Source organism: Vibrio sp. 2433-A1 (assembly GCF_056726085.1).
This window is the reverse complement of record NZ_JBRESC010000001.1, coordinates 1-57,671: the sequence shown is the minus strand read 5'-3', so window position 1 is coordinate 57,671 and position 57,671 is coordinate 1. Positions and strand designations below refer to the sequence as shown.

Annotated in this window: 44 protein-coding genes and 1 pseudogene (1 of these 45 running past the window's edge); 23 read left to right on the top strand and 22 right to left on the bottom strand. The window is 44.3% G+C overall.

Features of this window, described 5'->3' with window-relative positions; translation table 11 throughout:
• Nucleotides 1-399 carry the 3' end of a lipoprotein-releasing ABC transporter permease subunit LolE gene (lolE, locus tag ACU01J_RS00225; RefSeq protein WP_481083902.1) on the top strand. 846 nt of this gene lie to the left of the window's left edge, so the window shows 399 of its 1,245 coding nt (coding positions 847-1,245); the start codon falls outside the window, past its left edge; it ends in the stop codon at nucleotides 397-399.
• A 109-nt stretch (nucleotides 400-508) separates the two neighbouring features.
• Here the strand turns inward: lolE and ACU01J_RS00220 are convergent, their stop codons facing one another.
• Nucleotides 509-1,039, bottom strand: a complete 531-nt coding sequence (locus ACU01J_RS00220; RefSeq protein WP_481083901.1) for a DUF2062 domain-containing protein — start codon at nucleotides 1,037-1,039, stop codon at nucleotides 509-511.
• Nucleotides 1,040-1,047: 8 nt separating this feature from the next.
• On the opposite strand from ACU01J_RS00220, the gene ACU01J_RS00215 reads away from it, so the two are divergent.
• Genes ACU01J_RS00215 through kdsB form a run of 5 tightly spaced genes read left to right on the top strand, consistent with a single transcriptional unit; the run spans nucleotide 1,048 to nucleotide 6,995 of the window.
• Complete coding sequence (locus ACU01J_RS00215; RefSeq protein WP_481083900.1) at nucleotides 1,048-3,288, top strand: DNA internalization-related competence protein ComEC/Rec2; 2,241 nt, start codon at nucleotides 1,048-1,050, stop codon at nucleotides 3,286-3,288.
• A 33-nt stretch (nucleotides 3,289-3,321) separates the two neighbouring features.
• Nucleotides 3,322-5,070, top strand: a complete 1,749-nt coding sequence (gene msbA / locus ACU01J_RS00210; protein ID WP_481083899.1) for a lipid A ABC transporter ATP-binding protein/permease MsbA — start codon at nucleotides 3,322-3,324, stop codon at nucleotides 5,068-5,070.
• 2 nt (nucleotides 5,071-5,072) lie between these two features.
• Nucleotides 5,073-6,083, top strand: coding sequence for a tetraacyldisaccharide 4'-kinase (lpxK, locus tag ACU01J_RS00205; RefSeq protein WP_481083898.1), 1,011 nt, complete (start codon nucleotides 5,073-5,075; stop codon nucleotides 6,081-6,083).
• Nucleotides 6,064-6,243, top strand: coding sequence for a Trm112 family protein (locus ACU01J_RS00200; RefSeq protein ID WP_053438189.1), 180 nt, complete (start codon nucleotides 6,064-6,066; stop codon nucleotides 6,241-6,243). Before lpxK ends, ACU01J_RS00200 begins: the two co-directional genes overlap by 20 nt.
• Complete coding sequence (kdsB, locus tag ACU01J_RS00195; protein WP_481083897.1) at nucleotides 6,243-6,995, top strand: 3-deoxy-manno-octulosonate cytidylyltransferase; 753 nt, start codon at nucleotides 6,243-6,245, stop codon at nucleotides 6,993-6,995. Before ACU01J_RS00200 ends, kdsB begins: the two co-directional genes overlap by 1 nt.
• Before the next feature lie 44 nt (nucleotides 6,996-7,039).
• Here kdsB and ACU01J_RS00190 read toward each other — a convergent pair whose 3' ends face one another.
• From ACU01J_RS00190 to ACU01J_RS00180, 3 genes are all read right to left on the bottom strand, one after another.
• A complete protein-coding gene (locus tag ACU01J_RS00190) occupies nucleotides 7,040-8,578 on the bottom strand; it encodes a SpoVR family protein (RefSeq protein ID WP_481083896.1) in 1,539 nt (512 codons plus the stop codon).
• 9 nt (nucleotides 8,579-8,587) lie between these two features.
• On the bottom strand, nucleotides 8,588-9,859 hold the full coding sequence (locus ACU01J_RS00185; protein ID WP_481083895.1) for a YeaH/YhbH family protein: 1,272 nt from the start codon (nucleotides 9,857-9,859) through the stop codon (nucleotides 8,588-8,590).
• Nucleotides 9,860-9,972: 113 nt separating this feature from the next.
• Nucleotides 9,973-11,907, bottom strand: coding sequence for a PrkA family serine protein kinase (locus ACU01J_RS00180; protein WP_481083894.1), 1,935 nt, complete (start codon nucleotides 11,905-11,907; stop codon nucleotides 9,973-9,975).
• Nucleotides 11,908-12,255: 348 nt separating this feature from the next.
• On the opposite strand from ACU01J_RS00180, the pseudogene ACU01J_RS00175 reads away from it, so the two are divergent.
• A pseudogene (locus ACU01J_RS00175) lies at nucleotides 12,256-12,534 on the top strand (MipA/OmpV family protein); the annotation flags it as partial.
• 82 nt (nucleotides 12,535-12,616) lie between these two features.
• On the opposite strand, the gene ACU01J_RS00170 reads toward ACU01J_RS00175, so the two are convergent.
• The 3 genes from ACU01J_RS00170 to pflA form a co-directional block, all read right to left on the bottom strand.
• A complete protein-coding gene (locus tag ACU01J_RS00170) occupies nucleotides 12,617-13,117 on the bottom strand; it encodes a YfbU family protein (RefSeq protein ID WP_481083893.1) in 501 nt (166 codons plus the stop codon).
• A 126-nt stretch (nucleotides 13,118-13,243) separates the two neighbouring features.
• Entirely contained in the window at nucleotides 13,244-13,906 is a 663-nt protein-coding gene (locus ACU01J_RS00165) for an energy-coupling factor ABC transporter permease (RefSeq protein ID WP_481083892.1), read from the bottom strand.
• A gap of 66 nt (nucleotides 13,907-13,972) precedes the next feature.
• Nucleotides 13,973-14,713, bottom strand: a complete 741-nt coding sequence (gene pflA / locus ACU01J_RS00160) for a pyruvate formate lyase 1-activating protein (protein WP_481083891.1) — start codon at nucleotides 14,711-14,713, stop codon at nucleotides 13,973-13,975.
• Nucleotides 14,714-14,937: 224 nt separating this feature from the next.
• Here pflA and ACU01J_RS00155 point away from each other — a divergent pair, with 224 nt between their 5' ends.
• On the top strand, nucleotides 14,938-16,818 hold the full coding sequence (locus tag ACU01J_RS00155; protein WP_481083890.1) for a methyl-accepting chemotaxis protein: 1,881 nt from the start codon (nucleotides 14,938-14,940) through the stop codon (nucleotides 16,816-16,818).
• Here ACU01J_RS00155 and ACU01J_RS00150 read toward each other — a convergent pair.
• The 3 genes from ACU01J_RS00150 to ACU01J_RS00140 form a co-directional block, all read right to left on the bottom strand.
• Entirely contained in the window at nucleotides 16,815-17,822 is a 1,008-nt protein-coding gene (locus ACU01J_RS00150) for a lipid A deacylase LpxR family protein (RefSeq protein WP_481083889.1), read from the bottom strand. The two genes, ACU01J_RS00155 and ACU01J_RS00150, sit on opposite strands and share 4 nt — an antisense overlap.
• 177 nt (nucleotides 17,823-17,999) lie before the next feature.
• The gene (pflB, locus tag ACU01J_RS00145) at nucleotides 18,000-20,276 is read right to left on the bottom strand and encodes a formate C-acetyltransferase (protein WP_481083888.1); all 2,277 of its coding nucleotides are present in this window, start codon (nucleotides 20,274-20,276) and stop codon (nucleotides 18,000-18,002) included.
• A gap of 321 nt (nucleotides 20,277-20,597) precedes the next feature.
• Complete coding sequence (locus ACU01J_RS00140) at nucleotides 20,598-22,145, bottom strand: DUF3360 family protein (RefSeq protein ID WP_481083887.1); 1,548 nt, start codon at nucleotides 22,143-22,145, stop codon at nucleotides 20,598-20,600.
• Nucleotides 22,146-22,823: 678 nt separating this feature from the next.
• Here ACU01J_RS00140 and ACU01J_RS00135 point away from each other — a divergent pair.
• The 5 genes from ACU01J_RS00135 to ACU01J_RS00115 all read left to right on the top strand — a co-directional run bounded on the left by ACU01J_RS00135 (nucleotide 22,824) and on the right by ACU01J_RS00115 (nucleotide 28,890).
• Nucleotides 22,824-23,594 (top strand): ABC transporter ATP-binding protein, encoded by a 771-nt coding sequence (locus ACU01J_RS00135; protein ID WP_481083886.1) that lies wholly within the window; start codon nucleotides 22,824-22,826, stop codon nucleotides 23,592-23,594.
• A gap of 61 nt (nucleotides 23,595-23,655) precedes the next feature.
• Complete coding sequence (locus tag ACU01J_RS00130; protein ID WP_481083885.1) at nucleotides 23,656-24,426, top strand: ABC transporter substrate-binding protein; 771 nt, start codon at nucleotides 23,656-23,658, stop codon at nucleotides 24,424-24,426.
• Between the two features lie 82 nt (nucleotides 24,427-24,508).
• Nucleotides 24,509-25,249, top strand: a complete 741-nt coding sequence (locus ACU01J_RS00125) for an ABC transporter permease (RefSeq protein ID WP_481083884.1) — start codon at nucleotides 24,509-24,511, stop codon at nucleotides 25,247-25,249.
• Between the two features lie 3 nt (nucleotides 25,250-25,252).
• On the top strand, nucleotides 25,253-25,930 hold the full coding sequence (locus tag ACU01J_RS00120; protein WP_481083883.1) for an ABC transporter permease: 678 nt from the start codon (nucleotides 25,253-25,255) through the stop codon (nucleotides 25,928-25,930).
• A 140-nt stretch (nucleotides 25,931-26,070) separates the two neighbouring features.
• Complete coding sequence (locus tag ACU01J_RS00115) at nucleotides 26,071-28,890, top strand: ImpA family metalloprotease (protein WP_481083882.1); 2,820 nt, start codon at nucleotides 26,071-26,073, stop codon at nucleotides 28,888-28,890.
• Nucleotides 28,891-28,942: 52 nt separating this feature from the next.
• Here ACU01J_RS00115 and ACU01J_RS00110 read toward each other — a convergent pair whose 3' ends face one another.
• Nucleotides 28,943-30,625, bottom strand: a complete 1,683-nt coding sequence (locus ACU01J_RS00110) for an aspartate:alanine antiporter (protein WP_053438175.1) — start codon at nucleotides 30,623-30,625, stop codon at nucleotides 28,943-28,945.
• A gap of 193 nt (nucleotides 30,626-30,818) precedes the next feature.
• Nucleotides 30,819-31,085: a GrxA family glutaredoxin gene (locus ACU01J_RS00105; protein WP_004414426.1), complete on the bottom strand. Its 267-nt coding sequence runs from the start codon at nucleotides 31,083-31,085 to the stop codon at nucleotides 30,819-30,821.
• A gap of 262 nt (nucleotides 31,086-31,347) precedes the next feature.
• On the opposite strand from ACU01J_RS00105, the gene ACU01J_RS00100 reads away from it, so the two are divergent.
• The gene (locus ACU01J_RS00100) at nucleotides 31,348-32,598 is read left to right on the top strand and encodes an iron-containing alcohol dehydrogenase (protein ID WP_481083881.1); all 1,251 of its coding nucleotides are present in this window, start codon (nucleotides 31,348-31,350) and stop codon (nucleotides 32,596-32,598) included.
• A 49-nt stretch (nucleotides 32,599-32,647) separates the two neighbouring features.
• Here the strand turns inward: ACU01J_RS00100 and ACU01J_RS00095 are convergent, their stop codons facing one another.
• The 5 genes from ACU01J_RS00095 to ACU01J_RS00075 form a co-directional block, all read right to left on the bottom strand.
• A complete protein-coding gene (locus tag ACU01J_RS00095) occupies nucleotides 32,648-33,502 on the bottom strand; it encodes a MurR/RpiR family transcriptional regulator (protein WP_004414424.1) in 855 nt (284 codons plus the stop codon).
• A 287-nt stretch (nucleotides 33,503-33,789) separates the two neighbouring features.
• Entirely contained in the window at nucleotides 33,790-35,442 is a 1,653-nt protein-coding gene (panP, locus tag ACU01J_RS00090) for a pyridoxal-dependent aspartate 1-decarboxylase PanP (RefSeq protein ID WP_481083880.1), read from the bottom strand.
• Between the two features lie 144 nt (nucleotides 35,443-35,586).
• On the bottom strand, nucleotides 35,587-36,099 hold the full coding sequence (locus tag ACU01J_RS00085) for a hypothetical protein (protein ID WP_481083879.1): 513 nt from the start codon (nucleotides 36,097-36,099) through the stop codon (nucleotides 35,587-35,589).
• A 112-nt stretch (nucleotides 36,100-36,211) separates the two neighbouring features.
• On the bottom strand, nucleotides 36,212-37,117 hold the full coding sequence (locus tag ACU01J_RS00080) for a LysO family transporter (protein WP_481083878.1): 906 nt from the start codon (nucleotides 37,115-37,117) through the stop codon (nucleotides 36,212-36,214).
• A 19-nt stretch (nucleotides 37,118-37,136) separates the two neighbouring features.
• Entirely contained in the window at nucleotides 37,137-38,057 is a 921-nt protein-coding gene (locus ACU01J_RS00075) for an HDOD domain-containing protein (RefSeq protein WP_481083877.1), read from the bottom strand.
• A gap of 356 nt (nucleotides 38,058-38,413) precedes the next feature.
• On the opposite strand from ACU01J_RS00075, the gene ACU01J_RS00070 reads away from it, so the two are divergent.
• Nucleotides 38,414-39,001: a TfoX/Sxy family DNA transformation protein gene (locus tag ACU01J_RS00070; RefSeq protein ID WP_481083876.1), complete on the top strand. Its 588-nt coding sequence runs from the start codon at nucleotides 38,414-38,416 to the stop codon at nucleotides 38,999-39,001.
• A gap of 86 nt (nucleotides 39,002-39,087) precedes the next feature.
• On the opposite strand, the gene ACU01J_RS00065 is transcribed toward ACU01J_RS00070, so the two are convergent.
• The 3 genes from ACU01J_RS00065 to ACU01J_RS00055 form a co-directional block, all read right to left on the bottom strand.
• A complete protein-coding gene (locus ACU01J_RS00065; protein ID WP_481083875.1) occupies nucleotides 39,088-39,636 on the bottom strand; it encodes a hypothetical protein in 549 nt (182 codons plus the stop codon).
• A 165-nt stretch (nucleotides 39,637-39,801) separates the two neighbouring features.
• Nucleotides 39,802-40,299: a response regulator gene (locus ACU01J_RS00060; protein ID WP_481083874.1), complete on the bottom strand. Its 498-nt coding sequence runs from the start codon at nucleotides 40,297-40,299 to the stop codon at nucleotides 39,802-39,804.
• Nucleotides 40,296-42,248 (bottom strand): ATP-binding protein, encoded by a 1,953-nt coding sequence (locus ACU01J_RS00055; RefSeq protein WP_481083873.1) that lies wholly within the window; start codon nucleotides 42,246-42,248, stop codon nucleotides 40,296-40,298. The genes ACU01J_RS00060 and ACU01J_RS00055 overlap by 4 nt, the downstream gene beginning before the upstream one ends.
• A gap of 173 nt (nucleotides 42,249-42,421) precedes the next feature.
• On the opposite strand from ACU01J_RS00055, the gene ACU01J_RS00050 reads away from it, so the two are divergent.
• Together ACU01J_RS00050 and serC are read left to right on the top strand one after the other, a co-directional pair.
• Nucleotides 42,422-43,687, top strand: a complete 1,266-nt coding sequence (locus ACU01J_RS00050; protein ID WP_481083872.1) for a DUF945 family protein — start codon at nucleotides 42,422-42,424, stop codon at nucleotides 43,685-43,687.
• A 123-nt stretch (nucleotides 43,688-43,810) separates the two neighbouring features.
• Nucleotides 43,811-44,893, top strand: a complete 1,083-nt coding sequence (serC, locus tag ACU01J_RS00045; protein WP_481083871.1) for a 3-phosphoserine/phosphohydroxythreonine transaminase — start codon at nucleotides 43,811-43,813, stop codon at nucleotides 44,891-44,893.
• A gap of 54 nt (nucleotides 44,894-44,947) precedes the next feature.
• On the opposite strand, the gene ACU01J_RS00040 is transcribed toward serC, so the two are convergent.
• Nucleotides 44,948-47,257: a YgiQ family radical SAM protein gene (locus tag ACU01J_RS00040; protein WP_481083870.1), complete on the bottom strand. Its 2,310-nt coding sequence runs from the start codon at nucleotides 47,255-47,257 to the stop codon at nucleotides 44,948-44,950.
• Between the two features lie 227 nt (nucleotides 47,258-47,484).
• Here ACU01J_RS00040 and ACU01J_RS00035 point away from each other — a divergent pair, with 227 nt between their 5' ends.
• The 4 genes from ACU01J_RS00035 (at nucleotide 47,485) to ACU01J_RS00020 (ending at nucleotide 53,475) form a co-directional block, all read left to right on the top strand.
• Nucleotides 47,485-49,923: an EAL domain-containing protein gene (locus tag ACU01J_RS00035; protein WP_481083869.1), complete on the top strand. Its 2,439-nt coding sequence runs from the start codon at nucleotides 47,485-47,487 to the stop codon at nucleotides 49,921-49,923.
• Between the two features lie 54 nt (nucleotides 49,924-49,977).
• Entirely contained in the window at nucleotides 49,978-52,452 is a 2,475-nt protein-coding gene (locus ACU01J_RS00030) for an EAL domain-containing protein (RefSeq protein WP_481083868.1), read from the top strand.
• Between the two features lie 55 nt (nucleotides 52,453-52,507).
• Entirely contained in the window at nucleotides 52,508-53,188 is a 681-nt protein-coding gene (locus ACU01J_RS00025; RefSeq protein WP_481083867.1) for a hypothetical protein, read from the top strand.
• 86 nt (nucleotides 53,189-53,274) lie between these two features.
• A complete protein-coding gene (locus tag ACU01J_RS00020; protein WP_481083866.1) occupies nucleotides 53,275-53,475 on the top strand; it encodes a DUF4250 domain-containing protein in 201 nt (66 codons plus the stop codon).
• Between the two features lie 37 nt (nucleotides 53,476-53,512).
• On the opposite strand, the gene metR is transcribed toward ACU01J_RS00020, so the two are convergent.
• Nucleotides 53,513-54,424, bottom strand: coding sequence for an HTH-type transcriptional regulator MetR (gene metR / locus ACU01J_RS00015; protein ID WP_481083865.1), 912 nt, complete (start codon nucleotides 54,422-54,424; stop codon nucleotides 53,513-53,515).
• Nucleotides 54,425-54,699: 275 nt separating this feature from the next.
• Here metR and metE point away from each other — a divergent pair, with 275 nt between their 5' ends.
• Both metE and tnpA read left to right on the top strand, forming a co-directional pair.
• The gene (metE, locus tag ACU01J_RS00010) at nucleotides 54,700-56,991 is read left to right on the top strand and encodes a 5-methyltetrahydropteroyltriglutamate--homocysteine S-methyltransferase (protein WP_481083864.1); all 2,292 of its coding nucleotides are present in this window, start codon (nucleotides 54,700-54,702) and stop codon (nucleotides 56,989-56,991) included.
• Nucleotides 56,992-57,164: 173 nt separating this feature from the next.
• Complete coding sequence (tnpA, locus tag ACU01J_RS00005) at nucleotides 57,165-57,611, top strand: IS200/IS605 family transposase (protein ID WP_481083863.1); 447 nt, start codon at nucleotides 57,165-57,167, stop codon at nucleotides 57,609-57,611.
• Nucleotides 57,612-57,671 lie beyond the last annotated feature (60 nt).

Sequence of the window (57,671 nt, the reverse complement as noted above, 5' to 3'; positions counted from 1 at the left end):
GCAAGCTTTAACATTGTCTCTACGCTGATGATGGCAGTAAAAGATCGCGCAGCTGAGATCGCTATTCTGCGTACGATGGGGGCAAGTGATGGCCTTGTTAAGCGTATCTTTGTTTGGCAAGGCGTTTTCTCCGGTGCTTTGGGTAGCATTGTCGGCAGTATCATCGGTGTGCTTGTTTCGCTTAATCTGACCCCAATGATTTCTGCTCTAGAAAACCTGATTGGTCATAAGTTTTTATCTGGTGATATCTACTTTGTTGATTTCTTGCCGTCGCAAATTGAGCCATTAGATGTCGCGTTCGTGTCAATCACAGCTATAGTGCTTAGCTTGTTGGCGACTTGGTATCCAGCTTCTCGTGCGAGTAAGCTCAACCCAGCAGCGGTGCTAAGTTCTAAATAACACTGGCTTACAAATGTAAAAAAAGGACCGTCTGGTCCTTTTTTCATTTCGATCTTACAGTGTTGTTGCATCAATTCGTTATTTTCGCTGTGACAACACCAATGTCATTTTACTTCTTCAGTAGGCCACTTATTCTGATCTGACGTTTTTGCCAGCTACGCACAACAGAATAACGCCAAAGTGCTTTTATTCCAAAGTAACCAAGCATTGCCGATACCACGCCACAGATTAAGCAGCCCAATAGGAATGGAGGCCCAATAGCACTCATTTGATGCAGGATGAACTCCCACGATAGTTCAAAGTGGAACTCTTGCGGGGGAACATGCATTGCCCAAGCTCCAACTTTGTAAGCGAAATAGAAAAGGACAGGCATGGTCACTGGGTTACTCACCCACACTAGGGCAACAGATAGCGGCAAGTTAACCCCACAGGCGATCGCAAGCCCTGCGGACATGATCATCTGGCTAGGCAGTGGGACAAAAGCCATGAATAGGCCTACGGCGAAAGCACCCGCAGCTGAGCGTCGGTTAAGACACCACAAGTTTGGGTTATAAAGCACGTTGCCAAAAATCTTTAGTGCCTTTTGACGCTTAATCACTTCGTGGTCAGGCATAAAGCGTTGGATGAATTTTCTTGGCATAAGGAAATATGACTCTCTACTTAAATTATTGGTCGCTGATTTCGTTTTCGTTGTTGATCGTCACTAGCCCATATTGGCCAATCATGCCCGATTGGAAATATCTAATCATTCCTTGCATCTTGATCGCCGTATCCATCAAGTATAGGCAAGTGAGATTTTGTGTTGGAGCAGCATTTGCGTGCATCATCATATTTGTGCATGGCAACTTGCTGCAACAGCAAACAGAAAAACTTTTCAAAGCAGGTCAGGATATTACCATAATCGCTGACGTTGACAGCCTTTTTAAACCAATAAACCGAGGCTTTCAAGGCCGAGTTATAGTTAGATCAATCAATGGCCAATCCTTGAGCACATTTCATCAACCTAAGATCACGCTTACAGCACCATTATTGTTTCAACTAGGTGATACCGTAACGGCTAAAGTATCACTCAAACCAATCACAGGTTTACTTAATGAGGTCGGTTTTGACGCTGAAACCTATGCCTTATCACAATCTGTCCTGGCTCATGGCACCATCAAAAACCGCGAGAGTTTTTATCTAGTCAGCAAGGGGTCAGTGAGAGGGGCTGCGTTAGAAAAATTTCATCGCCATACTTATCAGTTAGAAAACCGCGATGTATTGCTCGCCTTAATGTTTGGCGTACGTGATGAGCTGAATGCCGAGCGTTGGAGAAAGTTGCAACAGAGTGGATTAAGTCATCTGATTGCTATTTCTGGGTTGCATATTGGCATTGCGTTTGGAATTGGGTGGTTCTTGGGAAGAGGATTTATGAGAGCCCACTGGACGCTGACTTACGCCCCGACGTTATGTGGATTGATATTTGCTCTAGGTTACGCATGGTTGGCAGGTTTTTCGATTACTACGCAGCGTGCGATGCTAATGTGCATCGTCTTATGCTTTGTCCAACAGTTTGCGGGGCAGCTTTCATATCGTTATAAGTGGTTATTAGTACTTTCAGTGCTACTCATCATTGAACCTTTTTGGGTGGTGAGCACCAGCTTATGGTTATCGATGGCCGCAGTCGGAGTTGTTTTTTTATTTCTCTCAGTTACTAAGAGGTTACAACCGACATGGCTGAAAGCTATTAAGCTTCAGGCCTTTATTGTATTGCTTATGTTCCCAGTGACGGCGCTTCTTTTCTATGGAGTGAGTGTCAGTGCTTTTGTTTATAACCTGATATTTGTGCCGTGGTTTTCTTTCATTGTTGTTCCGTTGCTCTTTTTTGCGTTTAGTACCAGCTATCTCAATATCAATACAGATGCGCTATGGTCGATAGCAGACTTTAGTTTAACTCCCGTCACTTGGGCAATCGATTATGCGCAGTGGGGCTGGATGGATTTGTCATCTCTTGAAGTTAAGTGGTTAACCTTACTGGTGGCATTATTGGTGGTTCATCGATTACTCAATCGATACGGGGTAACGCTTATTCTCGTCATATTTCTGGTCTGTGATACTCGATGGCAGAAATTACCACTATGGGAGTTAATCGTATTTGATGTCGGCCACGGCTTAGCCATCGCGATAAGACAAAATGATCGCGTTATGCTCTATGACACAGGGGCGGCGTGGGGAACGTCGAGTATGGCTGAGCAAATCATTGCTCCCTACCTAATTAAATCGGCAGTAAACAAAGTTGACTATCTGGTACTCAGTCATATGGACAATGATCATGCAGGTGGCTGGCAGTGGTTGGTCGATAGGTGGCAGCCTGAATCCATCATCACCAGTCAAGTCGATGTAGGTGGAGTAGGGTGTGTTAAAGGGCAACGCTTTAATTGGCAAGAGCTGACGCTAGAAGTGATTTGGCCTATAAAACAAGTAGCAAGAGCGTATAACCCGCACTCTTGCGTTATCAGCGTGACTCACCGGTCGGCCCCGCAAAAAGCATTGCTCACTGGCGATATAGAAACTATTACGGAGTGGATGTTAATTCGCGACAAAGACAAGCTTGATTCTGACGTGGTAATAGTTCCTCATCACGGTAGCAAAACCTCATCTATTGCGAAGTTTGTTGAACAGGTGAGCCCGTCACTGGCGATCGCTTCTACCGCGAAAAGGGGGAGGTGGAATTTGCCTAATTCAGAGGTGGTCGAGCGATACCGAAATCAAGGCGCGGAGTGGGCAGATACGGGTAGCTCAGGTCAAATAACGGTGAAGTTTTATTCAGATAGCCTTTTGTTGATGCGACTACGAGATATCAAAGGGGGGAGTTGGTATAGGCATATGCTGCGTAAGGGAGTAGAATAGCCGCAATATTGTAAAAGAAAAATAAGCACTTCTATGTCATTGAATCAAGACGAAACGACTTGGCAAACGTTCAAGCGCCTGTGGACTTATATCCGTTTATATAAAGCAGGTCTGGCGGTTGCAGTTGTTGCACTGATTGTTAACGCGATTGCTGACACTTACATGGTTTCATTACTAAAGCCGCTTCTTGATGAAGGTTTTGGTAATGCGGAATCCAACTTTCTTCGAATTCTACCTATTATCATCTTTGGCATGATGATTGTCCGCGGTCTGAGCGGATTTGTTTCAACCTACTGCTTAAGCTGGGTATCTGGCAACGTTGTTATGCGGATGAGACGAGCTATCTTTAACCAGTTTATGCATATGCCGGTCTCTTATTTTGATAAAGAGTCTGCTGGTGGCCTGCTTTCTCGAATTACCTACGATTCTGAACAAGTGGCTGGCGCTACAAGTCGTGCGTTAGTGAGTATCGTACGTGAAGGCGCAAGTATTGTCGGCCTATTGGTGTTGATGTTCTGGAACAGCTGGCAGCTATCTCTTGTGCTATTCATTGTCGCTCCTATTGTAGCGTGGGGGATTGGAGTCGTGTCTAAACGTTTCCGCAAGATCTCTAAGAACATGCAAGAAGCGATGGGGAATGTAACTTCATCTGCGGAACAAATGCTGAAAGGGCATAAAGTTGTCTTGAGTTACGGCGGTCAAAATGTTGAACGTGAACGCTTTGACAGTGTAAGCAATCAAATGCGTCAGCAATCAATGAAGTTAGTTGCGGCTCAAGCCATTGCTAACCCAGTTATTCAGGTAATTGCTTCTATTGCTCTTGTTGCAGTGCTGTTTTTGGCCAGCGTTGACTCTATTCGTGCTGAGTTAACTCCAGGTACGTTCACGGTTGTATTCTCAGCAATGTTTGGTTTGATGCGCCCGCTAAAAGCTTTGACCAATGTTACTTCTGAGTTTCAACGTGGTATGGCGGCAAGCCAAACGTTGTTTGCACTAATGGATCTTGAAACAGAACAAGACAACGGCAAGCTAGAAGCTGATAAAGTTCGTGGTGAGATCGCGGTGAAGAACGTAACGTTCACTTATGAAGGCAAAGAAAAGCCTGCATTAAGTGATATCAGCTTTAATATCCCGCAAGGTAAAACAGTGGCTCTTGTCGGCCGTTCAGGCTCAGGTAAGAGTACTATTGCGAATTTATTTACCCGTTTCTACGATGTGGACTCTGGTTCAATTTGTTTAGATGATGCTGACGTAAGAGATTACACGCTAAGTAACCTGCGTACTCACTTTGCGCTTGTTTCGCAAAACGTCCACTTGTTTAACGATACCATTGCCAACAATATCGCTTATGCGGCGACAGAGCAGTTTAGTCGTGAACAGATTGAACATGCCGCTCGCCTTGCTCATGCAATGGACTTTGTTCAAAATATGGAAGATGGCCTAGATACCGTGATTGGTGAAAATGGCGCAAGCCTATCAGGCGGTCAACGTCAGCGTATTGCCATTGCGCGTGCACTATTGCGAGATGCACCTGTACTGATTCTAGATGAAGCGACTTCGGCTCTTGATACTGAATCAGAGAAAGCGATTCAAGCCGCACTGGATGAATTGCAGAAAGACAAGACGGTACTTGTCATCGCGCACCGCTTATCGACGATCGAGAATGCCGATGAGATTTTGGTTGTGGATGACGGTGAAATTGTCGAGCGTGGTAACCATACTGAGCTAATCAAGCAAGATGGCGCTTATGCCCAGCTTCACCGAATTCAATTTGGTGCTTAGTCTTGATTGAGAAAATTTGGTTTGAAAACCACCCAATTAAATACCTACTGTGGCCATTATTATGGCCACTTAGTGTCCTGTTTGGTTGGATAAGTAAAAACCGTCGCTATCAGTATCAAACTGGAAAGAAAACATCATACCGCCCGCCAGTACCCGTCATCGTTGTCGGTAATATTACCGCGGGTGGTAATGGCAAAACGCCAGTGGTGATCTGGTTGGTTGAGAAGCTGCAACAGCTTGGCTATAAGCCTGGTGTCGTATCACGTGGTTACGGTGCCAAAGCGCCTTCTTACCCATTAATGGTCGAAGCAGAGACTTCGCCAAAGCATTGCGGCGATGAGCCTAAACTGATTTATAAGCGCACAAATGCTCCAGTGACTGTTTCTCCCGTTCGCAGTGATGCCGTTAAGGCGCTGCTGAAGCAGGATGTGGATATTATTATCACCGACGATGGTCTCCAGCATTATGCATTGGAGCGAGATATTGAGATCGTGGTGATTGACGGTAAACGTCGATTTGGTAATGAGTGTTTAATTCCTCTTGGCCCACTTAGAGAGCAAGTTGAACGCTTGTCCGAGGTGGACTTACTGATTACCAATGGCGGACAAGCGCTTGATAGCGAAGCCAGTATGTCATTAGTGCCTACACATGCAGTGAATTTATTGACTGGTGAACGACAAGCAGTGACAGAGCTGAAAGAGGGCTTGGTGGCGATGGCTGGCATTGGTCACCCACCGAGATTCTTCAATACTCTGACTCAGCTTGGTGCGACTCCAGTTGTTGCACAAGGTTTCGCTGACCATAAAGATTTTGAACCGTCACAGTTAGATGCCTTAGCCGCACAAGGTAAGCACCTAATTATGACTGAAAAAGACGCAGTAAAATGCGCACATTACGCAAAAGAGAATTGGTGGTATCTACCGGTGAATGCTGAGTTTAGTACTGCTGACGAAGTGCGTATTTTAGATAAGATTAAAGAGGTTAAGGAAAAGTATGGATCACCGTCTACTTGAGATTGTTGCCTGTCCGGTATGTAAAGGAAAGCTAACCTTTGATAAGGACAAGCAAGAGTTAGTTTGTAAGTTAGATCGTTTAGCTTATCCAATTAAAGAAGGTATCCCTGTGTTGTTAGAGCCAGAAGCTCGCAAAATTAGCATGGACGAGGGTAGATAATGTCATTCACTGTTGTTATTCCTGCGCGTTACCAGTCGACTCGACTGCCGGGTAAACCTCTTGCGGATATTGGTGGTAAACCAATGATTCAATGGGTTTATGACCAAGCTATTCAAGCAGGGGCTGACCAAGTAATCATCGCGACGGATGACAATCGTGTGGAACAAGCCGTTAAAGCGTTTGGCGGTCAAGTTTGTATGACTTCACCTGATCACGAATCAGGTACCGAGCGATTAGCTGAAGTTGTCGAGAAAATGGCTATTGCTGATGATCATATTATCGTCAACGTGCAAGGTGATGAACCACTCATTCCATCGTCAATCATTACTCAAGTCGCTGAAAATTTGGCAAACAGTCAAGCGCCTATGGCAACACTGGCGGTTAAGATTAGTGACGAAGCGGAAGTCTTTAATCCCAATGCAGTTAAAGTATTGACTGACAAAGATGGCTATGCGATGTATTTCAGCCGTGCAACAATCCCGTGGGATCGAGATAACTTCGCTCAGCAAGACAAAAAGATTGCGCAGCCACTGATGCGTCATATTGGTATCTACGCTTACCGTGCAGGTTTTATTAATACCTACGTTAACTGGGAGCCGACAGCGCTTGAGAAAATTGAGTGTTTAGAGCAGTTACGTGTACTTTGGTATGGTGAGAAAATCCATGTTGAAGTTGCAAAACAGGCACCAGCTGCTGGAGTTGATACGCCAGAAGACTTAGAAGTCGTACGTAGTATCATCGCTCAGCGATAAACGAGAAAAGGCCCGGTTAGGGCCTTTTTTTGTATCAGCGAGGGTTAAATTTTTGCGTCATAATTGTTTCGTTTTGGGCAAGTGCTTAGGATTTCCCGTCTTCCAGTTTCTTTGACTTCTTCCAAAATTACATCGAAGCCCCACAAGCGATATAGGTGCTTCAATACCTCATCGTAGCTGTCATCGAGTGGAATACGGTCATGCGGAACATACTGAAGCGTCAAAGAACGATCACCACGAACATCTACATTAAACACTTGGAGATTTGGCTCTAAGTTACTCAGGTTATATTGAGCGGCGAGTTTTTCTCGAATGGCACGATAGCCATTATCATCATGAATAGCACTGACTTCGATATAGTTTTTACGATCATCATCGACGATGGCAAATAGCTTAAAGTCACGCATCAGTTTTGGTGACAGATATTGGCTGATAAAGCTTTCATCTTTGAAGTTTTTCATCGCAAAATGCACCGCTTCTAACCAATCGGAATCAGCAAGATCAGGGAACCACTCTCGGTCTTCATCGGTAGGCTCTTCACAGATACGTCTGATATCGCGGAACATCGCAAACCCAAGTGCATAAGGATTAATACCGCTGAAGTAAGGGCTGTTATAAGCGGGCTGTGCGACCACGCCTGTGTGGCTGTGGAGGAACTCAAGGATAAACCTATCGGTGACCAGTCCTTCATCATATAAGTGATTAAGAATGGTGTAGTGCCAGTAGGTCGCCCAGCCTTCGTTCATAACTTGAGTCTGCTTTTGCGGATAAAAGTATTGGCTTATTTTACGTACGATACGCACAATTTCGCGTTGCCATGACTCAAGTAGGGGAGCATGTTTTTCTATGAAATAGAGAATGTTTTCTTGAGGTTCGGATGGAAAGCGTACTTTTTGACTTTCTGGCTCAACCTTAGATTTAGGAACGGTTCGCCACAGATCGTTTACCTGTGACTGTAAGTAAGCCTCACGCTCTTCTTGCCTCGATTTCTCTTCGGCAATTGAGATTTTCTCTGGTCGTTTGTAGCGATCGACACCAAAATTCATCAAAGCATGGCAAGAGTCGAGCAAGTTTTCGACTTCTTGGACACCATATTTTTGTTCACATTCTGCGATATAGTTCTTGGCGAATAATAGATAGTCAATAATAGAACTGGCATCAGTCCATGTTTGGAATAGGTAATTACCCTTAAAGAAGGAGTTGTGGCCATAGCAAGCGTGTGCCATTACCAATGCTTGCATCGTGACCGTGTTCTCTTCCATCAAGTAAGCAATACATGGATCGGAGTTAATCACAATCTCGTACGCTAGGCCCATTTGACCGTGTTTATAGCCCTGCTCAGTTTGAATAAATTTCTTACCAAATGACCAGTGATTGTAGTTAATTGGCATACCAATGCTCGAATAAGCGTCCATCATTTGCTCAGAGGTGATGACTTCTATCTGGTTAGGGTATGAATCCAATTTATAGTGTTCAGCGACTCGTTTGATTTCTACGTGGTAGCGCTCTAGCAGATCGAACGTCCAATCTGGCCCGTCAGGGAGTGCTTTAGATTTGGTTGGCTTTTTGGTTTTTGTTGTCATATCGGCCCCCTAAGCGGTCTCTTTTTTGAAAAGCTCTCTGAAGACAGGGAAGATATCTTCAACGCTGCGGATGTTTTTCATCGCGAAGTTTGGAAATCCGCCCTCTAGCTTTTCATACTCATGCCATAAGGTTTGGTGAGAACGACGAGTGATCTCTATATACGAATAGTACTGGCAGTTTGGCAGTAGATGCTTGGTTAATAGCTCTCGACATCGTGGTGAATCGTCGGCCCAGTTATCACCATCAGATGCTTGGGCTGCGTATATGTTCCACTCTCCAACAGGGTAGCGGTCAGCGACGATTTCATTCATTAGCTTAAGTGCGCTTGAAACAATAGTTCCCCCGGTTTCTTGTGAGTAGAAAAACTCGTGTTCGTCGACCTCTTTGGCTTGGGTATGGTGGCGAATGAAAACCACTTCGACATTTTCATAGGTTCGTGTCAGGAAAAGGTAGAGTAAGACGTAGAAACGCTTAGCAATGTCTTTTGTTGCTTGGTCCATCGAACCAGAGACATCCATCAAACAGAACATCACAGCCTGGCTGGATGGAATAGGGCGGCGTTCATAGTTTTTAAAGCGTAAATCGAAGGTATCAATGAACGGCACACTATCTATTTTTCTGCGTAAGCTCTTAATTTCTTCTTGTAAGCGTTTCTCCTCTAGCATTTGCGCAGGTTCACTCATTTTTACTTGGTCGAGCTCCTCCTCGAGTTCACGCAGCATACGCTTTTTGCCTGCCGTCATTGCTGTGCGGCGTGCTAAAGATTGCTGTAGTGATTTGACGATAGCGATATTGGCAGGCACCCCAGCAGTTTGGTAGCCAGCTCGGTGCGTTTTCCATTCGGTGATTTTGTTAATTTGATTCTTTTCTAGATTAGGCAGCTCTAGGTCTTCAAACAGAATATCTAGGTATTCGTCTTTGGAGATCTGAAATACGAAATCATCTTGCCCTTCGCCGTCGGCACTGGCGTCACCTTCACCTGAACCACCGCCTTGACCACCTCCTTTAGGGCGTTCAATTTTGTCACCAGTGATAAATTGGTCGTTACCTGGGTGAACACGCTCTTTTAGTCCACCTTTGCCTTGATGAAACACGGGTTCTTTGATGTCTTTATGAGGGATAGAGACATCTTCACCAGTCTCTGTATTGGTTATTGAACGGCGATTCACCGCATCAGCAACAGATTCTTTGATCTGTTCTTTATGGCGGCGTAAAAAGCGCTGGCGGTTTACAGCACTCTTATTTTTGCCGTTCAGTCGTCGGTCAATAAATTGCGCCATGAGTCACCCCTTATCTCATACATGCCCCACACAAAGGGGCAGGTCATTCTTACATCCTGTCTCCTACCAGAGCGATTAACTCTGGTAGGCTAGTCATGGGCTAAACACTGCTGTTACGAGGATTTACGTACGCGTAGATACCACTCTGAAAGCAGGCGAACTTGTTTCTCTGTATAGCCCTTTTCCATCATACGTGCGACAAAATCGTCGTGTTTCTTCTGATCTTCAGAAGAGGTTTTAGTGTTAAATGAGATAACAGGTAGCAACTCTTCAGTATTTGAGAACATTTTCTTTTCAATTACGGTGCGTAGTTTCTCGTAACTGGTCCAAACCGGGTTGGTGCCATTATTGTTGGCTCGTGCACGGAGTACGAAGTTAACGATCTCGTTACGGAAGTCTTTCGGGTTGCTAATTCCCGCCGTTTTTTCGATTTTTTCTAGTTCATTGTTGAGCGCAGAGCGATCGAACAGTTGGCCAGTTTCAGGGTCACGATACTCTTGATCCTGAATCCAGAAGTCTGCATAAGTGACGTAGCGATCAAAGATATTTTGACCGTATTCAGAGTAAGACTCTAAGTAAGCTGTCTGAATTTCTTTACCAATGAATTCTACGTAGCGAGGCACTAGGTAACCTTTGAGGAACTCTAGGTACTTCTCTGCGGTTTCTTGTGGGAACTGTTCACGCTCGATTTGTTGCTCGATGACGTAGAATAAATGTACTGGGTTAGCGGCGACTTCGGTTTGATCAAAGTTAAATACCCGAGATAGGATCTTAAACGCAAAACGAGTCGACAGACCTGACATACCTTCATCAACACCGGCAAAGTCACGGTACTCTTGATAGCTCTTCGCTTTCGGGTCGGTATCTTTTAATGTTTCGCCATCGTAGACGCGCATTTTAGAGAAAATCGACGAATTTTCTGGTTCTTTCAGACGAGAAAGAATACTGAACTGTGAGAGCAACTCTAGTGTGCTTGGCGAGCAAGGTGCTTTTGATAGCTCTGAGTGATCGAGCAGTTTCTGGTAGATCTTCACTTCTTCCGCCACGCGCAGACAATATGGCACTTTAACTATGTAGACACGGTCAAGGAACGCCTCATTGTTCTTATTGTTGCGGAAGGTTTGCCATTCTGATTCATTCGAGTGAGCGAGGATCATTCCGTCAAACGGCAGTGCGGATAACCCTTCCGTGCCGTTGTAGTTACCTTCTTGGGTTGCAGTCAGTAGTGGGTGCAGCACTTTGATCGGTGCTTTAAACATCTCTACGAACTCCATCAAGCCTTGGTTAGCACGACACAAGGCACCAGAGTAGCTGTAAGCATCAGGGTCATCTTGTGAGTAATGCTCTAATTGACGAATATCGACTTTACCCACTAATGATGAGATATCTTGGTTGTTTTCGTCACCAGGCTCAGTCTTCGCAATCGCCAACTGGTCAAGAATTGAAGGTCGCACCTTAACCACTTTGAACTTGGAAATATCACCGCCAAATTCGTGCAATCGTTTCGCAGCCCAAGGAGACATGATTGAGCGTAAATAGCGTTTTTCAATACCATACTCTTGTTTCAACAAGTCACCGTCTTCGTTGACATCAAATAGGCAGAAAGGGTGATCATTAACTGGGCTACGTTCACCGTTAGCAGACAGTACATATATAGGCACTTGCTGCATGAGCGCTTTGAGTTTTTCAGCTAAAGAAGATTTACCACCACCCACAGGACCCAAGAGGTAGAGGATTTGTTTACGTTCTTCTAAACCTTGAGCGGCGTGTTTCAGGTACGAAACGATTTGCTCGATTGCATCTTCCATACCATAGAAGTCTTTGAATGTTTCGTAACGAGAAATCACGCGATTGGAGAAAATACGACTTAATTGTGGATCCTGTGCAGTATCAATGACCTCAGGCTCACCGATGGCCATCAGTAATCGCTCTGCAGCGTTGGCGTATGCACTTTTGTCGTCTTTACATAAACCAAGGAAGTCCTGTAGGGATAGTTCCTCATCCTTTGAGGCTTCGTAGCGTGCTTGGAAATGGTCGAAAATACTCATAATGAATTCCCCTCTGAACCTGTCAAACTGACAATAAACCCGCATAGAAAAGCAAATCCTTTCTTAGTTAAGACTAGTTGGTTTTTAGAATTCTGCTTAAAAAATATGTGTTTAATTGCAATATGTGACGAAACACTACATATCCGACCACTGATTAGCCAACCGTAGGGAAATTGGTATTTGCACGCCAAATTAAACTGGAGGAATGAATTCGTAATTTCGTGCCATTTATTGCATTTACGTTACTGGCTTAATACTAGTAAGGATCTATTGGTAGTGGCTTAGATATGCCTAAAGAACATAAATTGACCGTTGAGTTTTGGAATGGCGCAACAGATATTCGCGGCATCGATGGGCTACGCATACAATAGTGAGAGACTAAACAATCGTTTGTATGGCGTTACAGCAGAGGAAGCGGCAAGAGCAGGTGACCCTAGTTTGGAGTTTGTACGCAGATTGGGATGGTCAATTCTTCCTAGGTGCGTCTGCGTACATGCACTTAACCCCTAGCATTCGTCTTACTGGCGGTATCCGCTACACCAACCTTGAGGGGGATATTGAAGTAAGCCATTAATCGAAAGTGGTGTTCACACTGCGGCTAATTTTGGTGTTGCATACGTCTTTTAACTTATCGCTATATTTGAATATATCGAATTAAAAAGGGGTGGCTAACAAAGCCACCCCTTTTTTTGATTTGCGGGAATCAATCTTAAGCGTTGAAAATTTGCTTTAATTCATTGGCACACAAGTGGTACTGACGTGGACAGTTTTTCCACGTCGTCAACATGCGACGGTATTTGTCTAGCATTGGCATTTGCGCGTTAAACTGATGTTCACCTTTGTCGAATTGAGGGTAAAGACCTTCAGAGCCGGTTAGGAAGCGGACATAGTTAACCAGCTGTGCTTCAGCTGCGATGTCAAAACCAAGGAAGATTAGGCGGCGTTGGTCAACTTCTTTTTGCTCACTTTCGCTAAGCATATTATTTGACTCTTGCATCGCATGGTACATTTCCATGATATCAATCACTTCGCGACATTCTGCTTCTACTAAGCAGCCAAAGTCTTTGTTCAACTCGCTCATTTGAAGCTCGTAGCCGCGCTCTACGATGGTTTGTAGACGCTGGTATTTTGCCGCATTTTCAGGGTTCATTTGCGACATTAGGTAATATTGATTCGATAGGATCAAACGTTGAGCGTTTGTCATTTCCATGGTGGCCTCACTAAATCATCTAATACATTTTTAATGTGCTTAGGTTATCTGTTCCTTGAAGGGTGAAACATGATCTCAACACATATTTAATATGAAAAGTACAAAGAATCGGTGAGAATTTTTGCACTATTTATGGTAATGGTTATAGATATAGTCTCGGTCGGAAAAGACTCTTAGCAATTCTGGTTTAAAAACGCTGAGCATGGCGAGAGTCATGCCATTCAATAGGCCTTCAGGAAAGGCGAGCAGAGGGGTGAAGACTAAGTAGTTGTCGAATATCGTCTGCCAGTCATAATCAGTGATAGCCAATAAATAGCCAGCATTGATCACCAAGTGCAAGCTTCCAGTAATGCCACCATTTAAGAACCCCGCGACAAAGATAAAGACAAATATGTTGCGCGGAAGGTAATGATAACTTAGCAAGAAAATGCAGTAACTGATGGCAATAGGAATTAATGCTGAGAAGAGTATGTGCTCGGGTAGTTGGTAAAAGGTAATCTCACCAGCAAGCGCGATAAAAAAATAGATAACAATAGATAGGGTGAACGCGCTGCGCCATCCATACATCAGTGTTAAGGCAGTAATCGCTAAAAAGTGAATCGATAACCCTTCTTTTACCCCAGCGTCCACAGACCAGAGTACAAACAGGGCGAAGACAACTGCGAAGGTAATATGCTGAAATGAACGCTCTTGTCTGAGCTTGGGTAGCAACACATCGTGCGCATCACGCCAAGCTAACGGACTTACACATAATATGATCAGAAGAGCGCAGAGCTCATTTAATGCCACGTTAACCTCAAAAAAATACCAACCTTGGTAGGTTGGTATTTTTTACGAATCTTGGCGGACTTGGTATCAGTATTTTACGTTAGAGTGATACTGCTCAAGAATTGAGACGATCGAGTCCATCACTTCTTTCGATGGAGGGTTAGTACCTTCAAGTGGATATTCAAGACCTAGCGCTTCCCATTTATGAGCGCCTAGCTTGTGGTAAGGAAGCAGTTCTACTTTCTCAATGTTGTCCATATCCTTAATGAATTCACCAAGCATATTTGCGGCTTCTGGGTCGTCTGTATAACCCGGCACGACCACGTAGCGAATCCAAGTTTTCTGGCCAATCTTATGTAGGTAACGAGCAAAGTCGAGAGTACGTTTGTTAGAAACACCAATAAAATCATGGTGGATCTCATCTTTCATATGCTTGAGGTCTAACATTACAAGATCGGTTGCTTCTAGCACTTCGTCTACAACATCAGTGTGTTTACGAATGTAGCCGTTGGTGTCTAGACAGGTGTGAATACCTTCTTTGCGTGCCGCGCGGAAGAAATCACGTACAAATTCAGGCTGAAGCATTGCCTCACCACCAGAACATGTCACACCACCACCAGAGGCATTCATAAAGTGACGGTACGATTTAGCTTCGTTGATGATCTCTTCAACAGTAACCTCTTTACCATCATGGGTGTCCCAAGTGTCGCGGTTGTGGCAATACTTACAACGCATTAGACAGCCTTGCAAAAAGACAATAAAGCGGATACCAGGACCGTCTACGGTTCCACACGACTCAAAAGAATGAATACGACCAGTAGTTGACATGAGCTCATCTCGTATTAGTTATTTGCGCGTTATTTTATTACAAATTGTGGGGACAAAATAGGTTTTCTCTGTGTTCTCAACGAGAAAAGCTTAATTAAGAAAAAATGCGCATATTTGCTAAAATTTATGTTATAAAATTGTTTCAACGATATAAAAGACAATAACAATAATTTACAACAGTATGGCAAGGTTTTTTACATCTAGTTGATGCAAAGGAACTTTTTATGGATATGCTTGCGCTCTCTCAAAAACAAAAAGTGACCCTGTTTTTGATTGTTTTGACGATAGGATTTGTTTCCCTCGCCACCTTCACTTCAAGTCGATTGTCACACATGAAAGATCAATATCACAGCAGTGGTGATATTGCTAAGGGCTCCTTGTCGATTTATCAAACCCAAAGTGAGATTCTAACTTTAGGGGGAGAGCTCGATACGATGACGGGCTCACGTGTCGCGGATACGAAAAACGTCATTGAGGAGGTGGTAAAAGCGATTGAGCTGGACTCTCAGTTTCTAAACAAAGTTGGATTAAATCAACAAGCTCAAAGCCTTACTGAAAGCGTTATGAACTTTCGCAGTGCGGTAATGCCCTGGCTGACGTTAAAGCAAGAGATGGGCTTTAATATTGATGAAGGCAAATTGGGGCAGTTAAAACAGCTCGCAACGGTGATAGAACAAAAGATCGTTGAAACGGGCATGGTTACCCTTAATTCAGACTTCCAAGCTATGGTTAAGTCACAACAAAACTATCTACTGCAACCTACCGAAGATAACTTAAAGCTGTTCAATCGTGCGATGGGAAGCTTTGAGAGCATGTCGAATGTCTACGCCATGCTCGAGTTATATGAAAAGGAAATTGAGCAGTATAAACAGACGTTCACTCGGGTTGCGGAGCTATCGCAGCAACTAGGCGTCGTCGAACAACAGCTTGAAGTGTCTAAGAATCAAATGACGCAATTGATTGGTACTATCACCTCCGAATTAGGTGGGATTAGTGACAACTATCAACAAGTTGCTGAAAAATCGTCAAGCCAGACTATGTGGTCGATCATGGTAGCTTGTGTGGTATTAGCTGTGTTTACCATCTCAATCTTTGGTATGCAGAGTGCTTCTATGTCCCGCTCTTTGAGTCGAACCAAAGAAGTGCTGCTTAGCCTATCTCAAGGTGACCTATCTCAGCGTATGACGCCGGCAAAAAATCCTAATGATGAGTTCAATCAGCTAGCAACAAGCATTAATCAAAGCTGTGAAAACCTAGGTGAGTTGGTATTGGGTGTGCAATCCAGTGGCCAAGAGCTTTCTGGGAATGCAGCAGAGCTTAATCAAGGGTTAGATATGCTTGCTCATCACCAGTCAGAAGTTTTAGGCCAAACTCAACTACTTGCTTCGGCAACTGAAGAGGTGAGCGTGACGACTCAAGAGGTCTCTAACTCACTTGAATTTGTGGCAGAAATCAGCCGCTCTTCAACGCATGCAGCGGAAGAGGGGGCAAAAATCATTGGTTCTGCGATTGGATCCTTGGAAGAAGTTAGCGCGATCATGACCTCAGCAGCTGGGCATATTAAGCAACTAGAAGAGGCTTCGTCAAAAGTTGATTCAGTCATGGAGATCATTAACGGAATTGCCGAACAAACCAACTTACTTGCTTTGAATGCGGCTATTGAAGCGGCACGAGCAGGGGAGCAGGGGCGTGGCTTTGCTGTTGTTGCCGATGAAGTACGTAGCCTTGCAGTACGCACTGTTGATGCTGTTACTGAGATCTCAGGAACCATAGAAACCATGAAGAAAGAGAGTGCTGAAGTGATTCAATACATTGGGCAGTCAGAATCTTCAATGACCGCAGGCCGAGAGAAAGGTCATGAAGCTATGGATGCACTTAAACTGATCACTGAAAAGGCAGATGAAGCATCGCATCAAACAGAGGTCATTTTTACCTCAATTAAAGAGCTTGCAACCACTAGTCAGTCAATGGCAGATAACATGACACAGATATCCTCGGCGATGAAAGAGCTTGAAGAGAATAACGCGCAGTTGAAGAGCGTCAGTGGCGCGGTAGAGCAGCGAGCCGGCAGTCTCAATCAAGACTGCCAGAAATTTACGATTTAGAAGAAAGCGTAAAAAGTGATAGCGCCTGTACCATATACGGATTCAGGCGCGTCTTTGTAATCCGGCGTTTTTACAGTTGCCGTCAATGTCGCACCGAACATTTGGTTGTACCAAGCAAAGCCAGTTACGCCCGTCGCTTGAACATTTTCTAGTTCAACATCATAGATACTAGGATCTTCGCCATTAGCAATCGCATATTCATCAACACCAGGGCGGTCACCTTCGATAGTAATATCATTGAAGCGATAGCGTGCTTCCGCGCCAGCGAAGAAGAACCAACCGCCTTGGGAAGCGCCTAGCATACCCGCTCTAAACGGATTCTCGTTGTCGATGTTAGCTGCACCTAAACTACTACCGAGATCGGCACCCCAACGGAACATTAAACCAGTGGATACATCACTGCGGAAGTTACCGACATTAATCTCAGATTCATTAGACATTTCCCACTCTGTATTGGCAACAGCCGGCTGACGAATCAAGTTAAAGTGACTTAAGTAGCCAATACTACCGACTACTCCACTATTAACTTGATAGCCCCAACCCTGTGGTTCACCTGACTTGGTGATTGAATGGACGAGCTTTTGTGCCTGTTCTGAAAGAGAGTTCTCACCTGTTGTACCAATCGTTAGATTGAATCTTTGCGCTTGCTGAGGGTGCAGACTGATGTAATTGAATTCGCCATGCAAGTAGCCCGCATAAGGACGATCATTGATCATTGGCTCGGTCACTTTGATCTCCGAAGGCGTATACATCTTGTGACCCAAAGTGAATTCAAACTTATCTAATGACGTCCCCCCCCAGTATGAAAGACTCAATGGACTAAAGAGCGAGTAGGGAGTGATTGCCCCACTGGTATAGGAGAGAAAAATACCATTGGTATAGTCTTGGTCAACGCCAAAAACGCCATCATTATCAAGCGAAAATTGGATAGTTGATTTTTCCGAGGCAAAAGATGCCGTAGAGGCCAATACAAGTGGCAGCAGCAGTGCGTGGTTTAACTTCATTTGGGTACGCTTCACAAAATAATTGAGATGATAGTACAGGATAAATTGATACAAATGATAGCAATAAATGGGCCATCTGACGGAAGTGTATGTGAAATCGCTGAAAACGGAGAGTTTGATAAGTAGAAATAATAAAGCCCCGCGTTTGCGGGGCTTTAGTCAATCATTTAACTGAGATTATAGAGACTCAGTAAATGTACGTGCGATTACGTCTTTTTGCTGCTCTGCAGTGAGAGAGTTAAAGCGTACTGCGTAACCAGATACGCGGATTGTTAGCTGAGGGTAGTTCTCAGGGTGCTTAACTGCGTCTTCTAGAGTTTCACGGTTAAGAACGTTAACGTTCAGGTGTTGGCCGCCTTCAATGCCTTGCTCATGGTGGAAGTAGCCATCCATTAGACCAGCAAGGTTAGAACGTTGTGAATCTTCTTCTTTACCTAGTGCGTTTGGAACGATAGAGAAGGTGTAAGAGATACCATCTTTTGCGTCTGCAAACGGTAGTTTACCTACAGAAGTAAGAGAAGCTACAGCACCTTTCTCATCGCGACCGTGCATTGGGTTTGCACCTGGAGCAAATGGAGCACCTGCTTTACGGCCGTCTGGTGTAGTACCTGTCTTCTTACCGTATACCACGTTTGAAGTGATAGTAAGGATAGACTGTGTAGGTATTGCATCGCGGTAAGTCTTAAGCTTACGGATCTTGTTCATAAAGATAGTAACAAGTTCACAAGCCATGTCATCTACACGAGCATCGTTGTTACCAAATTTCGGGTAGTCGCCTTCGATGTCAAAGTCGATCGCAATGCCGTCTTCATCACGGATTGGCTTAACTGTGCCGTATTTGATTGCAGATAGAGAGTCAGCTGCAACAGACAGACCAGCGATACCACAAGCCATTGTACGACGTACGTCACGGTCGTGTAGAGCCATAAGCGCTGCTTCGTAGCTGTACTTATCGTGAGAGTAGTGGATTGCATTTAGCGCCGTCACGTATTGCTTAGCTAGCCAATCCATAAAGTTGTCTAGACCAGCCCAAACTTTGTCGAAGTCCAGAACTTCATCAGTCATTGCTTCAGTCTTAGGACCAACTTGGATCTTAAGTTTTTCGTCTACACCGCCGTTGATAACGTAAAGTAGAGTTTTCGCTAGGTTCGCACGAGCGCCGAAGAATTGCATGTGCTTACCGATAACCATTGGAGATACACAACAAGCGATAGCGTAGTCATCGTTGTTGAAATCTGGACGCATTAGGTCATCATTTTCGTACTGGATAGAAGACGTATCGATAGATACCTTCGCACAGAACTTCTTGAAGCCGTCAGGTAGCTGTTCAGACCAAAGTACAGTGATGTTTGGCTCTGGAGAAGGCCCCATAGTGTATAGCGTGTTTAGGAAACGGAAGTTTGTACGTGTAACAAGCGTACGACCGTCAACACCCATACCACCCATAGATTCTGTTGCCCAGATAGGGTCGCCAGAGAATAGTTCATCGTACTCTGGAGTACGTAGGAAACGAACCATACGTAGCTTCATTACGAAGTGGTCGATCATTTCCTGAGCTTGATCTTCAGTGATGATGCCAGCTGCGATGTCGCGCTCAACGTAGATGTCAAGGAAAGTCGAAGTACGACCTAGAGACATAGCCGCGCCGTTTTGAGATTTAACCGCCGCCAGGTAACCGAAGTAAGTCCACTGGATTGCTTCTTGTGCAGTAGTCGCAGGACCAGAAATGTCGAAGCCGTAAGAAGCTGCCATTTCTTTAATTTGACCTAGTGCGCGGTGTTGCTCTTGAAGCTCTTCACGCAACTGCATAGTCATTTGTAGATCGTCGCCAGCTTCTAGCTTCTCTTGAGTAGAGTGGAACTGAGCAACTTTGTCCTTCATTAGGAAGTCAATACCGTATAGTGCTACACGACGGTAATCACCGATGATACGACCACGACCGTATGCATCTGGAAGACCAGTCAAAACACCAGACTTACGACATTTTAGGATATCTGGAGAATAAACATCGAAAACACCTTGGTTGTGTGTTTTACGGTACTCAGAATAGATTTTAGAAACTTGTGGATCAAGCGTACGGCCGTATGCTTTACAAGAACCTTCGATCATACGTACGCCGCCGTTAGGCATAATCGCACGCTTAAGCGGAGCTTCAGTTTGTAGACCTACGATAGTTTCCAGATCTTTGTTAATGTAACCAGCATCATGTGAAGTGATGGTAGAGATAACAGAAGTATCAAAATCAACAGGTGCGTGAGTCGCGTTTTCCTGCTTGATACCTTCCATTACTTTAGCCCAAAGCGTATTGGTTGCTTCAGTACCTTCAGAAACTAGGAAAGACTCGTCGCCTTCATATGGTGTGTAGTTCTTCTGAATGAAGTCGCGAACGTTTACTTCGTTTTGCCAATCACCTTCAGCAAAACCTTCCCAAGCTTTAGCAAATTGCTCTGCCATGACATACCTACCTTTTTAGTAGAAAAAACACGTACCTTACTAACTGTTGAGCCAGCCAGTTCCCATTGCTGGGGCGGTACACTCTTATGAATAACAATATGTATAGCCTCTAAATACTCTTACATAAAGGGCAATAAACTATAAATATTGTCACTACTTTTTATATGGTGTCTTATTAACTTGGTTTCAAGGGTAAACTAAAAAAATTCTGCAAACCTTAAACTAAATCAATAAAACGCCCTCTAGCTAAAAAAAATTTAAAAATAGCGCTTGATACTCAAAAAAAGTTGAGAGCCAATCTTGGCTCTCAACATACATCTATTAAAGGAATGCAGGGATGCCGTACTGGCCTTCAAGCATACCAACCGCAAGCATCGCAACTAGACAGATAACAAGAACACCTACAGGGATAACAATTTTGTCGACAAATGATAAACGTGCTGCGCGCTCTTTATCACCAATCAGGCCGTTGTTATCAAGTAGCATTGTTAGCGCCCATGCTAGTACCGGGTTAACAACTGCAGAGCCAAAAATACAGATACCAGCAGCTTGAGAGTCTTTAGAGTCTTTAACCATCTGCATGCCCGCTTCAAGTAACGGAAGTGAGACACCTACAAGAAGAGCTACGCGCATTACTGGTGGCCATACCGCGATGTCCATTGGGAAGCCAAGAATTGCGATGATCATTACCAGAAGACCAAGAAGAATTGCACCACCTGGGATAGGGCGCTTAGCAATTGCTGCAGGGATCATGTATGTCCCCCAAGACGACGTAATGTTACCACCACCAACCGCAGTACCAACCATTTGACGGATAGAACACATAGTCATCGTGTCATCGACGTCCATCAGTACTTTTTCAGTCTTTTTAGGGTAGTTTAGTTCTTGGAAGATACGATGACCAAGGAAGTCTGGCGACCACATTGCTACCGCAAGGATTGCAAATGGCAGTGATGCAATAAAGTGCTCAGCATTTGGAAGACCTAGCATCCAACCTTCTTCAGTGCTGCCCCACCAGTAAACTGGGTTTAGGTTAGGCAGACCTGTTTCGGTTACAAATTTGATATCAAAACCTGCACCTAATACAAGAGCTATCGCAAGACCTGTGAACGCACATACTGGGATTGCTAGCCAACGCTTATTTACTTTCGCAAGGAATGCGTATAGAGCGATCGTTACCGCGAGTACGATAAGGCCAACGTAACCCATGCTACCAGCAGCTACAGTGTCAGATTGAAGACCCACTGCCCAAGCTTGTATTGAGTTTATTTGACTCATGGTGCCGGTTAAACCAAGGAAGATAAGCAAGCCACCTGCTGTACCTTGCGAGGTGAGGTTTACGAGCTTAGAGCCACCTTTAAGGAAACTTAAAAGCAGACCAAATATACCGATAAGGATTGCCAATGCAAGAGGGTGTGCACCCGCTAGAGCGATGGTGCCGATAAGGGGAATCATTGGACCGTGGTTACCAGCGAGGTTTGCTTTCGGGTTGATAAAACCAGAAGCTAAAACACAGAATAGTAACGCAGGGATTAGCATTTCTACACGAGCAACCTCGATGGCGAACTCTTTACCTAGGTTTACGTGATCCCATGCTGCAGTTAGACCTTCAGCCCAAGACATCATAACCGCTGAGTACATTGCGATAATACCGATAGTACCAGCAAGAGCTGGAACTAAATCTTCTAGCTCGAAGCGGAAGTCACGACCAGGAAGGTTCAAACCGAAGCGGCGTGGCTTCATGATTTGTAGTTCGTGATCTAGGTAATCTGAACGGCTTTCAAATTCAGAAGCTGGACGATGCAGCTCTTTATAGCTCTTGTTTTCGATATCCGAATCAGAGTGCGGTTTATTTACTGCGTCTGACATAGATTCCTCATATTCAAAAATTGTTAATAACTCTTCGATATACAGCCTGATTATTATTTTATGCGGCCGTACTATATAAAACCTGGCTTAGCTTCCTGCAATTGAGTCCTGGTCACCTTAGCTGTAGCACGGTGTTAGTGAGCTTAGCTTAGAGGATTTAAAAGACAAAAAATACACCTATTGAGGCTTTTTATCTTTGAGGCGATTTTAACGTGCTAACCCTTAAGTGTGATTGATTTAGATCACTTTATGAAAGGTTGTGAAAGAAAACTACACAACTGGCAATCTATTGCGGCTCGATCGTCGATTTTAATGAAATATAGTTTCATGTTTTGAGCAAAATTAGCGCCTTACGCAGAAGGGTAATCGGTGTGGTTATTAGATATGAGACGATTAAGTGAGTTGGATCTTGTTTTTATAAAATTGTTAATTAGATATAAGGCAACCCTAACGTGTTGCTGAATAGTTTTATGCGCACAATGAAGTTTATTTGTCTGTTTTAAGCATTTTTACGCACATAAATTGACTGTATATCCTAACTTTCTAGGTTAATAATTTGTTGCAACTTTGGCATGGTAGTGCTAATTTGTATCGCAATGTGGGTGGAACCCAGCAGTCAACCAATCGTTTTCAGGACTCGAATCGGTTGGTCATAATAAAGACAGGGAGCAATAGCGCATGAATGATGTACCAGCGCTGGACATAAAAGAACTGCACAAAACATTTGGACAAAATGAAGTATTAAAGGGCATCTCATTGGAAGCCCACAAAGGGGACGTTATCTCTATTATCGGTTCATCTGGTTCCGGTAAAAGTACCTTTCTTAGATGTATTAACCTTCTAGAAACGCCAACTGCGGGTGAGATTTGGGTAAACGGTGAGTTAATCCAGATGAAAAACAATCGCCAAGGTGAAGCAGTTCCGGCTAATGAAAAACAAGTTCAGCGTATTCGCTCGCGTTTAGCCATGGTGTTCCAAGGTTTCAATCTATGGTCACACATGACCGTACTTGAGAATGTTATTGAAGCGCCTATTCATGTGCTTGGTGTACCAAAAGCGCAAGCCATCGAAAATGCAGAAATGCTGTTGAAGAAAGTGGGTCTATACGAGCGTAAAGACTACTACCCAGGACACCTTTCTGGTGGTCAGCAGCAACGTGCTGCTATTGCACGAGCTTTAGCTGTTGACCCAGAAGTAATGCTGTTTGACGAGCCAACTTCCGCACTCGATCCTGAGTTGGTAGGTGAAGTTCTCGGAGTAATGAGAGATTTGGCAGAAGAAGGTCGCACAATGCTGGTTGTGACACACGAAATGGCGTTTGCTCGTGACGTGTCTAATCACGTTATGTTCTTACATCAAGGACTCGTTGAAGAACAAGGAAACCCTTCTAAACTATTTACTAGCCCGGATTCTGAACGATTACAGCAGTTCATCTCATCAATTTACTAATCGCCGTTTAACGGCAAACACAACAAAAGCACAAATAAAAATCACAATCAGGAGTATGGAAATGAAAAAGTGGTTATTAGCAGCAACATTAGCAGCTACAGCAGTAACAGGTGCGGCTCAAGCAAAGGATTGGAAAACAGTTCGCTTCGGTATTGAAGGTGCTTACCCTCCATTTAGCTGGACAGAGGCTGACGGTTCTCTGAAAGGCTTCGACGTAGACATGGCAAATGCTCTGTGTGAAGAGATGCAAGTGAAATGTAAGATCGTTCCTCAAGACTGGGACGGCATCATTCCTTCGCTATTAGCACGTAAGTACGACGCAATCATCGCGGCTATGTCTATTACTGAAGAGCGTAAGAAGAAAATCGACTTCACTGGCAAATACGCGCTTATTCCAAACAAATTCATCGCTAAGAAAGGCGCTAACCTAGATTTTGACAACCTAGACGGTCAAAAGATTGCGGTTCAACGTGCAACAACGCACGACAAGTACCTAACAGATAACTACGGTGACAAAGTGTCTATCGTACGTTACGGCTCTTTTGATGAAGCTTACCTTGACCTAGCAAACGGCCGTGTAGCTGCTGTACTGGGTGACGCTTCTGCACTTGAAGAAGGCGTGCTTAACAAAGCGGGCGGTGAAGCGTATGAATTCGTTGGTCCATCATTGACTGACCCTAAATGGTTCGGTGAAGGTTTTGGTATCGCAGTACGTAAGCAAGACAAAGACCTAACTAAGAAGCTAGATGCGGCAATCCTATCTCTACGTGAGAAAGGTGTTTATCAAGACATCGCTGCTAAGTACTTCAACTACGACGTTTACGGTCAGTAATCGTTGAGTAATGGCCGTCAGTTTTTGTTCCTAGGAGTATGACTGACGGCCTTTTTAAAGTTTAGGGATTAGGAACAGACCTATGCTGGATTTACAAGGATATGAAGCCTCTATTTTGAAAGGGGCCGTTGTGACCATAGAGGTTGCATTGTTGTCACTGCTGGTGGCGATGATTTTAGGTATGCTTGGTGCACTCGCAAAAATGGCACCCTATCGTTGGGCAAGAGCGATAGCGACACTTTATACCACCGTTATTCGAGGCATTCCGGACTTAGTTCTGATGATGCTGATCTTCTTTGGTGGACAAATTCTTCTCAATAACAGTCTTTACTCAATCAATGAATGGCTCAATGAGTGGTTTGCGTCAAGCAACCCTGAGCATGAGTGGACATCCTATTTACCGGATTACATTGACGTGAGCCCGTTTGTGGCGGGTGTTTTGACCATTGGTTTTATTTTTGGTGCCTACATGGCAGAAACATTCCGCGGCGCTATCATGGCGGTAGACCGTGGTGAAATGGAAGCTGCGAAAGCGTATGGCATGAGCTCATTTTTGGCGTTCCGCCGTATTTTACTACCGCAAATGATTCGTCACGCGTTACCTGGTTTTGGTAACAACTGGCTGGTGTTACTGAAAACTACAGCATTGGTCTCTATCATTGGTCTAGAGGATATGGTTCGTGTCAGTGCATTGGCAGCAGGCTCGACCAAAATGCCATTTACCTTCTACATGGCTGTTGCTTTGATTTTCTTATTCTTTACCAGTGTCTCGACAGGTTTTCTGAAGATGGTAGAGCGCAAATTTAGTATTCATGCGAGGTAAGAAATGGATTTCTCTTTGATTATCGAAAGCTTGCCGATTTACTTGGATGGCTTATGGACCACTGCGTGGTTAGTTGGTGCTGCACTGATCATTGGTTTGGTTGTGGCTATTCCTTTGGGTGTTGCTCGTAATAGTCCGAATTATTTATTCAATGGGCCAAGCTGGGCGTTTATTTACTTCTTCCGTGGAACGCCGCTGTTAGTTCAACTTTATTTAATTTACTACGGTATGGACCAGTTTTTCCCAGTTAAAGATACCTTATGGGAGAATGCGTGGTTCTGTGCGCTAGTGGCATTTGTACTAAATACCTCTGCCTACACAGCAGAGATCATTCGCGGTGCGATTAACGGATTACCAAAAGGTGAAGTGGAAGCCGCAAAAGCGTACGGCATGAGTACTTTTAAAACCTATCGACGTATCATTTTGCCAAGTGCGCTGCGCCGAGCTTTACCTGCTTACAGTAATGAAGTGATCTTTATGCTGCACGGTAGTGCGGTTGCCGGCATCGTTACAATCGTCGATCTGACAGGTGCAGCTCGCTTAGTTAACTCACGTTACTATGCTCCATTTGAGTCATTCCTAACTGCTGGTCTATTCTATATGGCTCTGACGTTCATCATTCTTGGCTGCTTCAAGTTTGCCGAGAAACGATTCTTAGCCTATTTAAGGCCACTAAGCTAACTTTAAACGGCACCGAAAGGTGCCGTTTTTATTTCTATTGTGATAGCTCGGTTCAAAAATATTGTTGTCCAGAAAATTCTGACTATATTCCTGATTCCATTAGCGATTAGACTCCTGAAAATTTTTTTGAGCTACTTAATATGAGTCGTATTAGCTGGAAAATCGCGTTTAGTTTGTCATCAATTTTGTTGCTCTCTGCCTGTGGTGGTGGAGACGGAGAAAGTAATGCACAAGGTAATACTAACAGCGGGGGAATCGAATCCGGAGGGAGTTCCGGAGGTGGCGATGGTAATGATACTAATGGCGGCAGTGGGGATGGTGGCGTTATTGTTAAGCCGTTAACCAATGTTGAACGCGCTCTTTTATCTGGTGACGCACTGTTAGTTGAAGATGCAAATGAGTATGCCCAGCATAGCCAAAAGTTAATACAAAGCTACCAAAGCCAATTTAATCGCATTAAACGTAGTATCAACGCAGATACGAGCTCACTTTATTGGGATCCAAGCCATGACGCAGCGATTATCTCACCGAGTTATGGTTTTAATGACACGATATTAAAAACCAACAAAGCGATGCTGAGTGGCTATGAAGATCAGCAACTGACATTGGGGATTGCTGGTGAGTATGGCGAGTCGGGGCGCTATGCCATTCTTGGGAGTAATCCATTTAGAACCGCATCTCGCTCACCTGCTTCACTGAATAGTGACATGGAACAGTGGCTGGAAAACCTCTTTGTTTGGCTAAATGGGCGTGGAGTTGGTGAGTCTACCCATATTGCAATGGCTCATCTAGACCAATCTTATTACTTCCCAGATGAGTCAGCGACCAGAGAGTGGTTCGATAAACGGTTTAATGAAGCCGTGTCTTATAACCAAGCAGGCAGTTGTGACGGCGCTTTGCTCATGACATGCGTAGAATCAGTTCCAAGTGTGCTAGTTATTTCTCAACATCTAGCCGATGAACAAGATTTACCTGTAATCGAAGCGGCATTGCGAAGAGCGCTTCAGTTAGAGATCCCGATTTTTTACTTGCACTTGAATGGTGATATGACGGAGTTGGGGCGTTTGATTTTTGAGCTGCTGAATATCAATTACGTCGGCGATAACTATTGGAGAAAGCTGGGTGTGTCTAATTGGCAGCCAAACCAATTGATCGACTATGTCCCAGAGGAAGTTCTCCTGCAGCAGGCGCTTTTAGAAAGCTTGGCTAACGACACGTTCAACATAGACCTCTCTGCTTGTGATGATAAATCCTGCCCTAGTGAAGCGAATATGGAGGAATTTTATCAGCCAGCGAATAGTATACGTAACCACCTAAAGTCGCTAGATGAGCAGGGTGTGGAGTTGTTCATCACCGATCAGTATGAGTATGAAAAGCTATTGGTTTTAACCGCCGACTACTATCGAAGTAAAGTGGCGTTCCCGATGGATAAGCTCAGCACGGATAGGGTGGAGTTTCTGAGATCATATTTTGCTGACTATGCACAGTATAATCGCCGTTTGCTTAACCATGCCCAGCCAGACATGGGTAACTTTAGCCGCAGTCATTTTGATGAACGCGTGCAACGAAATTCAAAAACAGTGACGCTAGAGTCAAAACGCAACTTTCGGAGCGCTGGTGTATACGCGTTGCCAGGTGAGACCTTTGCGGTTACTCGTTTGGACAGTGAGCCGGTAACAACCAAAATAGTGGTCAACACTTTACGCAGTGGCGCAACTCATGAGTTCTCAACCAATGCTTATAATCGACCTAAGTTTGTCACGTCTTACGCTTATGAAGTAAAGCCAGGAGAAACCATCCACTTAACGTCTGCTTATGGAGGGCCAATTCAGGTTCATTTCAATACCAATAATTTGGAGGTGATGCTGAAGTTTGACGGTATAGCGCAGCATCCTATCTGGCGCAGCCGTGCTGACAACCAAACCTTCGTTGAGCAGCTAAACGCGAATCTGTTCCATTGGGCTGAGTTGGTTACGCCGGGCTTTGAGGTGCACTCCAAGTCAGAAAAAATGATTGAGTCTCTTTCTGCTTCTGAGTGGGCGTATCCAGAAGATATGGCTTTGGCGACGGAAAGGTACGTGCACAACTTGCCACATGCTTTAGCAGGGTTTCAAGGGTCTGGAATCGACAGAATTGATGATATTCACACCTACGCTGGCAATAAAGGTTGGCAAGTTGAAACCATTGATGTGGTGAAACATATGAATGCAGATCAAGCAAACTGTGGATACGGCTGTTCAGGAAATCCCTACGACGCCTATTGGGCGTTTCATCCGCTTGGGCATGGTGACTTACATGAGCTAGGTCATGGGCTTGAAAAGAGTCGTTTTCGATTTGCTGGCTGGGAAGGTCACTCGACGACTAACTATTACTCTTATTACAGTAAGTCACAATACTATGCTGAAACTGGCAAAGTATCGGCTTGCCAGAGTTTGGATTTTAAGAGCCAATATGAGTTGCTGCAAACCAGTCGTCAGCAAGCTGATCCTAACGCGTATATGGCAGCGCAAAATCAAACAAGTTGGAGTTGGGGAGCGCGTGTCTTTATCCAAATAATGATGCAAGCACAAAGCCAAGCTGTGATTAGTAATGGTTGGCATTTACTTGGAAGGTTGCACATTCTGGAGCGAGAGTTTAATCGTGTAAGGAAGAGTGAGGAACTGTGGTTAGCCAACCGAGAGAATATCGGATTTTCAAGTTACAGCCGCGATGAAGCGAATGCTATCAGCAACAACGACTGGTTGTTGATTGCATTCAGCACTGTCGCTGAGCGCGACATGCGTGAGTATCTTGATATGTGGGGCTTTAGCTTTTCAGATAAGGCTAAGTCTGAGGTTAGCGCAAAAAGCCTCTCGGCGATGCCACTTAGCTATTTTGCCTCAAGTAACACTGGATATTGCTTGGATGAGTTCGCTCTTCGGGAAATCCCAGTAGATGGCATGACGATTTGGCCTTTATAGCGAAAAACAAAAAGAGGAGGCATTGCCTCCTCTTGATTTATCTATGGGTTGATTAGCTCAAAATAATCAACACGGTACCTGCAAGGGTCATTAATATGTTAGCTATCGCGTAAGTACCCGCATAACCCAATGCTGGAATTGTCGATTTTGCGTAGTCGTTAACGATGTCCATAGCAGGAGCACAAGTGCGCGCACCAATGATGGCACCAAACAGTAAAGCTCGGTTCATTTTGAGTATGTAAGCGCCAACCAAGTACGCCAACACGACAGGAACAACACTGACCAAAAACGCTAGGCCAATAACTTGCGGGCCCACTTGTGACAGGTGCTCAAACATCTTACCGCCGGCACTTAAACCGATCCCGACCATAAAGAACATCAGACCAAGATCTTTGACCATGTTTAGTGCGCCTTGAGGTACATAACCAAACGTAGGGTGGTTTGCTCTTAAGAAGCCCAGTGTAATACCTGATAGCAGAAGACCTACCGCATTACCCAGTCCGAAAGAAACTTGGCCGAATGTCATGGTGATCAAACCAAACATAATGCCTAAGATGAAGAAGCTACAAAAAGCGAGCAGATCTGCCATCTGGCTATGGATCGAGATGAAACCGATTTTTTCAGCAAGGCCGTGAACGCGACTTTTCTCACCACTGACCTGGAGGACGTCACCTTTAGCAAGAACGATATCAAGGTCCATCGGCATTTCGATTTGTGCTCTGACAACTCGGTTGAGGAAACAGCCGTACTCAGATAAGTTTAAATCTGATAGGCGTTTACCGGCGATAGAGTCACTTTTTACCACGATCTCTTCTTCAACAATGCGAAGGTCGAGTAGGTTGCGATCGAAGACTTCTTTACCGTTACGGAAACTTGGATCCAATCGAGCGTGGCTATCAGGGAAACCAACCAGTGCAATCTCATCACCTTGCTGCAAAATTGCGTCACCGTCTGGGTGCGCTAAGATGCCGTTACGACGAATACGCTCGATGTAACAGCCTGTTTGACGATAGATGCCTAACTCACGTAGGTTCTTGCCATCGATCCAGTCGATAAGCTCTTGGCCGACTCGGTAAGCACGGATAATCGGCAAATAGACCTTACGTTGACCTGAGCTACCTAAGCCGCGTTCTTGAGCGATTTGCTGGGCAGAGTCAGATAGGTTTTGCTTTTGCAGCTTCGGCAGTAACTTAGCAAACATGATCATGCTAATCAGACCCACCAAGTAAGCCATCGCATAACCCACTGATAGGTTTTCAATGACTTGAGCAAAATCCATATTTCTTGGCGTGGTCGCTAGGCCTGAGTTAAGAGCATCTTGCGCACCCACCAGTACAGGAGTCGAGGTGAGAGCACCCGCCATCATACCGGCGGAAAGACCGAAATCGAGACCAAAGTGGTGGCTAGCAAAATAAGTGATACATAGGGCAGTTGTAAGCACGACCATACTCAAAATGAAGTAGTGCTTGCCGTCCCTGAAGAAGATACCAAAGAAGTTTGGACCTGCTTCGATGCCAACGCAGTAAATAAACAGCATAAAGCCAATCGTTAAAGCATCAGCATTGAAGGTGAAACCAAGGTGACCCATAACTAGCGAGGTAATTAACACGCCAATTGAGTTACCGAGTTGTAAGTTGCCAAAGCGAACTTTTCCGATACCAAGGCCGATAGCCAAGACAACGAAGATCAATAGGATGGGGTTTTGTTCTAACAGGAGTACGACGTCTATGTTCACGGGCAATACTTGTTTGTGCCGAGGGAATTGGTTAAGTGTGCAAATTGTATCTGATTATTGCAAAAAGATAAGTGAAATATTTTATAATTGACTATTAGTTTACTTAGTCAGTTCAATTCACACGAATGTAATGAATTAGCTGTGTTGCGGATATAAAAAAAGCCGCTAAAAGCGGCTTTTTTCGAAAAATCGATTACTCAGCGAATAGGCCTAGGTGCTCTTTCGCGTATGCTTCGAAATCATCACAGCCGCCGATGTGCTCTTGATCAACGAAGATTTGAGGAACTGTTTCAACAGGCTTACCTACGGTCTTTTCTAGGTCAGCTTTAGAGATACCTTCTGCGTGGATATCTACGTAGCGGTAGTTGAAATCATCGCGTTGTGCTTTAAGCGTTTCAGCGTGCTCTTTTGCACGAACACAGAAAGGACAAGCTGGGCGACCAAAGATAACAACGAACATATTTCTTTCTCCTTTAATTTGATAACTGCAACTATGCACGAATCACTGTCGGAAATAAAGTGGCATTTGCCTGTTGTTTCAATAGGTGAAATCTATCGAACAAATTTTAAGCCCTAGAATGCTTTTTTCTGGATTTTGACGTGCGTTAGCTCGATAAAGCATACAATAATAGAGGTTATTTCTCACAAGTTGCCGTGCATCAAGTTAATTTTGATTGTGAGAGTGCAAGCTAAATCTACGGCTTAGAAAAGGGGTGAATGACATGTTTCAATTTATGACCTCCACACGCATTATCTTCGGAGAGGGCGCTTTGAATTCTTCATTGTCAGTCATAAATCAGTACGGTTATAGCGTTCTTCTCGTGACAGGCAAAAGTTTAGAGAGAGCCACGCCAATTATACGCTACTTGAAATCCCAAGGAATGCGCTACCAGCATGTTTCCATTCATGGGGAGCCAAACATCACCATGATTGAAGAGACGGCATTAGCGGGTCGAAAATTTAAGCCAGATATGGTGGTTGCTATCGGCGGCGGGAGTGTGCTTGATATGGGTAAAGCATTAGCGGCAGTGATTCCCAATCAAGGAGATGTGTATGATTACGTTGAGGTAGTCGGACGAAATGTACCACTGAAATCAAAGCCGCTACCCTATATCGCTATCCCTACCACAGCGAGCACTGGCTCCGAGGTGACCAAAAACGCTGTGTTACGTTCTGGGCAAGACCGGGTCAAGGTGAGTCTGCGTAGCCCTGATATGCTGGCTGATGTTGCCATTGTCGATCCAACCTTAACCTACGGTACCGATCGGTATTTGTCTGGACGCGGTGCAATGGATGCATTTACCCACTTAATGGAAGCCTATGTATGTGGAGAGCCAAATCCGCTCACCGATATGATTTGCGAAGAGGGACTTCGTCGTTTGGCGCAATCTATGATTGCTAGCTGTTTGCAAGATGACCGCCAAGCGCGCTCAGATATTTCCTTTGCTGCGATGTTAGGAGGAATGGCCATATCTAATGCTAAGTTGGGTGCGGCTCACGGCCTTGCTTCAGCGCTCGGAGGCAAGCTCGATGCTCCTCATAGCGTCATTACCGCTCGTCTAGCCCCTTACGTGATGTCAGAGAATATCAAGGCCGCCAATGCAGCAGGGCGTATCGACGTTCTTAGTCGCTATACCAAGCTCGCACAAATACTAACCGGACGAGTCAATGCTCACCGAAATGATGCAATATTGTGGGTAAATATGATGCTAGAAAAACTCAACATTCCCACCTTAGATACTTTCGGTGTTTGCACAACATCGTTTGAAATGGTCGCAGATGATGCGTTAAAGACGGTGGCAATCAAAGGTAATCCTCTACCACTTACAAAAGAGCGTTTGCGCTATATTCTTGAACATGTGTGTCAGTGTGGTGGCGCGTGTGAAGAAGAGCCTACAATCGCTTCCTCTAAGGCAGCAGGGATATTGAAAATTAGCGTGACTGAAGATGAAAGTCGTTATTCGAAAAGCTAACAATATTATTCGATAGAAATGAAAAAGCGGAGCATGATGCTCCGCTTTATTAGAATTGTGACAGCTTGTCGTAACGCGAGTCTTTTAAGACATCTTTAACGCGCTTGAGGTTTTCTCTAAAACCAGAACCGCGACGTAGTGTAAAGCCGGTTGCAAGAACGTCAATGACGGTCATCTGCACAACTCGACTTGCCATCGGCATGTAAACATCTGTGTCTTCTGGCACATCAAGCGAAATAGACAGAGAGCTCGCTTTATCAAGCGGAGAGTCTTTTGCTGTGATAGCAATTACAGTAGCGCCGTTCTCACGGGCAAGGTTTGCAATCTCAACCTGACTCTTAGTACGTCCAGTATGTGAAATCAATACGATCACATCGTTGTCAGTACAATTAATGCAGCTCATACGTTGCATCACAATGTCTTCGAAACAAGTGATTGGAATGTTAAAGCGAATAAACTTGTTCTGTGCATCTTTTGCAACGGCAGATGATGCACCTAAACCAAAGAATGAAATGCGTTTCGCCTGAGTCAGTAGATCGACCGCTCGGTTAACTTGCATTGCATCTAAGCTGTTCTTCGCCACATCCAAGCAAGCCATCGTAGATTCGAAAATCTTATGTGTGTATGCATCTGGGCCATCATCTTCTTCGACATTGCGGTTCACATAAGGTGTACCGTTAGCAAGGCTTTGAGCTAAATGAAGTTTAAAGTCTGGGAAACCTTTGGTATCCAAACGACGGCAAAAACGGTTAACAGTTGGCTCACTCACATCAGCCATTTTAGCCAGTGTAGCAATACTAGAATGGATAGCAGTTTGAGGCGATGCCATAATAACTTCAGCAACTTTGCGCTCTGACTTACTAAAATTTTCTAGGTTCTTTTGAATTTTTTCTAATGTGTTCATAGTGTTCACGAGGGTATAGAGAACAACTCACTGGATATACTCGAAATTAGTGATAGGAAACAAACTGTTCCCTAAAAGAGTAAATGCAATCCAGCGCCATGGAGCCAGTATAAACCTAAGCAAAAGGTTTGCGGCAACTTTTCTACTAGGGAATTGGCCAATATATGACAAGCCTCAAACTAAATTTTGGTTAAACTACAGAATTCGATAGTCAATCGCTAAAAATTTAAACGTTGAGGCCAGCATTGATAGAGAAATTACACTTTTCTAGAAAGAAAATTTCAGTTTTAGCTCAGTGAGTGATTGATGATATCAACCAATCGTTCAATTTTCGCCATAAGCTTGGGGGCTTGCTGAGCAATTTCTCGTTGCTCTTTGAGAACGGACCCCAAAATGTCACAACCCGTTAGTGGGTTAGCTAGAACAACTCGAAATACGATGGTATTTAATCGTCCCCAGCGCTCTGGGTTTAAGCGGGTGCGTGAGACAAAAGATTTACCTGTTTCACGCTGACGTTTTTGAATGAACTTAGTCAATTCATTGAGAAGATCATTGAGTTCTTGTCTCTGCTTACCTGACGAGCGTTCGAGTGCTGCTTGAATGTGACTTGGTACATAGCGGTAGGTGAGTAGGCAAAGCTCTGGCTCAGAAACCAGCTCGAAATCATCTTGTTGTTCGATGTGGCCTGCGAAGAACTTCGCTTTTTCAATGCTTTGGTCTATCAGCAGTTCATAGCCCGGGCGGCTGATAATATGCATTGCCGCATAAACCAACATAGCCATTCCGGAGCGTGAGCCTTCAAGCGTATGGCTACCTAAGTCCTTTGAACCTTTGCGTAAAATATATTGAGCGTGGTGTTCAATAGATTTCATCGCCTCAGGATTTTTAAACAGCACCATCCCAGCGCCCATAGGGATATACAATTGTTTATGGGCATCTATAGTGACGGAATCTGCCAGTTCAATACCATCGAGAAGGTGGCGGTAGTTGTTCGACATCAGTGTCGCGCCGCCCCATGCGGCATCAACATGGAAATGGCAATCTTGTTGTTGGCAGATCTGCGCAATAGACTTAAGCGGGTCAATGCTACCGGTCTCTGTTGTACCAGCAACACCAATCACAGCGAACGGCTTAATGTTTCTTGCTTTTAGCTTGACGATTTTTTCATGCAGAGCATCAGGGCAAATTCGATTGTTATTGTCTGTTTTGACCGCGACAAGGCCTTCTTGGCCAATACCTAATACATCGGCTGCTTTTTTTAGCGAATAGTGGCCGCGTTCAGAGACAAGTACCGCAAGACCTTCATAACCATAATGTTTCATGGCTTTAAACAGGCCTTCTTTTTCGACGCCTTTGAAGTCTCCTTGAGCTCGTAAAGCATTGTTACGAGCTACCCAGAGTGCAGTAATGTTAGCGATTGTACCACCTGAGCAGAATGCCCCTAATGAGTGGTTAGCACTGTGCATCCATTGACTATAAAACTTGTCGTCTTGACCGTAAATCAGTCGATGCAGCATGCCAAGAACTTGGCGCTCTAAAGGAGTGAAGGCTTTGGAAGTCTCGATTTTAACCAAATTTTGGTTAAGCGCGATCATAATCTTAGACAGCGGCATTAAGAAATAGGGTAGTGCCGATGTCATGTGACCAATAAAGCTTGGTGCAGAGGTGTGAACCGAATGCGAGACTAAAGAATCTAGCAAATGCTGAGTATGCTCTGAAACAAATTCGGGTTTCTCAGGAATTGAAGCATTAGAAAAGTCTTTCTCGATCTCTCGCAGTGGTTTTTCTTCTGCGACGATGTGCTCGCGCAGAAACTTGTTCAAGTTGCGCGATAGCTTTTCTTCAATTCTTGTTAGCGTTGAGTCTGGCCCTTCAGGTACTGTGAAAATTCGGAGTAAACTCTCGAAGCTCACATCAGCCGTTTTATGTTCCGATACCATACAGCTTACATTGCTCTAATCTTTTTTATTGCAGCGCGACAATCTAAACGAAAACGGGAGCAAAGTCCCGTCTTAATTAACGAATCTTAGATTTTGTAATGCACCCGTCGCAGAATTCTGTTAAAGCCCCTTCGAATGCTGGGGCTACTCACATTTAATCGATTCTAGCTGCTTAATTGAAGAATTGTAACGCTGAAGGGCGGTATCAATTTTGGTTGGGTGGCTTAGTAAATCAGCAAAAGCAGAGCGGAGCTCGTAGTTTTTCTCATGTGGTTTTGCTTGGCGGTCACCAAAGGTCACTTTTGCTAGTTGACCCAGTTCATCGCTGCGAGAGGCTAGTACCTTAATATCTTTCTGTTCCAGTTGTAGCCATGCTTCGACTGGTTGCGCCGTCGCAACTTTGGTTTGATCTTCAGTTAAGTAATAGTGAACCGCAGCACGATTTAGCTCGAAGTGATGTTTTCGGCCTTCTAAGAACCAATCACTTACTTCTTTTAGCTCTGGGTATTGCTCAGAGGTCAAACTTGCTAAATCTTCATACCAGTGGAGTGAAGCGTCGATATACGCGTCATATTTTTTTGCTAGACACGAATTATCTGCCGCAGCGGCGAATGTAGAGGTAGTGCCTAGCAGCAATGCAACGAGTATGCGTTTCATAATGATTCCTTTTGAAGTTAATCTTATTATTTTTCCGTTTAGATAACTCTAAACAACTTAGGCTAATAAATAAGGGCCAATAATAGAAAAATTACTGATTGATTCCTGCGATCTAGCCTGCAAGTGAGACAAAGAACAGCATCATTACTGGGACAAGTAGGCTGAGTATGAATCCACTAACAATAGCAATCGGTACACATCTCACCCCTCCGGTTGTTTGAATGACTGGTAGGGTGAAGTCCATTGCGGTTGCGCCAGCATAACCAATCGAAGTACATGGCTTAGTGCGGATGAACAGTGGAATCAGAATTAGAGCGACCAGTTCGCGTAGCAACTCAATCATAAATGACGCACCGCCGTAGATTGGGCCAAATGCATCGCCCATCAAAATGCCCGCTAATGAGTACCAACCGAAACCCGAAGCCATGGCTAAACCATGGTAGATATCGATATCAAGGATCAGAGCGGAGATAAGACCGCCAAACATTGAACTAACAATAATGACTAACGCAATGATCATGCCGTGCTTATTGAGTAGGATTTGTCGCAAGGTAAGCCCGCTGTTGCGAAGTTGAATACCAATAAAAAATAGTAGCAGAAATAGGATCCATTCACTCGCCCTATCAACCCAACTGAGGTCGAAAGGCAGTGCTAATCCAACAACCAATCCGCTACCAACAACTAAAATGAGTTTGGCGGATTCCATCGCCATCGAAGAAAGCGGCAACTTCTTGTTGCTTGCACCGGTTTTAATCGGCATCAACTTATCGAGAAATGGCAGCACTGCCAAATTCGCTAGGCTTAGGCAAATGAAGAAAACGGCAGTGGTCTTTAGAATCAGCTGCAAGTTTTGGCCAAGGTTATCCAATCCGGCCAAACTGAGGCCCATTAACGACAAAATAACGTAGATAAGGTTAGAGGTCGTGACGTTTATCGCGTCGAGAGTTGATTCTTTGGATATAGAAATTAGATACCCCACCACCAATGGGGCAAAGATAAATATCATCCCTGAAAACATGGTACATCCTGTCTAGTGGTTATAAGCCACTTGCACTAATAAGTTCATCAATCTGTGTGTTGAACTCACTATCACTTAAATTACTGAGTTTGTACAGTATATCCGCGCCAGTGACATCTATTTCGACAGCATGTTCATCTATCGCTTCATCTTTACGGCGGAACATCAAAATGTGATTAGCAATACGTGCGATATCTAAATAAGTGATCAGGTATTCTGATGGTTGAAGGGTTTGGTTATAGGCTACTTCTAGGAAGTCGCTATCAAACCCCCAACTATCAAGGACAAGTTTACTCGCTTTCGAGCATTGTCTATCGAAGATTTGAAATGCGATATCTTCATCAAGGTAGTTACCTTGTTCAAGATAGTTATGGTACTCGTTAACGATACAAAACAAGCCAATATCAGCGAGAAGACCACATAGGAGTGCTTTATCGGTTTCAATATGGCGATATTGTGCTTGTTGACTCTCTTTGAAGCCACGCGCGACTAATACCATGGTTGCGGCAAGCTCACGTGAGGTGGACGCACTCTTTATTAGAATTTTATTGCACGACTGACTGAGATTGATGGAATGCTTGAGCTGTTCGATTGCTTGGGCTGTGACGATGTCGCGAACGCGCAAAATACCTAGTCTAGAAACCGCAGTTACGAGATCGGTACAAGTAATGTTACGGCGATTAAAAATAACAGAGTTTGCAACGCGGATAACAATTGCGGCGAGGCCAGGATCTTCAAGGAGTAAGTCAGCAACGTCAGAAATCGTCGTCGATTCTTGAGTACATTGCTGCTGAATCTTTAGAACAACGTCAGGGATAGGAGGAAGAGATATTTTTCTAGAGCTAATTGAGTGCTCAATCAGACTAAAAAACTCAGATTCGATGCCTTTAAGCAATAGTTCGCCATTTTCTGGCAACCAATAAAAAGATAGGTGATTCATATAAACTTTAGAATTATGCCACTGTTTACAGTGTAACGTTTCTAGGTGCATATTAGCAAATGATTGATCATTGTTATTGATATTTTTCGTAGCATTTTATTGGTGAATTGCTAATGCCTTTTATAAATGCCAAAAGTATTAAGGTGTGATTTACTTCCCAATAAACCAATAATTATCTCTGGTTGATGTGATTCATGCACAGACTTATTTCGTTTCGTTAACTATCATTTATCTTACTTGTTATCGCTTAAGTTAAACAATAAAAAACAATGTAACTTAAGTGAGTTTTAATTTTTTCGCTTATAACTGCTGCTATCTGGTGATCATAACTAATCGGGGTTTTAGATTAAGGATCAATGGATATGACAGAGCAACAATTTATTCAGTACGTGACAAAATTCGGTGATTTCCAAAAGCGTTCGATGTTTGGTGGTACTGGTTTGTTTAGAGAAGAAGCAATGTTCGCACTTTTAAGTGCAGACAAAATATTTATTCGTGGTGGTGAGAAGCTCGATCAGCAGCTAAATCAGCTTGGCTGTGAGAAATACCGTCACGTTAAGAAGCAGACGACAGCGACGGTAAACTACTACGATATCACCGAGCTGTTCACGACAAAGCATGAAGACTTAGCTGAACTGGTTGAGCAGTCTATCGCTTTTTCAGTCTCTCAACGTGAGTTCAAGCGCTCTTCAGCAAACCGACGCTTACGTGATTTACCAAATATGCAACTAACACTAGAGCGTATGGTGAAAAAAGCGGGTGTAGAAGATGTAGAAACTTTCCTTGAACTTGGTGCCCCAGCGGTATTTTCGCGAGTTAAACAGGCATACGGCAGTGATGTCGACGTGAAGTTATTATGGAAGTTTGCCGGAGCGATAGAAGGCATTCACTGGAAACTGATTCAAGAACCGCGCAAGCGTCAATTATTGGCGAATTGCCACTAATCAAGTCAACAAAAATGCTCAGATGCAAAAGGATTTGCATTAAAAAAGCCGAGGTATAAACCTCGGCTTTTTGGTGCCAGTAACGCTTAGAATTTAAAGCGTGTAGTGAGCATCAACTGATCACCGTAGTAGTCGTTGATACGCAGTTCACCACCTATAGAGAATAGTTCTGTAGAGTGGAATCGTACGTATGCTGAAGCAATCCAATCATCATTGTCATCGATTGATACGTAACCACCATTACCACCAACTTCAAGTTGTGGACCTAACCACTGACGAACACCTAGGTTCAGTTCCATACCAGTGTCAGTACCTTTTGCCGCGCCGTCATCAACTAAGCGGAAAAGCATTTCACCAGTAAGATCTGCCCAGTTGTTGATTGGGGCGTGGAAACCGAAACCTGCAGCTGCATCGAAATCGCCTTCGAACTCAGAGTCGATACGGCCGATTAGGTGCGCATTTGGGTGTATGGACTTGCTCATTGCGGCACCAAAAGTAACCGGGCTTGCGCCGATACGAGCTTCTAGGTAGTCATAACTAAAGTTGCTCATTACCGCTGGGCTGTTTGGGTCGGTTTGAGCAAATGATTGACCAGATGCTAGCACAAGTGCTGCAGCTAAGATTGTTTTACGCATATTGACGATAAACCTATATCTTGTGAATTTCCTTGGTCTTTAGCGACGGGCGCCATGACGTTTAATACGACATGATAATGCATCATAGCGACTGCCACTATAGAAATGTCATTGTTTTGTCGTTATTTATATAAGAAAGCAATACACGTGCCAAGCTTTGTTCGATTATTCACCGTAGTTGATTCTATTTTGTGCGACGGCCTCGAATATTTTCTCAGTATCCAGTGCTGCCGCCCAAGGGATCAGGTCTTGCTCGTTGTCGATGATGTAAGTGGTCAGCTGCTGTTTCACAGCCTGGCGTAGCTCATCTCCACGCCAAGGTTTAGCGATGTAAAAGTCGAGGCTGGAATGATTGACGGCCTCAACCGTATCTTCTAAGCCCGCTTGCCCAGTTAATAACAGTTTTCGAGTGGCGGCCGTATCGGGATGCTCATTCAACTCAATTAAGAATTGGATCCCAGTTTGGTCGGGCATGATGTGATCACAAACAATAAGCGCCAGTTTTATGTCTCGCTGGTTACATTCATCGATTAATTGCTTTGCTTCTTGAACGGATTCTGCCGCTTCCAATAAAAAGTATTCTTCAAAACGATCCAAGTCTTGAATGACGCTGTCTAATACTTCGCGTTCGTCATCAACACATAAAATGAGGTATTTGTTCATTCATGGCTCCTTGCTGTTAACTGAGTTTGGCTAACCGGTAGCCAAACTGACATTTGAGTAAACTTGTTTCGACATGACTCGACTATTATTTTTCCGCCATGTTGATGGATGATTTGTTGGCACACAGAGAGACCAATACCTAGGCCAAAATTGCCTTCTTTCTTAGTGGTAAAGTTTAAAGAGAAAATATTCTCTATGATTTCTTCGGGGATACCGCAGCCGTTATCAGTAAATGAAATCACCGCCCATTGTTGAGTGTCTTGCTGGGTAAGTTCGGTACGTATTGTGAGTATTCCCTTGTCAGGAAAGGCATCAATCGCGTTCGAAATCAGGTTGGTCCATACTTGTTGTAACGCGATAGGCAAACAAGGCAGTTGCGGTAGTTCGTTATAGTCTCTCTCAACGGTGTGGAACTTGAGTTTGTTTTCAAAAATCACCAAGGTGTCTTCGATACCTTCATGAATATCGACAACGTGAAAACGCTCATCATTCGGTCGGGCATAACCTTTTAAGCTCTTGACCATATCGGCGATTCGCCCCGCACACACGCCAATTGATCTCAGCGTGCTTCCTGCGAGGTAATATTCTTCTAGTCGTTCTAAGCGTTCCAAAGTGGCATCTGGAGATTGTTTGGTTTCATCATACCAACGGTCTTGTTGTTCAAGTCCAAGTTTTACGAGCTTTTTGGCAACGCGCCTATTATCGATCTTCTGATTCACTTGATTTGCTAAGTGTCGCTCGGCGGCGGTTGATTTTGGTCTTTGAGTTAATCCAAGCTGAAGGACAGCAATGCCATCGTCCCCGACTTGATCAATCGAGCGTGTGTCAATCAAGGTTTGAATCTTATTGGTTAGAGTTTCAGTTCCCCGCAAGATCGCCGCAATCGGGTTATTTAGCTCATGCGCCACACCAGAGACGAGTTGGCCGAGCATTGCCATCTTCTCTCGCTCAATAAGTTGTTGGTGGGCATCTTCCAAAGACTCAAGAGTTTTTTGCAGTTCTAACTTGGTATTAATACTGCGTTGCAGGCGGCGGTTAAAATGACGCAAGAGTAGGTTAGTAAACAGAGGCAATAGCGAGGTGTCTGAATGCATCACCTTCGCGAATACTTTACGGTCGAGCTTAATGACCTCGGTTTCGGCGAGCGTAACTGCGGTAGAAAAGGAGGGCTCCCCTGTAACAAACGACATCCCCCCAACAATATTACCTTGCGAATGCCGAACTACTTCTCTTTGAACATCTATTTCATCTTTCTTATAAAGCGCGACTGTCCCTTTAGTGATGAACCACAAAAACTGGTTTTCCTCTCCTTCTGTGGTCAGAAGATGATCTGAAGAATAGGTGCGCTTCGCACGAGTTTCGTCTTCTTTAGCGAAGAAATCTAATAGAGCGGTAGTGACTTGTTCCACCAACTGTTGATCAGAAAGACTGTGGTGGTCAGTGATAAACCCTTCACGATAGTGACGCATTTTTTGGTCAATATGAGTACGAAGCAATCGGTATTGGTCGAGAATTTGACTATAAGAAAGCAAGTTTTCTTTGTCGTTTTCAATGATGAAAGTGGTCAGTTCTTTCTGCGCCGTTTTGTGAACCAAGTTATCTTGTAGAGGCTTGGTCAAACAGTGGTCGAGTCTACCGTCGTTAACCGCGGATAAAATCGCTTGGATGTCTTGGCCACAACTGATGAGAATCTTTCTAGCGGTCTTAGTGTGTTGGTTTTTATCGAGTTGAATTAAGAAGTCAGCGCCGTTGAATGATTCATGATGACTGGCGATGACCAAAGCGACAGTCTGTTTTCGTTCGGTGCAAAAGGTAAGCGCGGCGTTTGCTTCCTCGATACTTTCGGCACTATGTAAGTCGAACTTGGCGGCGAAAGGACTAAGTTCTCGACGTAGTTGTTCAATACTGATCGGGTTACTGTCTAAACAGAGTACGGAAAATTGATTCACAAGTAGGCTACACTTTAAACACAGACACTAGTTACAGTAACAACTATTTAAGATAGGGACTGGGAGCTAGATATGAGATTTTTGATTGTTTTTGCTTGAAAGCCAATACACTGATTTATCTCAATGTTTTTTCGTGTAGACTGAAACAAATCTTAATATAAGAAACGAATACCATGGAACTAAAAAAACTCGGTGCCATTGGCGGTGCCATTGCACTTGCATTGTGTTGGCCTCTTGCGGTTGGTCAAATTGGTCAGTCTGTGATTCAAGACGGTATTGCGAACCTTTCTTCGGACTCAGTTAAAGCTGAAATTGTCGACTATGATCGCGGCTATCTCTCTTCGACAGTCACTACGCGTTATACGGTGTTAGACCCAGTGTTAGCAGAGCAGTTAGCAGTTGACGGTTTACCATCTGAGATTGTGGTAAAGAGTGATATCAGCCATGGCCTATTTAGCTTAAGTGCTGAATCTGTTTTGCAAGACATGCCCGAGTTTCCTTTGACGCTGAATACCACGACTCAGCTCAACGGTAACACAGACTTTGACCTACAGCTAAGTGCTTGGAATCAAGTCAGCGAAGGCGTGGATGGTGCAATTGTGTCTGTGACGCCATCAACACTCAAAGGCCATGTAAGTGTGTTAGGTGATATTACCTATGACTTAGACGTACCTTCGGTTGAGATTGATTTCAACTCGGGCGAAAAAGTCTTGATGTCTGGTCTGAGCGGTCAAGGTACTGGTAAGAAAATGAATAGCTTTTGGCTGGGTGAACAGACTCTTAAAGTCACGGAAGCGTCAGTGGTGAATGCTGACCAAACCCCACTATTTAGTATGCACGACAGTCAGTACATATTCCGTAGCTCATTTGATGAAATGGCTAAGACAGTCAGCAGTCAGCATAAAGTTGATCTAAATGATCTCTTAACGGCTGATGGAGCGGTTGACAGTGTTTCTATTGACCTTGCGTTCGGTGATTTAGACAGCGAATCGTTCGGGAAGCTGATTAATTTGTATCAAAACAACCCAATGCTTACCAGTGCTGATATTGAAACGGCCATTCCATATGTAGAAAACTTATTCTCGAAAGGTTTCTACCTAGCGATGAATAAAATGGCGGTGAAGTTAAGTGAAGACAGCGAGTTTGAGTCTAAATGGAAAATTACGGTCCCGAAAGGTACAAGCAATGTTACCCAAAACCCTGCAATGATATTGCCAGCATTAACAGGTGACTTAAATACCTTTTTCTCTAGTGGATTGGTAACAGAATACCCATTTATCAAACAAGGCATTGATGAAGCGATGGTGATGGAGCTGATTCAAGAAACAGATCAGGGCTACCAGATGCAAGCTGAGCTAAAAGACGGAAACTTGGTGTTTGAAAATGGTCAGCAAATCCCGTTGATGGCATTACTTCTACCGGCATTGCTGCAACCATAATTGCCACATTTGGCAGCTTAAAGAGAAAAGAGGTCTTAAGACCTCTTTTCTTGCTTTTTATCAGTGCTAAAACATGGTATTAATCGAGTAATTAATTATTGAATCATCTGCAAGGAAAGACAAATGGGCAATGTGTTTAACTTTAGTGCGGGTCCTGCGGGCCTACCTAAAGCTGTGATGGAAAAAGCGCAAAAGGAATTGGTTGATTGGAACAACCTCGGCACTTCTGTCATGGAGATTAGCCATCGTAGTAAAGAGTTTATTCAGGTCGCGGAAGAAGCAGAGCAAGACCTGCGTGACTTACTCAATATTCCTGACAACTATAAAGTACTATTTTGCCAAGGCGGTGCGCGAGCTCAGTTTGCTGCTGTCCCTCTCAATCTTTTGGGAACGGCTAAGAAAGCGACTTATGTTGACGCGGGTTACTGGGCAGAAAGTGCGATTGATGAAGCCAGCAAATATTGCCAAGTTGATACTTTTATAGCCAAGACTGAGATTGATGGTAAAGCAGCGGTTATCAATGCGTCAGATTGGAAAATTGACCCAGAAGCGGCATATGTTCATTTCTGTCCAAATGAAACCATTGATGGTATCGAAATTTCCGAACTGCCACAGACTGACAAACCAATCGTAGCGGACATGTCGTCTAACATTTTGTCTCGCGAGATTGATGTTGCTAAATATGGCGTTATCTATGCGGGTGCGCAAAAGAACATTGGCCCTGCGGGTATTTGCATCGCGATTGTTCGGGATGATTTACTCGAACTGGCTAACGAATTGCTTCCTAGCTTTATGAGCTACAAAGTCCTGGCTGAGAAAGACTCGATGTTCAACACACCACCAACGTTTGCTTGGTATCTTTCAGGCCTAGTATTTAAGTGGCTGAAAGAGCAAGGTGGTGTTGCCGCTATGGAAAGCGTCAATGCGCAGAAGGCAGAGCTTCTTTATCAACAGATTGATCACTCAGACTTCTATATCAACAACGTTCACGCACAGAACCGTTCGCGTATGAATGTACCATTCCAATTGGCTAAGCCTGAGCTAGACGCTGCTTTCCTTGAGCAAGCAGCGGAGCGCGGACTGGTTTCTCTGAAAGGCCACCGTGCAGTCGGAGGCATGCGTGCATCAATCTACAATGCGATGCCTCTTGAAGGTGTACAGGCATTAGTTGAATTTATGAAAGAATTCGAAGCAGCAAACGCTTAATTTTTTCTCATCAGAACAATAAAAATCGCAGCCTGAACTGCGATTTTTACTATGTTAACGATGCTTTGGTTTACGTCCGGCTGGCGTCTTGTTATTGCCATGGCCGGCTGGCTTACCACCACGAGGGGTATTAGGTTTTCCACCTGGTTTGCCATTACGGTTACCTTTGCTCTGGCTATTATTGTTACCTTGAGCACTAGGTTTACCGCGACCTTTACCATTACCACGTTGTTCACCATTCATCTTCTCAAATCCCGGTTGACTCTTAGTATGTTTGGTCGCAAAACGTTGTGAACCATGACGGCCTGACTTTCTGCGCTGAGCTGGCGTTTTTGCATCCATGTCTTCAGTAGGAACAAGACAGTTTGGCTTATCACCAATTAAATGCTTCTTACCCATACCGATCAGAGCTTCGCGGATGATTGCCCAGTTATCAGGATCATGATAACGCAGTAGCGCTTTATGCAGTCGACGCTGACGCTCACCTTTGGCTACCGGCACCTCTTCACGCTTTTTGTACTTCACGCGCTTAAGCGGGTTAGTTTCCGAGTAATACATTGATGTCGCATTACACATCGGAGAAGGGTAGAAGTTTTGTACCTGATCACATTCGAAGTTGTTCTTCTTCAGCCAAAGCGCCAAGTTGAGCATATCCTCATCTTCGGTACCTGGGTGTGCTGAGATAAAGTATGGAATTAAATACTGCTTTTTACCTGCTTCAGCACTGTACTTTTCAAACATCTCTTTGAAACGATCATAGGTGCCCATACCTGGTTTCATCATCAGGTCCAGAGGGCCTTTTTCAGTATGTTCAGGGGCAATTTTAAGGTAACCGCCAACATGGTGAGTCACAAGCTCACGAACGTACTCTGGTGATTCAATCGCTAAGTCATAACGTACACCAGAGGCAATCATTACCTTCTTAACGCCTTCTACTTTACGTGCTTCACGGTAAAGATCGATGGTGTGTTGGTGATCGGTATTGAGTTTATTACAGATACCCGGGAACACACATGATGGGCGACGACAGTTTGCCTCTGCTTTAGGATCGCTACAGCCCAATCGGTACATGTTAGCCGTTGGACCACCAAGGTCTGAGATTGTGCCAGTAAAGCCTGGTACCTTATCGCGGATCTCTTCTAGCTCGCTCAAAATAGATTCTTTTGAGCGGTTTTGAATAATACGCCCTTCGTGTTCAGTAATCGAACAGAATGAACAACCACCAAAACAGCCACGCATGATGTTCACCGACGTTTTGATCATGTCATAGGCTGGGATTTTCGCTTTGCCATACATAGGGTGGGGGACACGGGCATAAGCGAGACCGAACACATGGTCCATCTCTTCAGTCGATAGTGGGATTGGCGCTTGGTTTACCCATAGCTCACGATCACCATGGCGCTGAATCAAGGCACGACCAGAATACGGGTTGGTTTCAAGGTGCATAATACGACTGGCATGAGCATACAAAATGCGGTCGTTATTGAGCTTTTCAAATGGAGGAATTCGTACAGCCGTTGTCGCTGCATCATGGCGCGAAGGACGGATGGTAATTGGCTTAGCTTCCGGCTCTTCTGTTTTTGCCTTTGTGTCACATTGCTCTTCAACTGCATATGGGTTTGGCGGAACAAAGGCTTCTTTACGTGGCTTTTCGATGCGAGAAGAGTCGATGATGTTATAACCTTCAGGTGCAGCAGCTAGGTTGACCGCAGTACCACGAATATTGGTTAGAGTAGAAATATCTTCGCCATCAGCAAGACGGTGGGCAACCTCAACCAATGCACGCTCAGCATTACCGAATAGGAGAATGTCCGCTTTTGCATCAAAAAGTACAGAGCGACGAACTTTATCAGACCAGTAGTCGTAATGCGCAAGACGACGCAAGCTTGCCTCGATACCTCCTAAGACAAGTGGAACTCCTTTGTAAGCCTCACGGCAGCGCTGAGAGTAGACAAGAGTCGCGCGGTCAGGACGTTTGCCACCTTCGTTATTCGGCGTATACGCATCGTCATGACGAAGTTTACGATCCGCTGTGTAGCGGTTAATCATCGAGTCCATGTTGCCCGCGGTAATACCAAAAAATAGGTTTGGCTTACCCAGTTTCATGAATGCGTTTTTGTTGCTCCACTCTGGCTGGGCAATGATACCGACCCGAAAGCCTTGAGCTTCGAGTAGTCGGCCAATGATCGCCATGCCGAAACTAGGGTGATCAACATATGCATCACCAGTAACAATAATAATGTCACAGCTGTCCCATCCTAGGGCATCCATTTCTTTACGGCTAGTAGGAAGAAATGGCGCAGTGCCAAAGCATTCTGCCCAATATTTTTTGTGCTCATGAATAGGAGTAACGTTGCTGTACATATTTTGCTCTCAGTTTCAAGGAGCGCGAATTATAGCGACTTGGACGACGACTATCTACCTCAAATATTTGTGATCTGATGGGCAGAAAATTCCCTTGGTTTGTCTATGGAAATATAGGAGCGTTGAAAGTGTTAACCAATTAAAACATTGTTTCCATAAATTCCACTATATTATGACTCTGAGTGCTTATTTTGTCTGAGGGTACCGTGCTGAACGTGAGTAATCAAATGTCGAAGTCTCAAACCGTTGCGGTTCAGTGGGATAAATCTAGTGTTTATGATTGGCAAATTGATATAAAAAGTCAGGTACTACAATGCGATGAAGAGCTTAAGACTTTGTTGTTTGGCGACGAACAACATGAAATAAATGCGGGGTTGCTGTTTGATTTATTGCCTAAGTCGCAACGAAAGCAGATCAAACAAGCTTTTAAGTCAGTTTTAGAAAGCGGTAATTCGCAACGAGTGAGTTGTTGCTTACTCGCTCCGGGTATTCTTTTTGCCTATGTAGAGATTAAGATTGAGAGGGTCAGCCCATATCAACTTTCAGGTACCTTGTCCCCAAGCTTAATCATCAATGATAAGCACCAATTAACTGAAGTATTCTACTTTTTGTTCGAAAACGACCATCATGGCATCCTTGTCGCTGACGAGCTGACTAATATCTTAGTCTGTAATCGTCACTACGAAGAGTTAACGGGTTACGCAAATAATGAAATAGCGGGACTGAAAACCAGTATTTTCAATGCAGAAAAGCACAGTGATACCTTCTACGATCATTTGTGGGGGCAACTATCGCAGCAAGGCCACTGGAGTGGGACCATCTTAACTCGCCGTGCTGATGGCAGTGTTTTCCCTCAAGACCTCACTATACAGAAGATTCAATCGACCAACCACGCGCCGTTTTTTATCAGTCTTTCTACTGACCTTTCCGGGAAGTTAGAAAGAATCGACGATGTCGAGAGTGGCGGTATTGACCTACTGACTCAATTGCCAAATCGAGAGGGCTTTTTAGCGCTGCTAACGAATGCATGTAATGACATACAAAAGGGACAAGGTATCGTCGTTATTGCACTGCAGCCAAAGTTGGACTCCACAGCAGAAGTGAAAAGGCAGTTTGCTAGTTATCTAAAAGATAATGCCCATACTCTTTGCTGTGGCTACCTAGGTCACGACTGTTTTGCTCTGTGCTTGCCGTTTGAATTTCAAAGTACTCAGCATGTAGTGGCACAGGTTGGTCGTTCAATTACAAAGTTGTTTCATAGTTTTAAGCATGCCCAATTGCCGGTCGCCATGGCGTTAAAATCGGGAGTCACCGGTGTGTCTGTGTTTCAGGCTGATGCGAAAACGCCGAGCCAACTTGTTTCTCATGCTTATCAAGCGGTTTTGGAGTTGCACTCAGGGCATGAAAGAAGAATTAATTTTTACGACCGCCAGATCCACCAACAGATTGAGCGTAAGAAACGTATTGAAGAACATGTCATCGAGACATTGAAGAGAGGCAACATTGAAGTCTATTTTCAGCCTATTGTGGACTTGAAGATGCAGCAAGTTGTGAAGTTTGAGGCGCTATGCCGTTTTCCTGAGCATGAGGAGTTTGTCGCTTCAACCCAAGAGATGATCGAGGCCGTTGAAGATTTAGATAAGGTGGTGGAGTTAGACGATCTTGTTTTAGTTAGTGCTCTGAAGCAGTTTCCAGACTTACAACAACGTTTCGGGACTCATGTTTCTTTGTCTGTGAATCGTTCACTGAAAACAACCACTGAGTTAACCGACATTCTTGAACGAGCAGCTAAGCTCCTTGATGTCCAAGGCATTGAACCTGAACTTATCACCTTTGAATTTACCGAGAGTGCTTACTTTGATAACGATGAAAAGAACAGGGAGGTCTTATCGCTGTTAAGAGGGGCCGGTATCAAGATTGCGGTTGATGATTTTGGTACGGGTAGTGCATCGTTCCGTTACTTGAAAGAGTGTTACTTCGATACGCTAAAAATTGATCGCACCTTTATTCAAAACATTAAGCCTGATTCAAGGCAGTACAACATCGTTAAGGCACTTGTCGACTTATCTGCTAAGCTTGGCTTGGAAGTGATTGCGGAAGGTGTAGAAACCGAACAAGAGTTAGATTCGATGAGATCTCTTGGTGTTAACCTAATTCAAGGCTATTACTTTTCTAAGCCACTACCTTTGACAAAACTGCCTACTGACCAAGGTTGCTATCGAATATCCGACCAGGAACAACGTCTATCAGATCAATCTCTGGCTCATATTGTTGAAGTTTGTCATCATATTGACCCAGGCGAGCCACTTTCATTGATCTACCAATACATTAATGAAGGTGAGCATGAATGCTTTCCTGTGGTTGAGGCGAAAGAGTGCGTGGGCTTTATCGACCTACCAAGCATCAATCTGCACCTTACTCCCAACATGGGGACAGATTTAGAATCAAACAAAGAAAACGCCTATTGGAATAAACCAGCAAATAGAATCATGCAGCCAATTGTGACGATCTTGCATTGGCAGACACCTCAGGTGGAAATTGCTCAATTGGTCGCGAATGATAGGCCTTTTCCTTGGTGTTTGGTTGACGACAAAGGTCAGTTTAAAGGCTTAGTCAGCCAGAAGTCAGCCTTGAAGTGTTTGGTTAATAATAGTTATGTCAGTTAGCCACTATTGTTCTAATCTTTAGTAGTAGTTACAGCTAAACTAAAGAGGCAATAGATGGCTCAAGTGCAAGGCTCTAGCACCAGTATTCCGGCTTTGTCGCGGTATTCTCATCATTTGTCCATCGAATGGCGGTGGGATATTGCCAAGCATCGACTGGATATTGATGTAGAACGCTGCCGGAGTGTGCTTAATGCAGATTTACCTTTACTGACGGGTAACGTTTTACTGCCGTGCATGAGCTATCACGATCAAACTATCATATTAGAAAAGTTGACCAATCTTAAGCCGCAAATGGGTTCTCAGCGTTTTAATTGCTGCTTGAGATTGGAAAGCGATCAATGCTGCTATGTTGAAATGACCTTTCAAACCGATGACGGGAAGCTGGCATCTGGGCATCTCACCCCGTTATTTTTCTTTCAAGCGACTGCTCTGAGTATTGGCGCTTTATTTGGTCAGTTGTTCAATAATGCCCATCATGGGGTGTTATTAATTGATGCAGAACGCAGCATTATCGTCTGCAATGATAACTTCCTCTCTCTGTCGGGGTACGCGAACTCAGAGTTAAAAGGGCAGCCTTTTGCGTCATTGCAATCCGATCGGCATAGCGCCAACTTTTACACTAAGATTTGGTGTGAGATTGAGCAATCAGGCCATTGGTCTGGGGTGATATTACTGCAAAGTGCGCAAGGCCGAGCCTATCCTCAAGATGTGACGATTCAGCGTATCATGCTTGAAGAGGGCATCTTTTATGTCGCCGTATTACTCGATCTTTCCAATAATATCTACCGCATTGAAGATGTCGAACATGGAGGTGTCGAGCTACTGACTCAACTGCCGACTCAAACGCAATTTATCCGTGCTGTCACCTATCGAAGCCAACGTGAAGGAAGGGAGAAGGTGACCATGGTGGTTGCCTTTCAACCTCCATTTGATCACACAGAAGACTTTGAGTTGAAAGCGCTTTTATCCGAACACCTGACCAAAGAGCCGCAAGCGGTCGAGGTAGGATATTTGGGCAGTAACCACTTTGTTGCTTGCGTTGAATGCAACAAAGTCAAAGGCCCGTCTCAAGTACGGATGATCCACCAAGCGATACGACGCCTTTTTTCATCGATCAACCATCATGTCGGCACTCAGATTTACAATGCAATCATGTCAGGTCACATTGGTGTCTCTGTTTTAGGTCAAGATACCCATGATCCCAAACTGCTGGTGGCTCATTCTGTTCAAGCGATGTTAGAGCATAGTGTAATGAGTCGGGGGCAAATTACCTTTTATCACGGGGTACTACATAAACAAGTACTGCGGAGAAAAGAGCTTGAGGAATGGGCAGAAAAAACCATCAAGACCAAAGATATCGAGGTGTATTATCAACCGATAGTCGATACCAAAAATTGGGACGTGGTGAAATTTGAAGCATTGAGTCGATTTAAAGGGCCAAATGGTCAGATGTTGAATACCCAAGAGATGGTCAACATTGCCGAAGACTTAGATTTGGTTGCCGATTTAGATTGGTGTGTGGGGCAAAGAGCGCTGCAAGACCTTAACCATATTCAAGAACGATTTGGTCAGCACTTAGGTGTGACGATAAATCGCTCCCTCAATACCAAGTTGGATACGGATGAAGTGCTCGCAAGCGCGGATTCGTTAGTTCATAAATACGCTAAACGACCAGAAACCGTGACCATTGAATTAACCGAAAGTGCTTATTTTGATAGCGAATCTCGTCAGTCTTCTTTGATAAGAAATATTCGCCGCCGAGGGGTGCAGGTCGCAATTGATGATTTCGGTACTGGGTACAGCTCATTTTCCTATTTGAGTGATAGTAATTTTGACGTGATTAAAATTGATAAAGAGTTTGTTACTAACCTTATGGAAGGGACTAACAAATACTATATAGTCAAAATGATTACGCAATTGGCTCATACGCTCAATGTTAAAGTGGTGGCTGAAGGTGTAGAGACCAGAAATGAACTTGAAGCGGTTTGCTCGTTAGGGGTTGATTACATCCAGGGGTATTACTTCTCAAAACCATTGCCTATTCATGACCTAGAAAAGGCCTGGGATTACTGTGAAGACCTAGAACAGTTCCTTTCTGGAAAAGGTCGCAAACTGAAGTCCAATATACTGGGTATTACTCAGATGCACCTGCCCTGTTTATCACCCGATGATACGGTAGAAAGAGCGCGCTCCTTACTTACCTCCGAGCAATACAATTTGGAAGTGATTCCGGTTCTAGATCGTAATGTGTGTGTGGGTGTGGTGGGGTTAGAGGAAGTGAACTTACATCTTTCGCCAACAGCGGGAACCAAGTTTGAAACCCGCAATGACATTGTAAATAGTCGTAAAACATTAAATCAGGTTATGCGACGAAATATCCATACTTTGACCCTAGAAGAAAACAATGACCAAGTTTCTGAAACATTAAAACAAGGAATTAGGCCGCCTTGGCTTGTCGTCAATTCGGTGGGGGATTATCTCGGTCTTGTGACCCACCAAGATATAATCTCTTACTTCACTGATAGCTAAAATCGACCAGTCTGCTATTATCCGCAGCCAGTAATAATTTTAGTTTGATGACACCATGATCCAGCAGCTACTTGCCGTGTTTGCGCCAATGTTATTGGGCGCTCAACTTCTTTTGACCCTTATTCTTGTTAAAGGCGATATTTGTCCCGGTCAGCGAGGCCGTATCCATAAAATGTTGCCTTCACTAGCGATACTTTGGCTTGCGGTGGCGTCACTGCGAATTGAAGCCATGATGGTGGTGTTTGCTATTGCCTATTTTTATTCTCAAGTGCAAACCAAGAAGACACGTGACCAAGGCCCAATTTGGGTGATGTATCTCGCCAATGGTCTTGCTTTGGCCTATGTTGGTATTGAAATTGGCGCACAAACGTCTATTGCAGCGAGTTTAAGTATTTTATTCCAAGTTTTTCTGCTTGGTGCTCTATTAGCCCATCTGTTACTAACCATTGCCCGTACACGCTTACAGGCGTTTCATCGCTTACTGCCTTTCACCGGTGTAGTTGCGGCAATGATGACGTCATTAGCTGTATTACTTAAAGCATATGGCCTAGAGAGTGACGTACTTACTTCTGTGACTCAGCCTTTGCTAACCAGCTTTGCATTGCTAATTACTGCTATTGTTGCATGGTCTTGGCACTTGCTTGCATCGAAGGAGATCAACAAAGGTCAGCTTGCCATCGCTCTAGTCTTTTTGCTTCTATCTGCAACATCTAATCAGGCTCTATTTGTCCTGTAATCAACTTAGAGTTTGAAGCTAGCTCACTTCAAGGCGGTGAATTTGCGTCTACTATTGTAAGAGTAGATGTGGAATAGGAGGCTGCGATGGACCTGAGCAATGTAGGCAACTTTGATAGCATTATCTTGTTAGGCATAGTGAATGAAAAGCTGCGTCTAGAATGTGATAGTTTTGAAGAGCTTGTTTCTATGTATGAAATGGATGTAGAAGGCGTGATTGGTAAGCTAGACGTGTTGGGTTATCAATACGACTCATTGACCAATCAGTTCAAATCTTATGAGAGATAACAAAAAGGAGGCTTCGGCCTCCTTTTTAATGTTCTGCCTAAACAGTTTTAATCCCATCAAGGTGACTTTGAGATTGCTGTCTTGCGGTATTAAAGAAAGCCTGCAAATAGCGTTTATCCTTGTCCGCATGACGCGTCGCAGCAAATAAACGACGCCATAAGCCATTGCCGAGCGGAATACTACTTATTAAGCCTTGCCTCGAAAACTCACTGATTGCCCAGTTCGGCAAAGCCGCTACACCTAACCCAGCAGAAACCATTTGAATTAGCATCAACGTATTATCTGCCTGTTTCCATTTAGCGGGCTCAATGCCAGCGGGTTGTAAGAAGTGCTTTACCACATCTAAGCGGTTTTTCTGCACAGGGTAGGAGAGCATAGTTTGATCGGCAAGATCCTCTGGCTCGATACACTTTTTTCCAGCTAATGGGTGTGAGATGGATGTCACTAAGCGCATTTCGAAATCAAACAGCGACTCATAATGCATTTCAGAACGTGGCTGAATGTCCGAGGTGATAACCAGATCCAGTTCACCTGCCATTAAAGCTGGCAAAGGCTCAAAGCCAAAGCCTGATGAAAAGTCGAGCGTCACACTCGGCCAAGCAACCTGGTACTCTTTAAGCGCTGGCATCAACCACTGGAAGCAAGAGTGGCACTCAATTGCCATGTGCAATCGACCGTTCACATCCTCTTTGAGGCTAGCAATCTCATTCTCTGCTTTGGCTAATCTCGGCAGCACGTCATCAGCAAGCTTAAGTAAGATCTCTCCTTCCGACGTGAACTTAACCGGTCTGGTTTTACGCAAAAACAGTTGCCCGCCAATTCGAGCTTCCAAATCTTTAATTTGGTGAGAGAGGGCTGATTGAGTCAAGTGCAAGGCCGTCGCAGTTGCCGTGAGTGACCCTGTGTCTCTGAGTGTGGTGAGTGTTCGTAAGTGCTTTAGCTCTATCATGAATTCCCTTCAGTCAGACTGTTTAAGCATGAATATTATTAACCTAACGTGTTTTTGTAGGTGTGTAAACATCTAGACGTCTAAAATTTCAAGAGAGTTGATTATTAGTTAAGTGATTGAGAGATAAATCATCATGAAGATTTTTAATAAACAAGTTGAATATTTGTCGATTGTCGAATGTCCGGTTTAGCGAGATAGTTTAGCCATCCAGATATCCTAGGTGATGGGCTGAACAGCATAAAACATTTGAACTTGCAGAATTAAGGATGAACACAATGACTACAACAACGCACATACTTGGATACCCTCGTATTGGTGAAAAACGAGAGCTGAAATTTACCCTTGAGAAATATTGGCGCGGAGAAATTAGCCAAGCTGAACTGAAATCTGTCGGCAGCGAGCTGCGAAATAAGAACTGGCAAACTCAGGCTGATGCGGGTCTAGACTTTGTCGCCGCGGGTGATTTTGCTTGGTATGACCATGTCTTAACCACGACACTGTTACTTGGGCATGTGCCTAAGCGTCACCAAAACGGCTTCCCAGATCTTGATACCCTGTTCAAGGTCGGTCGCGGTCAGGCTCAAGCGAGCTGTGATTGCAGTGGTCATGCCGCATCAGACATGACTAAGTGGTTTAACACTAACTATCACTATATTGTTCCTGAGTTCAGCAAAGACGATAGCTTTGAAGTGAGTTGGCCACAGTTGTTTGAAGAGGTGAATGAAGCAGTTAAAGCGGGTCACAATGTAAAACCAGTACTGCTTGGCCCTTTGAGCTATTTATACCTAGGTAAAGAAGTTGAAGAAGGCTTTGACCGACTGTCATTGTTGCCACGTTTGTTGACTGCCTACCAAGTGATTCTGGCGAAACTCGCCAAGCAAGGTGTTGAGTGGGTGCAGATCGATGAGCCTATTTTAGCGCTTGAATTGGACAAACCTTGGTTAGACTCATTTAAGCTGGCGTATCAGGTGATTCGTAGCGATGTCAAAGTGTTACTGACCACATATTTTGATTCAGTGGCCGACTCAATCGATAAAATTGTCGAACTGGCAGTCGATGGCCTGCATATTGATTTGTCTGCTTCTCCTGAGCAACTAGAACAGGTTGTGGCGAAGTTACCAAGCAACTGGGTACTTTCTGCAGGTGTGGTCAATGGCCGTAATGTGTGGCGAGCAGATTTAAGTGCGCAACTTGAACTACTGAAACCATTGAAAGAGAAACTAGGTGACAAGCTTTGGGTGGCAAGTTCGTGTTCACTGCTGCATAGCCCGGTAGATTTAGACCTAGAGCCCGATTTAAGCGACGAAGTTCAAAGTTGGTTTGCGTTTGCGAAACAAAAAGTGACCGAAGTGGCGTTACTCGGAAAAGCGTTGGATGGTAGCCAAGAAGCGCTCCTAGCCTGTGATACTTACAGCACGCCAATTCAGGCTCGTAAGACGGCAACACATGTGAATAAACCTCAGGTGCAAGCTCGTTTAAATAACATCACTAAGTCACTGGCTGAGCGAAGTGCACCATATGCAGAACGTGCAGCGCATCAGAACGAAGTGCTTGGTCTCCCTCTGTTCCCGACCACGACCATTGGTTCTTTTCCTCAAACGAGTGAAATCCGAGTTCAACGTAATGCTTATCGCAGCGGAAAGTTGCCTGATCAAGAGTATCAAGCGGCACTAAAAGGACATATTGCAGACGCGGTAAAGCGCCAAGAAGCACTGGATCTCGATGTACTAGTGCACGGTGAAGCCGAGCGAAATGACATGGTGGAGTACTTTGCAGAAAACTTAGCCGGTTTCCAAACCACCAAGTTTGGTTGGGTGCAAAGCTATGGTTCTCGCTGCGTGAAGCCTGCAATCGTGGTTGCCGATATTGAACGTGAAAAGCCGATCACGGTTGAGTGGTCTACTTACGCGCAATCATTAACTTCAAAACAGATGAAAGGCATGCTGACAGGCCCAGTTACGATTCTGTGTTGGACCTTCCCGCGTGAAGATATTACCCGCAAACAAATTGCTGATCAGCTGGCATTGGCTCTGCGTGACGAGGTGTCAGACTTGCAAGACGCGGGTATCAACATTATCCAAATTGACGAGCCTGCAATACGCGAAGGCTTACCTTTGAAAAAACGTGACCACAAAGCGTATTTAGAGTGGGCGGTAGATGCATTTAAGATCTCAGCAGCGAGTGCAAAACCAGAAACACAAATCCATACTCATATGTGTTACTCAGAGTTCAATGAAATCATTGATTCAGTCGCAGCACTGGATGCCGACGTGATTACCATTGAAACATCGCGCTCAAATATGGAACTGCTTAAAGCGTTTGAAGAGTTCAATTACCCGAATGAAATTGGCCCAGGTGTGTATGACATTCACTCGCCTAACATTCCAACTAAAGAGTGGATCGAAGGTTTAATCAATAAAGCAGCAGAGAAGATTCCAGCTCAGCGCCTATGGGTAAACCCGGATTGCGGGCTTAAAACACGAAACTGGCAAGAAACAGAAGCGTCACTAGCTAACATGGTTCTTGCAGCTAAACAGTTACGTAAAGAGCATGCTGAAGAAGCGTAATATGTCTGCGAGTATTTAGCGCCAAAGCCGACCTTACTAAGGTCGGCTTTTTATTTTCTAACCTTAAACCACCTTCTTTAGAAGGTGGTGATCGTTCCTTTGGGCTATGCCCGAAGAACGCTCATGTTCAAGATGTCCTCGTTTGTAACCAGCAAATGAAGGAAATAAAGAACATGAGCAAATATGAATCCGCCTCACACGTATATTATAGGTGTCAGTACCACATAGTCTGGACGCCAAAATACCGCCTGAAAATCTTGAAAGGCAATTTGGGTAAGGAGCTTTACCGAAGTATCTATATCTACAGTAATATGAAGAACTGTAAGGTTGTAGAGCTGAATGTTCAAGTAGACCACGTGCATCTGGTCGTGAGATTGCCACCTAGCTTGAGTGTTTCGACATATATGGGTTTTGTAAAAGGACGAACCGCAATTCGCTTGTTCAACAAATTTCCGTATTTAAGAAAGAAGAAATTATGGGGTAACAAATTTTGGCAAAGAGGCTACTTCGTTGATTCAGTAGGGATGAATGAGGAAATTATACGTAGGTATGTCCGGCACCAAGATCGTGTTGGAAAGGAAGAAGAAGAGCGTCAGATGCGTTTGGGGTTAGAAAACTAACAGTGAGCCCCCTTTTAGGGGGCCTTTCAAAGCCACCTGCTATGCAGGTGGATTTTTACT

Bases quoted from the DNA above. Each gene is read 5' to 3' on its own strand.
- ACU01J_RS00075 (WP_481083877.1), bottom strand. From the start codon at position 38,057: ATGAATCACCTATCTTTTTATTGGTTGCCAGAAAATGGCGAACTATTG.
- ACU01J_RS00095 (WP_004414424.1), bottom strand. From the start codon at position 33,502: ATGAACACATTAGAAAAAATTCAAAAGAACCTAGAAAATTTTAGTAAG.
- ACU01J_RS00135 (WP_481083886.1), top strand. From the start codon at position 22,824: ATGAATGATGTACCAGCGCTGGACATAAAAGAACTGCACAAAACATTT.
- ACU01J_RS00085 (WP_481083879.1), bottom strand. From the start codon at position 36,099: ATGAAACGCATACTCGTTGCATTGCTGCTAGGCACTACCTCTACATTC.
- serC (WP_481083871.1), top strand. From the start codon at position 43,811: ATGGGCAATGTGTTTAACTTTAGTGCGGGTCCTGCGGGCCTACCTAAA.
- pflB (WP_481083888.1), bottom strand. From the start codon at position 20,276: ATGGCAGAGCAATTTGCTAAAGCTTGGGAAGGTTTTGCTGAAGGTGAT.
- panP (WP_481083880.1), bottom strand. From the start codon at position 35,442: ATGGTATCGGAACATAAAACGGCTGATGTGAGCTTCGAGAGTTTACTC.
- ACU01J_RS00150 (WP_481083889.1), bottom strand. From the start codon at position 17,822: ATGAAGTTAAACCACGCACTGCTGCTGCCACTTGTATTGGCCTCTACG.
- pflA (WP_481083891.1), bottom strand. From the start codon at position 14,713: ATGTCAACTACTGGTCGTATTCATTCTTTTGAGTCGTGTGGAACCGTA.
- ACU01J_RS00180 (WP_481083894.1), bottom strand. From the start codon at position 11,907: ATGAGTATTTTCGACCATTTCCAAGCACGCTACGAAGCCTCAAAGGAT.
- ACU01J_RS00040 (WP_481083870.1), bottom strand. From the start codon at position 47,257: ATGTACAGCAACGTTACTCCTATTCATGAGCACAAAAAATATTGGGCA.
- ACU01J_RS00030 (WP_481083868.1), top strand. From the start codon at position 49,978: ATGGCTCAAGTGCAAGGCTCTAGCACCAGTATTCCGGCTTTGTCGCGG.
- ACU01J_RS00100 (WP_481083881.1), top strand. From the start codon at position 31,348: ATGTTTCAATTTATGACCTCCACACGCATTATCTTCGGAGAGGGCGCT.
- ACU01J_RS00190 (WP_481083896.1), bottom strand. From the start codon at position 8,578: ATGACAACAAAAACCAAAAAGCCAACCAAATCTAAAGCACTCCCTGAC.
- ACU01J_RS00080 (WP_481083878.1), bottom strand. From the start codon at position 37,117: ATGTTTTCAGGGATGATATTTATCTTTGCCCCATTGGTGGTGGGGTAT.
- ACU01J_RS00035 (WP_481083869.1), top strand. From the start codon at position 47,485: ATGTCGAAGTCTCAAACCGTTGCGGTTCAGTGGGATAAATCTAGTGTT.
- ACU01J_RS00185 (WP_481083895.1), bottom strand. From the start codon at position 9,859: ATGGCGCAATTTATTGACCGACGACTGAACGGCAAAAATAAGAGTGCT.
- ACU01J_RS00170 (WP_481083893.1), bottom strand. From the start codon at position 13,117: ATGGAAATGACAAACGCTCAACGTTTGATCCTATCGAATCAATATTAC.
- ACU01J_RS00125 (WP_481083884.1), top strand. From the start codon at position 24,509: ATGCTGGATTTACAAGGATATGAAGCCTCTATTTTGAAAGGGGCCGTT.
- ACU01J_RS00130 (WP_481083885.1), top strand. From the start codon at position 23,656: ATGAAAAAGTGGTTATTAGCAGCAACATTAGCAGCTACAGCAGTAACA.
- ACU01J_RS00220 (WP_481083901.1), bottom strand. From the start codon at position 1,039: ATGCCAAGAAAATTCATCCAACGCTTTATGCCTGACCACGAAGTGATT.
- ACU01J_RS00155 (WP_481083890.1), top strand. From the start codon at position 14,938: ATGGATATGCTTGCGCTCTCTCAAAAACAAAAAGTGACCCTGTTTTTG.
- ACU01J_RS00020 (WP_481083866.1), top strand. From the start codon at position 53,275: ATGGACCTGAGCAATGTAGGCAACTTTGATAGCATTATCTTGTTAGGC.
- ACU01J_RS00070 (WP_481083876.1), top strand. From the start codon at position 38,414: ATGGATATGACAGAGCAACAATTTATTCAGTACGTGACAAAATTCGGT.
- ACU01J_RS00060 (WP_481083874.1), bottom strand. From the start codon at position 40,299: ATGAACAAATACCTCATTTTATGTGTTGATGACGAACGCGAAGTATTA.
- ACU01J_RS00065 (WP_481083875.1), bottom strand. From the start codon at position 39,636: ATGCGTAAAACAATCTTAGCTGCAGCACTTGTGCTAGCATCTGGTCAA.
- ACU01J_RS00050 (WP_481083872.1), top strand. From the start codon at position 42,422: ATGGAACTAAAAAAACTCGGTGCCATTGGCGGTGCCATTGCACTTGCA.
- ACU01J_RS00120 (WP_481083883.1), top strand. From the start codon at position 25,253: ATGGATTTCTCTTTGATTATCGAAAGCTTGCCGATTTACTTGGATGGC.
- ACU01J_RS00215 (WP_481083900.1), top strand. From the start codon at position 1,048: ATGACTCTCTACTTAAATTATTGGTCGCTGATTTCGTTTTCGTTGTTG.
- ACU01J_RS00025 (WP_481083867.1), top strand. From the start codon at position 52,508: ATGATCCAGCAGCTACTTGCCGTGTTTGCGCCAATGTTATTGGGCGCT.
- tnpA (WP_481083863.1), top strand. From the start codon at position 57,165: ATGAGCAAATATGAATCCGCCTCACACGTATATTATAGGTGTCAGTAC.
- ACU01J_RS00105 (WP_004414426.1), bottom strand. From the start codon at position 31,085: ATGTTCGTTGTTATCTTTGGTCGCCCAGCTTGTCCTTTCTGTGTTCGT.
- ACU01J_RS00115 (WP_481083882.1), top strand. From the start codon at position 26,071: ATGAGTCGTATTAGCTGGAAAATCGCGTTTAGTTTGTCATCAATTTTG.
- kdsB (WP_481083897.1), top strand. From the start codon at position 6,243: ATGTCATTCACTGTTGTTATTCCTGCGCGTTACCAGTCGACTCGACTG.
- ACU01J_RS00140 (WP_481083887.1), bottom strand. From the start codon at position 22,145: ATGTCAGACGCAGTAAATAAACCGCACTCTGATTCGGATATCGAAAAC.
- metE (WP_481083864.1), top strand. From the start codon at position 54,700: ATGACTACAACAACGCACATACTTGGATACCCTCGTATTGGTGAAAAA.
- msbA (WP_481083899.1), top strand. From the start codon at position 3,322: ATGTCATTGAATCAAGACGAAACGACTTGGCAAACGTTCAAGCGCCTG.
- metR (WP_481083865.1), bottom strand. From the start codon at position 54,424: ATGATAGAGCTAAAGCACTTACGAACACTCACCACACTCAGAGACACA.
- ACU01J_RS00200 (WP_053438189.1), top strand. From the start codon at position 6,064: ATGGATCACCGTCTACTTGAGATTGTTGCCTGTCCGGTATGTAAAGGA.